At 71.7% G+C, this 57,397-nt stretch carries 50 protein-coding genes and 4 tRNA genes (1 of these 54 cut by a window edge); 21 read left to right on the forward strand and 33 right to left on the reverse strand.

What is annotated here, in order from left to right; all coding sequences use genetic code 11:
* Positions 1–72: 72 nt before the first annotated feature.
* The 4 genes from ACH0BZ_RS09800 to ACH0BZ_RS09815 form a co-directional block, all read right to left on the reverse strand.
* Positions 73–306 carry a hypothetical protein gene (locus tag ACH0BZ_RS09800; protein ID WP_406898061.1) on the reverse strand — a complete coding sequence of 78 codons (234 nt, stop codon included), beginning with the start codon at positions 304–306 and terminating at the stop codon, positions 73–75.
* Positions 307–309: 3 nt separating this feature from the next.
* Positions 310–513 carry a helix-turn-helix domain-containing protein gene (locus ACH0BZ_RS09805; RefSeq protein ID WP_406898062.1) on the reverse strand — a complete coding sequence of 68 codons (204 nt, stop codon included), beginning with the start codon at positions 511–513 and terminating at the stop codon, positions 310–312.
* Positions 514–1,023: 510 nt separating this feature from the next.
* Positions 1,024–2,184 carry a tyrosine-type recombinase/integrase gene (locus ACH0BZ_RS09810; RefSeq protein WP_406898063.1) on the reverse strand — a complete coding sequence of 387 codons (1,161 nt, stop codon included), beginning with the start codon at positions 2,182–2,184 and terminating at the stop codon, positions 1,024–1,026.
* Positions 2,185–2,398: 214 nt separating this feature from the next.
* Positions 2,399–3,391 (reverse strand): TIGR03557 family F420-dependent LLM class oxidoreductase, encoded by a 993-nt coding sequence (locus ACH0BZ_RS09815; protein WP_406898064.1) that lies wholly within the window; start codon positions 3,389–3,391, stop codon positions 2,399–2,401.
* 76 nt (positions 3,392–3,467) lie between these two features.
* On the opposite strand from ACH0BZ_RS09815, the gene ACH0BZ_RS09820 reads away from it, so the two are divergent.
* Positions 3,468–4,163, forward strand: coding sequence for an HAD family hydrolase (locus ACH0BZ_RS09820; RefSeq protein WP_406898065.1), 696 nt, complete (start codon positions 3,468–3,470; stop codon positions 4,161–4,163).
* A gap of 154 nt (positions 4,164–4,317) precedes the next feature.
* Here ACH0BZ_RS09820 and ACH0BZ_RS09825 read toward each other — a convergent pair whose 3' ends face one another.
* On the reverse strand, positions 4,318–5,631 hold the full coding sequence (locus ACH0BZ_RS09825) for an MFS transporter (protein WP_406898307.1): 1,314 nt from the start codon (positions 5,629–5,631) through the stop codon (positions 4,318–4,320).
* Between the two features lie 333 nt (positions 5,632–5,964).
* Here ACH0BZ_RS09825 and cmrA point away from each other — a divergent pair, with 333 nt between their 5' ends.
* Entirely contained in the window at positions 5,965–6,783 is an 819-nt protein-coding gene (gene cmrA, locus ACH0BZ_RS09830; RefSeq protein ID WP_406898066.1) for a mycolate reductase, read from the forward strand.
* A 2-nt stretch (positions 6,784–6,785) separates the two neighbouring features.
* On the opposite strand, the gene ACH0BZ_RS09835 is transcribed toward cmrA, so the two are convergent.
* On the reverse strand, positions 6,786–8,393 hold the full coding sequence (locus ACH0BZ_RS09835) for a helicase HerA-like domain-containing protein (protein WP_406898067.1): 1,608 nt from the start codon (positions 8,391–8,393) through the stop codon (positions 6,786–6,788).
* A 51-nt stretch (positions 8,394–8,444) separates the two neighbouring features.
* Between ACH0BZ_RS09835 and orn the strand changes: the two genes are divergently transcribed.
* From orn to ACH0BZ_RS09850, 3 genes are all read left to right on the forward strand, one after another.
* On the forward strand, positions 8,445–9,116 hold the full coding sequence (orn, locus tag ACH0BZ_RS09840; RefSeq protein ID WP_406898068.1) for an oligoribonuclease: 672 nt from the start codon (positions 8,445–8,447) through the stop codon (positions 9,114–9,116).
* Positions 9,117–9,198: 82 nt separating this feature from the next.
* Positions 9,199–9,271: transfer RNA gene (locus tag ACH0BZ_RS09845), tRNA-His, on the forward strand.
* Positions 9,272–9,536: 265 nt separating this feature from the next.
* On the forward strand, positions 9,537–10,754 hold the full coding sequence (locus tag ACH0BZ_RS09850) for a cation:proton antiporter (protein ID WP_406898071.1): 1,218 nt from the start codon (positions 9,537–9,539) through the stop codon (positions 10,752–10,754).
* 27 nt (positions 10,755–10,781) lie between these two features.
* Here the strand turns inward: ACH0BZ_RS09850 and ACH0BZ_RS09855 are convergent, their stop codons facing one another.
* Both ACH0BZ_RS09855 and ACH0BZ_RS09860 read right to left on the reverse strand, forming a co-directional pair.
* Positions 10,782–11,801: a DUF2804 domain-containing protein gene (locus ACH0BZ_RS09855; protein WP_406898073.1), complete on the reverse strand. Its 1,020-nt coding sequence runs from the start codon at positions 11,799–11,801 to the stop codon at positions 10,782–10,784.
* Between the two features lie 43 nt (positions 11,802–11,844).
* On the reverse strand, positions 11,845–13,068 hold the full coding sequence (locus ACH0BZ_RS09860; RefSeq protein WP_406898074.1) for an Ig-like domain-containing protein: 1,224 nt from the start codon (positions 13,066–13,068) through the stop codon (positions 11,845–11,847).
* A gap of 200 nt (positions 13,069–13,268) precedes the next feature.
* On the opposite strand from ACH0BZ_RS09860, the gene ACH0BZ_RS09865 reads away from it, so the two are divergent.
* Positions 13,269–13,341: transfer RNA gene (locus ACH0BZ_RS09865), tRNA-Lys, on the forward strand.
* An 88-nt stretch (positions 13,342–13,429) separates the two neighbouring features.
* Here ACH0BZ_RS09865 and ACH0BZ_RS09870 read toward each other — a convergent pair.
* On the reverse strand, positions 13,430–13,702 hold the full coding sequence (locus ACH0BZ_RS09870; RefSeq protein ID WP_406898075.1) for a DUF3618 domain-containing protein: 273 nt from the start codon (positions 13,700–13,702) through the stop codon (positions 13,430–13,432).
* Positions 13,703–13,859: 157 nt separating this feature from the next.
* On the opposite strand from ACH0BZ_RS09870, the gene ACH0BZ_RS09875 reads away from it, so the two are divergent.
* Positions 13,860–14,360 (forward strand): peroxiredoxin, encoded by a 501-nt coding sequence (locus tag ACH0BZ_RS09875; RefSeq protein ID WP_406898077.1) that lies wholly within the window; start codon positions 13,860–13,862, stop codon positions 14,358–14,360.
* 8 nt (positions 14,361–14,368) lie between these two features.
* A complete protein-coding gene (locus tag ACH0BZ_RS09880; protein ID WP_406898078.1) occupies positions 14,369–15,079 on the forward strand; it encodes a TetR family transcriptional regulator in 711 nt (236 codons plus the stop codon).
* A gap of 35 nt (positions 15,080–15,114) precedes the next feature.
* Here the strand turns inward: ACH0BZ_RS09880 and ACH0BZ_RS09885 are convergent, their stop codons facing one another.
* The 3 genes from ACH0BZ_RS09885 to ACH0BZ_RS09895 form a co-directional block, all read right to left on the reverse strand.
* Complete coding sequence (locus tag ACH0BZ_RS09885; protein WP_406898079.1) at positions 15,115–15,582, reverse strand: holo-ACP synthase; 468 nt, start codon at positions 15,580–15,582, stop codon at positions 15,115–15,117.
* An 8-nt stretch (positions 15,583–15,590) separates the two neighbouring features.
* Positions 15,591–25,022, reverse strand: coding sequence for a fatty acid synthase subunit beta domain-containing protein (locus ACH0BZ_RS09890; protein ID WP_406898080.1), 9,432 nt, complete (start codon positions 25,020–25,022; stop codon positions 15,591–15,593).
* A 319-nt stretch (positions 25,023–25,341) separates the two neighbouring features.
* On the reverse strand, positions 25,342–25,869 hold the full coding sequence (locus ACH0BZ_RS09895; protein ID WP_406898081.1) for a hypothetical protein: 528 nt from the start codon (positions 25,867–25,869) through the stop codon (positions 25,342–25,344).
* Between the two features lie 177 nt (positions 25,870–26,046).
* On the opposite strand from ACH0BZ_RS09895, the gene ACH0BZ_RS09900 reads away from it, so the two are divergent.
* Both ACH0BZ_RS09900 and ACH0BZ_RS09905 read left to right on the forward strand, forming a co-directional pair.
* Positions 26,047–27,678 carry a sodium-dependent transporter gene (locus tag ACH0BZ_RS09900; protein WP_406898082.1) on the forward strand — a complete coding sequence of 544 codons (1,632 nt, stop codon included), beginning with the start codon at positions 26,047–26,049 and terminating at the stop codon, positions 27,676–27,678.
* Between the two features lie 3 nt (positions 27,679–27,681).
* Entirely contained in the window at positions 27,682–27,816 is a 135-nt protein-coding gene (locus tag ACH0BZ_RS09905) for a methionine/alanine import family NSS transporter small subunit (RefSeq protein WP_406898084.1), read from the forward strand.
* A gap of 65 nt (positions 27,817–27,881) precedes the next feature.
* On the opposite strand, the gene ACH0BZ_RS09910 is transcribed toward ACH0BZ_RS09905, so the two are convergent.
* A tRNA-Leu gene (locus ACH0BZ_RS09910) sits at positions 27,882–27,963 on the reverse strand.
* A gap of 60 nt (positions 27,964–28,023) precedes the next feature.
* On the opposite strand from ACH0BZ_RS09910, the gene ACH0BZ_RS09915 reads away from it, so the two are divergent.
* The 5 genes from ACH0BZ_RS09915 (at position 28,024) to ACH0BZ_RS09935 (ending at position 33,035) form a co-directional block, all read left to right on the forward strand.
* Positions 28,024–28,608: a hypothetical protein gene (locus tag ACH0BZ_RS09915; protein WP_406898085.1), complete on the forward strand. Its 585-nt coding sequence runs from the start codon at positions 28,024–28,026 to the stop codon at positions 28,606–28,608.
* The gene (locus tag ACH0BZ_RS09920) at positions 28,605–28,979 is read left to right on the forward strand and encodes a DUF3817 domain-containing protein (protein ID WP_406898086.1); all 375 of its coding nucleotides are present in this window, start codon (positions 28,605–28,607) and stop codon (positions 28,977–28,979) included. The genes ACH0BZ_RS09915 and ACH0BZ_RS09920 overlap by 4 nt, the downstream gene beginning before the upstream one ends.
* A 74-nt stretch (positions 28,980–29,053) precedes the next feature.
* Entirely contained in the window at positions 29,054–30,520 is a 1,467-nt protein-coding gene (locus ACH0BZ_RS09925) for an SLC13 family permease (protein WP_406898087.1), read from the forward strand.
* Positions 30,517–32,517 (forward strand): sensor histidine kinase, encoded by a 2,001-nt coding sequence (locus ACH0BZ_RS09930; protein WP_406898089.1) that lies wholly within the window; start codon positions 30,517–30,519, stop codon positions 32,515–32,517. The genes ACH0BZ_RS09925 and ACH0BZ_RS09930 overlap by 4 nt, the downstream gene beginning before the upstream one ends.
* The gene (locus ACH0BZ_RS09935; protein WP_406898090.1) at positions 32,514–33,035 is read left to right on the forward strand and encodes a response regulator; all 522 of its coding nucleotides are present in this window, start codon (positions 32,514–32,516) and stop codon (positions 33,033–33,035) included. Before ACH0BZ_RS09930 ends, ACH0BZ_RS09935 begins: the two co-directional genes overlap by 4 nt.
* Before the next feature lie 22 nt (positions 33,036–33,057).
* Here the strand turns inward: ACH0BZ_RS09935 and ACH0BZ_RS09940 are convergent, their stop codons facing one another.
* From ACH0BZ_RS09940 to clpS, 7 genes are read right to left on the reverse strand one after another with little or no spacing between them, the layout of a single operon-like run.
* Positions 33,058–33,690 (reverse strand): non-canonical purine NTP pyrophosphatase, encoded by a 633-nt coding sequence (locus tag ACH0BZ_RS09940; RefSeq protein WP_406898091.1) that lies wholly within the window; start codon positions 33,688–33,690, stop codon positions 33,058–33,060.
* A gap of 3 nt (positions 33,691–33,693) precedes the next feature.
* Positions 33,694–34,485, reverse strand: a complete 792-nt coding sequence (gene rph, locus ACH0BZ_RS09945; RefSeq protein WP_406898093.1) for a ribonuclease PH — start codon at positions 34,483–34,485, stop codon at positions 33,694–33,696.
* A gap of 29 nt (positions 34,486–34,514) precedes the next feature.
* Positions 34,515–35,294, reverse strand: a complete 780-nt coding sequence (locus tag ACH0BZ_RS09950) for an MBL fold metallo-hydrolase (RefSeq protein WP_406898095.1) — start codon at positions 35,292–35,294, stop codon at positions 34,515–34,517.
* A gap of 34 nt (positions 35,295–35,328) precedes the next feature.
* Positions 35,329–36,165 carry a glutamate racemase gene (gene murI, locus ACH0BZ_RS09955; RefSeq protein ID WP_406898096.1) on the reverse strand — a complete coding sequence of 279 codons (837 nt, stop codon included), beginning with the start codon at positions 36,163–36,165 and terminating at the stop codon, positions 35,329–35,331.
* Entirely contained in the window at positions 36,162–36,854 is a 693-nt protein-coding gene (locus tag ACH0BZ_RS09960) for a rhomboid family intramembrane serine protease (RefSeq protein WP_406898097.1), read from the reverse strand. Before ACH0BZ_RS09960 ends, murI begins: the two co-directional genes overlap by 4 nt.
* A 7-nt stretch (positions 36,855–36,861) precedes the next feature.
* Positions 36,862–37,476, reverse strand: coding sequence for a DUF2017 domain-containing protein (locus ACH0BZ_RS09965; RefSeq protein WP_406898099.1), 615 nt, complete (start codon positions 37,474–37,476; stop codon positions 36,862–36,864).
* Between the two features lie 4 nt (positions 37,477–37,480).
* A complete protein-coding gene (gene clpS / locus ACH0BZ_RS09970) occupies positions 37,481–37,825 on the reverse strand; it encodes an ATP-dependent Clp protease adapter ClpS (protein WP_406898100.1) in 345 nt (114 codons plus the stop codon).
* 52 nt (positions 37,826–37,877) lie between these two features.
* Here clpS and ACH0BZ_RS09975 point away from each other — a divergent pair, with 52 nt between their 5' ends.
* The 3 genes from ACH0BZ_RS09975 (at position 37,878) to ACH0BZ_RS09985 (ending at position 41,974) form a co-directional block, all read left to right on the forward strand.
* The gene (locus ACH0BZ_RS09975; RefSeq protein ID WP_406898101.1) at positions 37,878–39,206 is read left to right on the forward strand and encodes a nicotinate phosphoribosyltransferase; all 1,329 of its coding nucleotides are present in this window, start codon (positions 37,878–37,880) and stop codon (positions 39,204–39,206) included.
* 220 nt (positions 39,207–39,426) lie between these two features.
* A complete protein-coding gene (locus tag ACH0BZ_RS09980; RefSeq protein WP_406898103.1) occupies positions 39,427–39,837 on the forward strand; it encodes a DUF4190 domain-containing protein in 411 nt (136 codons plus the stop codon).
* A gap of 31 nt (positions 39,838–39,868) precedes the next feature.
* On the forward strand, positions 39,869–41,974 hold the full coding sequence (locus ACH0BZ_RS09985; protein ID WP_406898104.1) for an ATP-dependent DNA helicase: 2,106 nt from the start codon (positions 39,869–39,871) through the stop codon (positions 41,972–41,974).
* A 12-nt stretch (positions 41,975–41,986) separates the two neighbouring features.
* Here ACH0BZ_RS09985 and ACH0BZ_RS09990 read toward each other — a convergent pair whose 3' ends face one another.
* The 3 genes from ACH0BZ_RS09990 to ctaD all read right to left on the reverse strand — a co-directional run bounded on the left by ACH0BZ_RS09990 (position 41,987) and on the right by ctaD (position 45,882).
* Entirely contained in the window at positions 41,987–42,772 is a 786-nt protein-coding gene (locus tag ACH0BZ_RS09990) for a peptidyl-tRNA hydrolase (RefSeq protein WP_406898105.1), read from the reverse strand.
* A complete protein-coding gene (serB, locus tag ACH0BZ_RS09995; protein ID WP_406898107.1) occupies positions 42,769–43,998 on the reverse strand; it encodes a phosphoserine phosphatase SerB in 1,230 nt (409 codons plus the stop codon). The genes ACH0BZ_RS09990 and serB overlap by 4 nt, the downstream gene beginning before the upstream one ends.
* A 123-nt stretch (positions 43,999–44,121) precedes the next feature.
* Positions 44,122–45,882 (reverse strand): cytochrome c oxidase subunit I, encoded by a 1,761-nt coding sequence (ctaD, locus tag ACH0BZ_RS10000; RefSeq protein WP_406898108.1) that lies wholly within the window; start codon positions 45,880–45,882, stop codon positions 44,122–44,124.
* 210 nt (positions 45,883–46,092) lie between these two features.
* On the opposite strand from ctaD, the gene ACH0BZ_RS10005 reads away from it, so the two are divergent.
* Positions 46,093–47,205 carry an ABC transporter substrate-binding protein gene (locus ACH0BZ_RS10005; protein WP_406898109.1) on the forward strand — a complete coding sequence of 371 codons (1,113 nt, stop codon included), beginning with the start codon at positions 46,093–46,095 and terminating at the stop codon, positions 47,203–47,205.
* Positions 47,206–47,242: 37 nt separating this feature from the next.
* Here ACH0BZ_RS10005 and nrdF read toward each other — a convergent pair whose 3' ends face one another.
* The 5 genes from nrdF to ykgO all read right to left on the reverse strand — a co-directional run bounded on the left by nrdF (position 47,243) and on the right by ykgO (position 51,854).
* Entirely contained in the window at positions 47,243–48,247 is a 1,005-nt protein-coding gene (nrdF, locus tag ACH0BZ_RS10010; protein WP_406898308.1) for a class 1b ribonucleoside-diphosphate reductase subunit beta, read from the reverse strand.
* Between the two features lie 62 nt (positions 48,248–48,309).
* Positions 48,310–50,466, reverse strand: a complete 2,157-nt coding sequence (gene nrdE / locus ACH0BZ_RS10015; RefSeq protein ID WP_406898110.1) for a class 1b ribonucleoside-diphosphate reductase subunit alpha — start codon at positions 50,464–50,466, stop codon at positions 48,310–48,312.
* Positions 50,463–50,906 (reverse strand): class Ib ribonucleoside-diphosphate reductase assembly flavoprotein NrdI, encoded by a 444-nt coding sequence (nrdI, locus tag ACH0BZ_RS10020; protein ID WP_406898111.1) that lies wholly within the window; start codon positions 50,904–50,906, stop codon positions 50,463–50,465. The genes nrdE and nrdI overlap by 4 nt, the downstream gene beginning before the upstream one ends.
* A gap of 41 nt (positions 50,907–50,947) precedes the next feature.
* On the reverse strand, positions 50,948–51,178 hold the full coding sequence (gene nrdH, locus ACH0BZ_RS10025; protein ID WP_406898113.1) for a glutaredoxin-like protein NrdH: 231 nt from the start codon (positions 51,176–51,178) through the stop codon (positions 50,948–50,950).
* 553 nt (positions 51,179–51,731) lie between these two features.
* Entirely contained in the window at positions 51,732–51,854 is a 123-nt protein-coding gene (gene ykgO / locus ACH0BZ_RS10030) for a type B 50S ribosomal protein L36 (protein WP_003852698.1), read from the reverse strand.
* 166 nt (positions 51,855–52,020) lie between these two features.
* Here ykgO and nadE point away from each other — a divergent pair, with 166 nt between their 5' ends.
* Entirely contained in the window at positions 52,021–52,893 is an 873-nt protein-coding gene (gene nadE, locus ACH0BZ_RS10035; RefSeq protein WP_406898115.1) for an ammonia-dependent NAD(+) synthetase, read from the forward strand.
* 4 nt (positions 52,894–52,897) lie between these two features.
* Here nadE and ACH0BZ_RS10040 read toward each other — a convergent pair whose 3' ends face one another.
* The 5 genes from ACH0BZ_RS10040 to ACH0BZ_RS10060 form a co-directional block, all read right to left on the reverse strand.
* A complete protein-coding gene (locus tag ACH0BZ_RS10040; RefSeq protein WP_406898116.1) occupies positions 52,898–53,722 on the reverse strand; it encodes a VOC family protein in 825 nt (274 codons plus the stop codon).
* 139 nt (positions 53,723–53,861) lie between these two features.
* On the reverse strand, positions 53,862–54,452 hold the full coding sequence (locus ACH0BZ_RS10045) for a hypothetical protein (RefSeq protein ID WP_406898117.1): 591 nt from the start codon (positions 54,450–54,452) through the stop codon (positions 53,862–53,864).
* 136 nt (positions 54,453–54,588) lie between these two features.
* Positions 54,589–54,661, reverse strand: a tRNA-Ala gene (locus ACH0BZ_RS10050).
* Positions 54,662–54,801: 140 nt separating this feature from the next.
* A complete protein-coding gene (locus ACH0BZ_RS10055) occupies positions 54,802–55,551 on the reverse strand; it encodes a thioredoxin domain-containing protein (protein ID WP_406898118.1) in 750 nt (249 codons plus the stop codon).
* Positions 55,552–55,681: 130 nt separating this feature from the next.
* Complete coding sequence (locus ACH0BZ_RS10060) at positions 55,682–56,410, reverse strand: hypothetical protein (protein WP_406898119.1); 729 nt, start codon at positions 56,408–56,410, stop codon at positions 55,682–55,684.
* Between the two features lie 203 nt (positions 56,411–56,613).
* On the opposite strand from ACH0BZ_RS10060, the gene ACH0BZ_RS10065 reads away from it, so the two are divergent.
* Positions 56,614–57,397, forward strand: partial view of a metallophosphoesterase gene (locus ACH0BZ_RS10065; protein WP_406898121.1) — the 5' portion only. Its footprint extends 713 nt past the window's final position; 784 of the gene's 1,497 nt are visible here — the first part of the coding sequence; its start codon is at positions 56,614–56,616; its stop codon lies beyond the right edge, outside the window.

Here is a 57,397-nt window from a genome sequence, read left to right on the forward strand (position 1 = left end):
CGCCCCCGTCCCAGCGCCCTGAACAGCAGCGATCACCGCCCGAAACCCGAAACCGCCGTCAACTTGTGAAACTCAGGGTAGAAGTCGGCATGTGTCGGGCGCGGGGCCGGCGGGCAGGAGCTGCGTCACGCCCGTGCCGCCCCGGTACTGGATCGGCGGATACCCCTGCGCAACCCATGCGGAGTTGAAGCGGTCGAGCTGGTCGGTGATCTGCGACCGGTGCCGATTCGGGGTACACTCGTAGGCACTTGGTTTCTCGTCGATTGCGCCACCGTTGCCCGCGGTGGCCTTTCGCATTTCAGACACGACTCACGCACCCCGCTTAGCGGTAGCAAGGGGGCGCAGTAGGGCGTCGAGCTCGTCCAGGTCAACGCGGAGCATCCGGGGGCCGAACCGGTACCCGGTGATACGGCCGGCGCTTATGTAGCGGCGGATCGTCGAGTGATGCACGCCGTATTCGACGGCGGCATCTGTGATGGAGGATAGGCGGCGTTGCGCCTTATTGGCAGGCACGGGAAGGAACCCCTCCTCAGGGATTCGCCCGGCTCACCACCTACCGGAGTTTCGCCATTCGATGGCGGGAACTTGAGAACAAATTAGCACACGTATGCGAACAAGTGCACGCCGATCTTTACAGGAGCACGGTCGTGCCGTGCTCATTCACCCTGAGGTCCGCCTCGATCTGACGATGCGTGTACGGCAGGTTCGTTGAGTGCGGGCATTGAAAGTAGGTAATGAACTGCCCGTACTCCGGATGCAGAACCCCAACGTACGGATGTGGCCCGCTTCCGAGCGAGTCCATATTCCGAGTGGTCCGCCACACGTCCGGCCGATTGACATACCCAATTAACACCCCCCGCGGGGTTTTGATGATGTGCGCCAACGCACAACGCTTGATCGCACACCGGTATGTCAGCGCGACATGGCCCCGCCCAGTCGGGCTGTTAACCATAGCCTCGTAAATTGGCAGCAGTTCCGCTTGACGGTGCTCGATTTCCTCGAGCGGGATAGCTGAAAAGTCAATCATGCGTTTCCCTCAATCATCTTGGACATGCGAGCGGCGATCTCGGCGTCACGGCCGGTCGCAGCGTGCTGGTAACGCATGCTCATGGTCGGCGTCGTGTGGCCCAACCTCGACATGAGCTCCTTAGTAGTGGCACCGGCGCGGGCAGCGAGCACGGCGCCCTGGTGCCGTAGGTCGTGGAACCGGAGCGTGGGCCGGTCGATGGATTCGGCCGCGGCCTTGAACGTGCGGCGTAGCGTCCACTCGTCGAGTACCCCGTCAGCCTTACCGACGAACAGCAACGAATCCCGTCCTCTGCCGACATGCCGGTCTAAGTGGTCCACAACGGCAGACACAATGTGCGGAGGCACGGTCACGTCACGAACACCGGCGGCCGTCTTAGGCGTTGAGAACACCGGCCGCGACTGGATGAACGTCACCCCCCGGCGCACATAGACCTCGGTCCCGTCCGGCGCTACGTCCCGGCGGCGGAGAGCCAGCACCTCCCCACGCCGTAGACCACACCATGCGGCCAGCAGCACCACGAGGCGAATCTCGTGGGGCATCGCGGCGGCGAGGCGGTCCAAGTCCCCGGCGGGTAGTACCTCGATCTCGTGCACCCGCTTTGCTTGGGATGCCCCACGGATGCGGCAGGGGTTCGCCTCGATCAGTCCGTCGTCAACGGCGGTTCCCAGGATGGTTCGCAGTAGCGCGTAGCAGTGGGCGTTGCGGGTGGTCCCGCTACGGTCCCGGCCGCCGTTCGGCGCGGATGGTGTCGCCACGAGAGCGGCGTACCAGCGGCGCACCACGGCCGGGGTGATCGCAGTCAGCTCGAGGTCCCCAAGTTCGGGCAGGATGCGCGTCTCGAGCTTGGACCGGTACGCGGTGCGGGTCGATGGCTTCAGGTTGCGTTCCTCGAGCCAGGTTCGGGCGTAGTCGGCCAGGACCACGGCCGGGGCCTGATCCTGCGCTTTGAGCCGGTCGGCCGGCGGGGTCCACACGTCGAGGTCGATCAGGCGGCGTTCGTGGGCGCACCATGCGGCGGCGTCGTCGTGGGCGTGGAACGTCGCCGGGGCAAGGTGTTTCGCTCCGTCTGGGCCTACGTAGTGGGCCTGATAGCGACCTGACGGCAGTTTGCGGATCGCCCCGAACCCGCGCCTGGTGCCCCGTTTGTTACCCACCGTGGCCCCCTCGTGCGACTCGCATGCAAGACCAGTGCGGTCCCGTACTCACTCATGCTATCGTATGCGCAAGAGGCGAAAACGTCTCTGACCAGCACAAGGAACTATCGCCGCAGGTCACGGCCAGCAAACCGGGCTGGTTCCCGAAGGGTTCGAATCCTCTCGGGGGCGCTCTCATTTCTGCTGGTCAGACGGTGCGCCATGACGGCGGGCCTCAGCCCCCCGACGCCTCCCGCAACCGCCCGAGCAACGGCTCGGCGGCCTCGGAGAGGAACCGGTCGAGCGTGGAGTCGCCGATCTGGATGAGCGCCACGTCGGTGTAGCCGGCCTCCCAGCAGGGGCGCACCTTCTCGACGATCGCGTCGAGGTCCGGCCCGCACGCCAGCTGCTCGGCAACGTCATCGGGACGCACGAACTGGGTGGCGCCGGCGAATCCGGCGGTGGTGGGCAGGTCTGCGTTCACGGCCCAGCCGCCGGCGAACCAGCGGAACTGGTCGTGTGCGCGCTCGACGGCGGCCTTCTCAGAGTCCGGGTCCCACGAGATCGGGATCTGGGCGATCGCCCGGGCGCCGTCGCCGATACGCCGCTTGCCGTCCAGCGCGTTCCAGCCGGCGATGTGGTCGGGGTTCGGTTCGGTGGCGATGAGGTGGTCGCCAAGCGGGCCGAGCCGCTCGACGGCCTTCTCCCCACCGGCGGCCACGCCGATCGGTACGCGAGTCTCCGGCAGGTCCCAGAGCCGGGCGGAGTCGACGCGGTAGTGCTCGCCGGAGTAGGTGACGAGCCCGCCGTCGAAGAGCTCGCGGATGATCTCCAGCGCCTCGACGGTCATCTCGTGCCGCTCGTCGAGCGAGGGCCAGCCCCGCCCCACCACGTGCTCGTTGAGGTTCTCGCCGGAGCCGATGCCAAGCAGGAAGCGTCCGTCGGCCATGATCTGCACCGTCGCGGCCTTCTGGGCCACCACCGCCGGGTGGTAGCGCAGGATCGGGCAGGTGACGTACGTGCACAGGTCCACGCGCTCGGTCACGTGGGCCACGGCGCCCAGGACGCTCCACACGTACGGGGCGTGGCCCTGCGAGGCCAGCCACGGGAAGTAGTGGTCGGAGGCCACCTCGAAGTCGAACCCCGCCTGCTCCGCGGCGGCGGCGTACCGGACGAGCTCCTTGGGGCCGGACTGCTCGGTCATGAGGGTGTAGCCGAATCGGGTCATGTGCCCCAGCGTGCGCTCGATCACCAAGCGTCGCAAACGGTTGCGGGACCGGCGCGGGCCGGGGACGGTCGGGCACATGACCCCTGCCGATCTGCCCACCGCCTCCCCCCGCGCCCTGCTCCTCGACGTGGACGGCACGCTCGTCGACTCCACCTACGTGCACGTCTCGACGTGGGCCCGCGCCCTCGCCGAGGCGCGCGCACCGGTGCCGCACGTGGAGGTGCACCGGCGGATCGGCAAGGACGGCTCGACCCTCGTCGCCGAGCTGCTCGAGGTGGCAGGAGTGGAGGGCGACGACGAGGTGCGCGATCGCGTGGCGGGACGCGCCAAGGATCTCCACGACGAGTACTACGCCGACGCCGCCGACTCCCTGCGGCTCCTGCCCGGGGCCCGCGATCTCGTGCGCGGCGCCAAGGAGGCCGGCTGGATCACGGTGCTGGCCACGTCGGCCCCGCCGTCGGAGTTCCGCCACGCGCGCGCACTCCTCGACGTCGACGACCACGTGGACGCCGTCACCACCGGCGAGGACGTGGACACCGCCAAGCCCGACCCCACGGTGGTGGCGATCGCGCTCGAGCGGGCGGGGGTCGAGGCGGAGCACGCGGTCATGGTGGGTGACGCGACGTGGGACGCGATCGCGGCCGGGAAGCTGGGGATCCGCTCGATCGCGGTCCGCACCGGCGGGATCGGCGACGACGAGCTGCGCGCCGCCGGCTACGCCGAGATCGCCGACGACGCGGCCGGCGTACTCGCCCTCCTCGGCCGGCTATGAGGCCGGGACTCCTCCCCGCGGGCCTTCCCAGGCGGGTTTCGCTTCAGAACTGTCGAGTCCCCCGCCGGTTATGCATCCTTTGCGCGCGCAAACGGATGCACAACTCGGACCGAGCGCGCGCGAACGGATGCACAACCCGGACAGAGCGCGCTCCTCACTCGGCGGCGGTGTCGCGGCCCTCGCGCCACGTCGCGGTGGCCTCGTCGCGCGTCGGGGTGCGGACGGGCAGCAGGAGCAGCAGTCCGACGAGCAGCACGAGCCCGATGCCGGCGATGCCGGCGCGGTCGGCGTCGAACGCCCAGGCGAACAGCCCGAACAGCGCGGGCGCGAGGAACGAGACCGCGCGGCCGGTGGTGGCGTAGAGGCCGAACATCTGGCCGTCGCGGTCGGCGGGAGCCAGGCGAGCCAGGAACGACCGCGACGCCGACTGCGCCGGGCCCACGAAGAGGCACAGGGCCAGACCGAACACCCAGAACATGGCCGTGCCGTCCACGAACAATAGGACGCCCATCGTCACGAGCATCGCCAGCAACGAGGCCACGATCACGGCTTTGGGACCCAGGTGGTCATCGGCGTACCCGGCCGCCAGCGCCCCCAGCGCGGCGACGACGTTGGCGGCGACGCCAAAGATGAGGACGTCCCCGGAGTCCAGCCCGTACACGGCCACGGCGAGAATCGCGCCGAAGGTGAACACGCCCGCCAGGCCGTCCCGGAAGATCGCGCTGGCGATAAGGAACTTCACCGTGCGGGGATCACGCCGCCAGAGGTCCTTGAGGTCGCGGAAGAGGATGCGGTACGACTCGCGCAAGCCCATCTCGTCGTCGTCACCCCCGGAGGCCCTACCCCGCGCGGCGTGGATCTCGGGCACGGACCGCAGCACGGGCAGGGCGAACACGGCGAACCACACGGCGGCGAGCAGGCAGACCAGACGGATGTTGAGGCCTCCGTCGGTGGGTATACCGAGCAGGCCGCGGGTGTCGCCGTCGCCGGAGATGAAGCCGACGAACGCACCGAGCAGCAGGAAGATGCCGCCGAAGTAACCCATGGCCCAGCCGTAGCCGGAGACGCGGCCGACGGTGGACGGGGTGGAGACCTGCCGCAGCATGGCGAAGTAGGAGACCTCGGCGAACTCGAAGGTGATCGAGCCGATCGCGAGCAGTGCCAGGCCCACGAAGAACCACGGGTAGGGCGAGTCGGCGTCGACGAGGAACATCGCGGCGGTGAGCGCCACGGTGAGGTAGGTCCATACGGCCAGAGATCGCTTGCGGCGTCCCCCGCGGTCGGCGCGCTGGCCCATGACGGGGGCGGTGAGCGCGATGACCAGGCCCGCCACCGCGATCGCAACGGACAGCCAGGTGGCGGCGGACAGGGGCCCGTCGAGGTCGGCGCCGACGGCATCGGTGAGGTAGACGGAGAAGACGAACGTCACGATGACCGCATTGAACGCCGCCGAGCCCCAGTCCCACATGGCCCAGGCGGTGACCTGGCCGCGGGTGGCGGGGGCACGGGAAGCCGCGCCGGGGCCGGGTGACGACGACGAGGTCGCGGACTCGGAGGACGAAGGCGTCGGATCGGGGGCACTCACAGTGCTCACGCTAGCCGGGGGCCGTCGTCGCGTCGGCAACTCGGGGTGGGCGTCTCACTGCTGCGCATGACGGCGCGTACCGAGTAGACCGTGTCCCCGTGTCCGGTCCGGGGCAACGCCGACCATGCCCTCGTCGCGGTCACCCTTACCCCTCCCCCGCAGCCCGCCGGTAGGCTCCCCGGAGGCCCCTACCACCACGAGCCCCGAGGACGCCCCATGTCGCTACCCCTGCCCACCGCGTCGAACCGCGCCGTCGTGACCGGCGCCTCTTCCGGCATCGGCATGGCGCTGGCCACCGAGCTGGCCCGGCGCGGACACTCGCTCATCGTGGTGGCGCGCCGCGGCGAGGTTCTCGACGAGCTCAAGGCCCGGCTCGAGGCGCAGTACCGGGTGACCGTGGAGGTCCGCGCCGTGGACCTGGCCGACCCCGCGCGCCGCGCACCGCTGCTCGAGGAGCTGGCCGGGCGCGAGGTCTCGATCCTGTGCAACAACGCCGGCGTGGCCACCTTCGGACCGTTGGCCGCCCTGGACTTCGACTACGAGAAGGCCCAGGTCCAGGTCAACGCCGTGGCCTGCCACGACCTCATCCTGGCCGTCCTACCCGGCATGGTCTCGCGCGGCACCGGCGCGATCCTCAACGTGGGTTCCGCCGCCGGCAACATGCCCATCCCCAACAACGCCACCTACGCCGCCACCAAGGCGTTCCTCAACACCTTCTCCGAGTCGCTGCGCGGCGAGCTCAAGGGGACCGGCGTGCACGTGACGCTGCTGGCCCCCGGCCCGGTGCGCACCGAGGAGATCGCCGAGGAGGACAAGACGTTCGTCGACCGGATCGTCCCCGACCGCCTCTGGGTGGACACCGACTACACCGCGCGAGTCTCGCTCGACGCGCTGGCCAAGAACAAGATGCGTGTGGTGCCGGGGCCGTTGAGTCAGGCGATGTCCGTGGCCGGCAACTACACTCCGCGCGGGCTCATGGCGCCGATCGTCGGGAAGTTCTACGCCAAGCTCGGCGAGGGCCAGGCCGGAGCCTGATATCACCGTGGCGACCGCCGCCGGGAGCGCGTACCGAAGATGCTGCGGCTGATCTCGCGTCCGGCGGCCGACGCCGCCGAGCGCAGGAACGAGCGCACCGCCGGGTTGGACATGGCCTTGGAGACGAACGACTCGTCGTCGGGGCCGTGACCGGAGCCGCCTCTCGGCCGGCCACCGCCGACCCGCGCGTCCATCCGGGCCTCGGACTGGGCCTGTGCGGCCTGCTGGGCGGCGAGTTCGGCGTCCACCGCCGCCTGCTCGGCGGCTGCAGCCTTGGCCTGCAGCTTCTCGAACGCGGACACGGGGTCCACGGTCGCGCCGTACTTGGTGTAGAGCTCGGAGGCGCGCGCCTGCTGCGAGATCGAGGTCTCGCCGATCGTGTCCATGAGCGAGCGCGGCGGCGTCATGAGCGTCCACGCGACAGGTGTAGGGGCGCCACGCTCGCTCAACACGGTGACGATCGCCTCGCCCGTGCCCAGCGAGGTGAGGGCGGACTCGAGGTCGTAGAACTCCGACGTCGGGTACGTCTTGACGGTCCTGCTCAGCGCCTTCTGGTCCTCGGGGGTGAACGCGCGCAGGGCGTGCTGGATGCGAGCGCCGAGCTGCGAGAGCACGTCCTTGGGGATGTCCGTGGGCTGCTGCGAGCAGAAGTACACGCCCACTCCCTTGGAGCGGATGAGCTTGACCGTCTGCACGACCTGCTCGAGGAACGCCTTGGAGGCATCGGCGAACAGCAGGTGGGCCTCGTCGAAGATGAACACGAGCTCCGGCTTCTCCACGTCGCCCTTCTCGGGCAGTTCCTGGAACAGCTCGGCGAGGATCCACATGAGGAAGGTGGAGAACAGTGCCGGCCGCGCCGCCTGGTCGCCGAGCTCTACAGCCGTGATGACGCCGCGCGCGCCGTCGCGGCGCATGAGGTCGGCCGGTTCGAGCTCGGGGTCGCCGAAGAACGTGTCGCCGCCGGCGGCCTCGAGGTTGACCAGCGCACGCAGGATCACCCCGGCCGTGGCCGAGGAGACGCCGCCGATGCCCTTGAGGTCGGACTTGCCTTCGTCCGAGGTGAGGTGCTGGATGACCGCGCGCAGGTCCTTGAGGTCGTACAGCTCCAGGCCCTGCTGGTCGGCCCAGTGGAAGATCAGCCCGAGCGTGGACTCCTGCGTGGCGTTGAGGCCCAGCACCTTGGCCAGCAGGATCGGCCCGAAACTCGTGATGGTGGCGCGGACCGGCACGCCCACGCCCTCCGTTCCAAGTGAGACGAACTCTACGGGGTAGCCCTCGGGCGCCCAGTCGACGCCGGTGCGCGTGGCGCGGTCGGTGATCGCGTCGTTGGGCTCGCCGGGCGCGCCCAGGCCGGAGAGGTCGCCCTTGATGTCGGCGACGACGACGGGGACACCGTTCGCCGAGAGCTGTTCGATGAACAGCTGGAGCGTCTTGGTCTTGCCCGTGCCGGTGGCGCCGGCGATGAGGCCGTGCCGGTTGACCATGCTCAGCGGCAGCGCGACCTTCGCAGTGGGATCCGCCTCGCCGTCGACCATCACCGAGCCGAGGGTGACTGCCCCGCCCTCCGTCGCGTAGCCGGCGGCGATCTGGCGGGCGGGTGTCTCAGTCATGCGGGATCTCCTGGGGGCGGGACGGCGGGCACGTCGGCTTATAGTCGAATGATGCCAGAGCAGACCCCCGCTCCGAACTCAACGGCTCCCGCGTCCTCACCGACGCCGCACCAGGAGTCCAAGAACGACCGCATCGTGTGGATCGACTGCGAGATGACCGGCCTCGACACCTCCTCCGACGCGCTGGTGGAGATCGCGGCGTTGGTCACCGACTCCGAGCTCAACGTGCTCGGCGAGGGCGTGGACATCGTCATCCACGCCTCCGACGCCCAGCTCGACGCGATGCTGCCGGTGGTGCGCGACATGCACGCTTCGTCAGGGCTCACCGAGGAGATCCGCCGCTCCACCGTCACCGTGGCCGAGGCCGAGAAGCAGGTGCTGGAGTACGTGCGGCGGTGGGTGCCCGTCTCGCGGACCGCTCCCCTGGCCGGCAACTCGATCGGCACCGACCGCGGCTTCATCGCCCGCGACATGCCCGAGCTCAACGACTACCTGCACTACAGGATGATCGACGTGAGCTCGATCAAGGAACTGTGCCGCCGCTGGTACCCGCGTATCTACTTCGGCCAGCCCGAGAAGGGCATGAGCCACCGCGCGCTGGCCGACATCAAGGAGTCGATCCGCGAGCTCGAGTACTACCGGGCGACGGCCTTCGTTCCGCAGCCCGGGCCGACCTCCGACGAGGTCAAGGCCGCCGCGGAGAAGCTGCCGGCGATCGACTGACCCTCCGGCCGCAGCCCCGGGATTTCGTCGCTCGGCCCCTCACCGGGTAGCATCGTGGGCGCTGTTCGCGAGAGCGGCGATGGTGGCTGTAGTTCAGCTGGTAGAGCACCAGGTTGTGATCCTGGGTGTCGCGGGTTCGAGTCCCGTCAGCCACCCCGAGAAGATCAGGGCCCGAACCTCACGGTTCGGGCCCTGATCTCGTCTGCGGGCGCCGACGCTGCCCCACTGCCCCGCTGCCCCGCTGCCCCGCTGCCCCGAAATCGGCGACTCCGCTGCTGAATCCGCAGCCCCCACATGCCTCGCCGATTCAACGATGGAGTCGCCGATTTCGTCAGGCCGGCCACACCCCCGCGCCACGCAATATAGGGTCCGCGCGGATCCGCCTGCCCCCGTCCGCATCTCCCCGAGAGGAGTGACGTGATGTCCACGCTCGACCTGCTGCTCGCGGTGGTCGGCGCCCTCGGCGTGGTGATCGTCGCGATCTCCGCGCGCCTGCACCAGTGGCCGCTGTCCGAGCCGCTCATCGCACTCGTCGCGGGCGTCCTGCTAGGCCCGGCCGTCACCGGGATCCTCGACCTGCCCGAACTCACCGCCGAGCCCTCGCTCCTGCAGCACGGCGCCGAGGTCCTCCTGGCGATCTCCGTGATGGGCGTCGCACTGCGCTACCCTTTCTCGGCGCTGCGCACGCACTGGAAGTCGCTGGCGCTGCTCATCGTGGTGGTGATGCCGGCGATGGCCCTCGTGTCCGCGGGCCTGGCGATGTGGCTGCTCGGCACGTCCTTCGCGCTGGCGCTGCTGTTCGGCGCCGCGGTCTGCCCCACGGACCCGGTGCTCGCCTCCAGCGCGGTGACCGGCGAGGGCGCCGAGGAGGACCTGCCGGAGCGCGACCGCCAGATCCTCTCCCTGGAGTCCGGGGCCAACGACGGCCTCGCTCTGCCGCTGGTGCTGCTCGCGCTCGCCGTCGCGGGGTCGCTCTCCACGGGCGAGGCCGCCCTCGACACCGCGTGGCAGGTCCTCGGTGCGCTCGTCGTGGGCATCGCGAGCGGCGTCCTGGCCGCCAAGGCGCTCCACCTCGCGCAGCGTCACAAGTCCACCGAGGAGGGGCCGACGCTGCTCTACACCGTCCTGCTCGCCCTGTTGGTCCTGGGCGTGTGCGGGCTCGCCGACCTCAACGGCGTCTTCGGCGCCTTCGTTGCCGGCCTCGCCTACAACGTGGTGAGTACCGGCGCCGAGCGCGAGACCGAGGTCCAGATCGACGAGGCCGTCAACCAGTTCGCCGTCCTGCCGTTCTTCGTGGTCCTCGGCGCCACGATCCCGTGGGCCGAGTGGGGCGCGCTCGGCTGGACCGGCGTCGCGCTCGCCGTGGCGGTACTGGTGCTCCGCCGCCTGCCGCTCGTCCTCGCCCTGGCGCGGCCGCTGGGCATGCCGCTGCACAGCGCGGCGTTCCTCGGGTGGTTCGGGCCCGTCGGCGTGGCCGCGGTGTTCTACCTGACGATGGAGGCCGAGTACGGCAGCGAGCACCCACAGATCCTCGCCGCGGGCTCGCTCGTCGTGGTGGCGAGTACCCTGGCCCACGGCCTGTCGTCGGCGCCCGGCCGCGCATTGTTCCGGAGGGTCGAACGGGCCCGGGCCCGCTGAGCCCTGGCACGCTGAGCCCGGCCGCGCCTACCAGCGGTTCCGCGACTCCTCGGCCCAGCCCACGAGCCCGTCGAGGCTCACCTCGCGGCCGTCGTCGAGGATGCCGGTGCCGTGCCACTCGCCGAACGCCTGGTGCGTGCGCACGGCCAGCACGCCCAGCTCGGTGATCGCCCGGCGGCGGTGGAACGGCGTGAGCACGGCGTCGATCCGCTCTCCGCGCACGTGCCAGCGCGCGCCGGCGTCGGAGAGGTCGTAGTCCCAGGTCAGGTCCTCGCCGATCTTGTGCATCCGCCCGTCCACGAGCAGCCCGTTCTCGGTGCAGCCGGTGCCGTCGGTCCACCGGCCGCCCACCTGGATCGCGCGTGTCGAGCCATCCACCACGCCGCTGCCGGCGCCCCAGTTCCAGATGTTGGCCCAGCGCCAGCGGCCGCGCCCGCGGTCGAGCACCGCCCACCCTCTACCGATGTCGTGGGTGGTGCCGTTGATCGTGATCGACCCGGTGACAGGGTTGGCGAGGTCCTTGAGCGTGTACTGGAAGTGGCGCGCGCTCCACGGGACGACGACGGCGAGGGCGTCGTGCGCCGGTCTGCGGACCTCCGCCTCGACCGCGATCCCGCGGCCCTCCGCGTGCAGCGACGTGAGCCCGGGTCGGTCCTCGACGCCCACCGTCACCGTCCCGCCGCCGAGTCCGGCGGCCAGCCAGGCCGAGCCGTCACCCGGGGCGTCGCCCAGGCGCGGGTGTCCGGCCGGTGCCACGCCGTCGCGGGCGATTTCCTCGCCGGTCGCCCGGTCGAACACGTAGAGGCCGGCCAGCGCGAGGTAGTCCAGGCCCGCGACGGTCAGGCCGATCACCCAGCGGTCGGTGACGATCCCCCAGTACTCCCACCGCTTGGTCCGGCCCCAGCCGGAGATCGCGGTGCGGTGCAGCGGGATGCGCGACCACCCCACCGCCGCCGGGTTGAGGCGCGCCCCGTGGGCGAGGTCGACGGGCTCGGTGATCTCGTGCTCGGTGTGCGCGAACTCCGCGCCGGGCCGGGGATGCTCCATGGGGGCCACTCTTCCAGGCCGGCCGGCGTGCCGCCGGGGGGACCTATGCCGCGTCCGCGTTGCCTGCCTTCCACGTCTCCCACGGGACGTTCCAGTCGCCCAGGCCGTCCCAGCCCGGGAGGGTGCCTCCGCTGGTGCCGGACACCTCGAAGATGTCGCCGCGCTTGGCGTTCTCGTAGAACCACGCCGCGTCGGAGGTCGTCACGTTGAGGCATCCGTGGCTGACGTTCTGGCTGCCCTGCGCCCACACCGACCACGGGGCCGCATGGAGGAAGATGCCGCTATAGGACATCCGCGTGGCGTACTGCACCGGCGTCCGGTAGCCGTCGGGCGAGTCCACGGAAACGCCGTAGGTCGAGGAGTCCATGACCATCGAGGCCAGCTTCTCGCCGATGATGTAGGTGCCGTTGGGGGTCGGGGTCCCCGCCTTGCCCATCGACGTGGGCATGGTCTTGACCACCTCACCGTTGCGCTCCACCACGATCTGCTTGGTGGAGTCGTCCACCCGTGAGATCACCGCGTCGCCGATGCTGAAGCTGCTGCGCGCGTCTTCCTGGCCGTACATCCCGTCGCCGAGGTCCTTGCCGTAGATGTCCACGTGCACGTCGATCTCCGTGCCGGGCTCCCAGTACTCGGCGGGCCGCCAGCGGACCTCCTGGTTGGACACCCAGTAGAAGGCGCCCTCCACGGCGGGCTCGGTGGTGATGTGGATGTTCTCCTGCGCGGCCCGACGATCGGAGATCGGCTCGTCGAACATGATCGCCACCGGCTGGCCGATACCCACCACGGCGTCCTGGCCCACGGTGAGGTAGGCGGCCGTCATGATCCGGGGCGTCATGGTGGAGAAGCGGGAGATCTTCTTGGTGAACAGCCCCTCGCCGTCCACGGCCGTCGACTCGAGGGTGTACTCGCGGCCGTAGCCGAGCTCCTCGGTGTTGCGCCACTCGGTGCGGTCCTCGTTGAACTCGCCCTCGACGGGCACACCCTCGGGGTTGAGCAGCGTGACCTCGGTGAGCTCGCCCTCTGCGGCGGTCAGCACCACCGGATCGACGGGATTGGCGTCGTCCGAGCCGTCCGCCACCGAGACGTCGATGACGGCCGAGGGGACCGGCTCCGCCTTGGACTCGCCCGACCCGCCACCCACCTCGCCGATCGTGCAGCCCGTCAGCGCCAGGGCGCCGGCGAGGACGGCGGCGACGGCGAGCCTGCGACCGGACCGCGCACCGGCCCGCTGCCGCCTCGTCCACACCACGTCGCCTGCAAACACCAAAGAACCCCTTCGCCTCTCACGTCGAGTCCCCCGGCCGCGCGGGCCGGCGGGACGATTCCCCCATTATGCCCGGTAGGCCCGTCAGGTTCCATATCGATTCGGGCACGGCGACGGCGTCACCATCGTCGCCACTCCCCCGCCGGACCTGCCGATTTCGTGATGGGCCCGGCAGCCTGTTACTGTTTCTCTCGCACCGGGCGCCATTAGCTCAATTGGCAGAGCAGCTGACTCTTAATCAGCGGGTTCGGGGTTCGAGTCCCTGATGGCGCACAACGAGTCGAGAACAACGAAGAGGCCCTCCCGTTCGGGAGGGCCTCTTCGTCGTCGTCGGTCCCCGGGCTCCCGAGGCGCGCCCGCGTCAGGCGCGCTTTGCCGCCAGGTACGCCTCGATGCGCTGGCGCTCCTTGCGCTTGTTGATGGTCGAGATGGTCACGCCGCCCACGACCAGGGCGGCGATCCCGCCGAGCACGGCGAGGACTTTGGGGTCCGTGAGCGCCGCGGTGGCCTTGACCTTGCCCTCCGCGGCGAGGTTCTTGGGGTTGACCCGGTCGATGATCTCGTCCAAGGTCGTCGCGAGATCGTCGCGCGCCTTCGCGATATCGCCTTCGATGCTGTCGTAGCTCCTGGACACGAGACCTCCGTCGAATCGCTCGTCGTCCCGCCCGTGGCGGGTGGTTGACCCCGCCCACGCTAGCGCACCCGACCGCGATCCGCGCCCGCGCGCCGGTGCATCGGATAAGTTGGGATGGTCCGCCGCTTCCGACGAGCCTTCCGCGAGAGGAGCCCAGGTGAGCACAGCACGGCTCGAGGTGGGCCAGACCGCCCCCGCCTTCACCCTCCCCGACGCCGACGGCACGCCCACCTCCCTCGCCGATCTCCTCGCCGAGCACGGCCGTGTCCTCGTCTACGTCTACCCGGCCGCCATGACCCCGGGCTGCACCACCGAGACGGTCGACTTCCAGGACGCCCTTCCCACCCTGGCCGAGGCCGGGATCGGCGTGGTGGGCCTGTCCCCCGACTCCCCCGAGAAGCTCACGCGCTTCCGGGACAAGTACGGGATCACGTTCCCGCTGCTGTCCGACCCGGACAAGGCCGTGCTCACCGAGTGGGGCGCCTTCGGCGAGAAGAAGAACTACGGCAAGACCGTGATGGGCGTAATCCGCTCGACGTTCGTCGTGGACTCCGACGGCACGCTCTCCCTGGCCCGGTACAACGTCCGCGCCAAGGGGCACGCGGCGATGGTCGCCAAGCTGCTCGGCGTGGAACTGCCCGACCGCGCGGAGGGCTGAGCTTCCCCATGAGCAGCGGACGCCCCGACGCCGAGGAGACCCCGCAGGAGTCCGTCCAGGACGGGCCGGACATCCTGGTCCCCCGCCGTCGCCCGATCCAGGAGCGCAGCCGCCGCAAGTTCGAGGCGCTGCTCACCGCCGCGCGCAGCGTCCTGGTGGAGGTGGGCTTCGACTCGTTCACCTGCGAGGAGGTGGCCTCGCGGGCCGGGGTGCCGATCGGCACGCTGTACCAGTTCTTCGCCAACAAGTACGTCCTCGTGTGCGAGCTCGACCGGCAGGACGCCCACGGCGTGATCGAGGAGCTCGAGCGCTTCGCGCAGAAGATCCCCGCGCTGGACTGGCCGGAGCTGCTCAACGACTTCCTCGACCACCTGGCCGACCTGTGGCAGGGAGACCCCTCGCGCCGCGCGGTGTGGCTGGCCACCCAGGCCACGCCCTCGACCCGCGCCACCGCCGCCGTCAACGAGCGCGAGCTGGCCTCGATGGTCGCCAGCGTCCTGGCCCCGCTCACCCCGGCCACCGACCGGCAGCGCCGCGCCTTCATGGCCGAGGTGCTGGTCCACGTGGCCTACTCGATGCTCAACTTCTCGGTGACGGTCTCCGGCTCGGCCTCGTCCGCGGAGGGCGAGGACCTCCACGACGCGACCGTCACCGAGCTCAAGCGGATGCTCACCGCATACCTGTGGCTCGCCGAGCGCGAGGCCGCCGCCCAGGACTGACCCGCCCAGGCGAGGCCGGGACGGAGCGCCGGAGCTCAGGCCTCGAGGACCACAAAGGCGACGGCCACGTCGCCGTCATGACTCAGGGACACGTGCCAGCGCGCGCCCACCCCCACCGTGGCCGCAACCTGCCGGGCCACCTCGCCGCCGAGGCGGACCGACGGCCGGCCCCACGCGTCGCACACGGTCTCGATCTCGGACCAGCGCATCAGGTCCGGCGGGATCGGGGGCGGCGTGCCGTAGAGCGCGGCGGACCACGCCTTGACCACGGCTTCCTTCACGGCCCAGCGGCCGGCGAGATGGCGGGCGAGGTCGGCGTCGCCGCCACCCGCGCCACCCGCGCCGCCCCCGCCCGCGCCCCGCCCGGCCGCGCGTTCGCGGCACTGGCGGCGCTCGGTGGCGGAGAAGGCGCCGGCGAAGCGGGTGCCCGGCTCGGCCAGGGACGCGGCGAAGGCGTCGAGGTCGACCGTGTCGACCCCGACGCCCCGCACGCCGCCGGTCACGCCCGGCCTCACTCGCCCCCGGGTGCGGCGAGCACGCCGTCGTCGTCGATCCGGGCGGCCGGGTCGAGCAGGACCGCGGCCTCGCGCTCCTTGACCGCGTCGGCCGAGCCCTCGCCGAGGCGACGCGCCTCCGGACGGGTGTAGAGGGACTCGCCACCGTACATGGCGGCCACCCGGCGCCGGGCGCCGGCGTGCTCGCGCTCGAGCGCGACGCCGCGGACACGCTCGGACTCCTCGTCGCCGAGCTGCGCCGCCACGGCGCGGTGGAACGCCTCGGGATGTGTCACCGCGATGAGGCCGGACACGTGGCCGAAGCCCAGCGAGGTGAGCAGGCCGGCCCGCAGCGGCATCGCACCGCCGAGCTGCAGCGGCTCGCGCAGCCACACCAGGTGCCGGTGGCGGTCCAGGACGTCGTCCACGCAGTCCAGGGCGCGGTTCGGGGGCAGCGTCCCCGAGCGCAGCATCTGGGTGAGGCCGATGAGCTGGAACGCCGCGGCGCCACCCTTGGCATGCCCGGTGAGCGTCTTCTGCGACACCACGAACAGCGGGTTCCCGTCCGAGCGGCCGATCGACGCCGCGAGTCGCTCGTGCAGGTCGGACTCGTTGGGGTCGTTGGCCTTGGTCGAGGTGTCGTGCTTACTCACCACGGCCAGGTCGTCGGCGGTCAGGCCCAGGGCCTTGAGCCCGCGCGCCAGCGGCGACCGCTCCCCGCCACGGCCGGCGGACAGGGCACCCAGGCCCGGGGCCGGGATCGACGTGTGCGCGCCGTCGGCGTACGAGCCGGCCCACGCCACCACGCCGAGGACCGGCAGGCCCATGCGCGCCGCGACGTCGCCGCGGGCGAGCAGGATCGTGCCGCCGCCCTGCGACTCCACGAACCCGCCGCGCCGGCGGTCGTTGGCCCGGCTGTAGTGGCGCTCGTCGATGCCCTTGGCCGCCATGGCCGCCGAGTCCGCGGTGGCGGACATGTCGGCGAAGCCCTGGATGCCCTCGATGGACAGGTCGTCGAACCCGCCGGCCACCACGAACTCGGCCTTGCCGGCGCGGATCTTGTCGAAGCCCTCCTCGACGGACACGGCCGTGGTGGCGCAGGCCGCCACCGGGTGGACCATCGCGCCGTAGCCGCCCACGTAGGACTGCATGACGTGCGCGGCCACCACGTTGGGCAGCGCCTCCTGCAGCGTGTCGTTGGCGCGCGACCGACCCAGGAGCCCGTCGATGTAGAGCGAGCGCATGCTGGTCATGCCGCCCATGCCGGTGCCCTGGGTGTTGGCGACGTCGGCCGGATGGACGTGGGCGAGCAGCTCCGCCGGGGTGAAGCCCGAGGAGATGAACGCGTCCACGGTGGCCACGAGGTTCCACGCGGCCACGCGGTCCATGCCCGAGGCCATGTCGGCCGGGATGCCCCACGCGGTGGGGTCGAAGCCGGTCGGGATCTGGCCGCCCACCACGCGGGTGAGCGTGGTGCGGCGCGGCACGCGGATCTCGGTGCCGGCCCTGCGGGTCACCACCCAGTCGCCGGAAGCATCGTGCGTGACGACCGTGTTCTCCGGGTCGGCCTCGAGGTAGGCGCGGGCCTGGGCCTCGTCGTCCACCACAAAGGTGAGGTCCTCCGGCAGGAACACCGAGGTCAGCAGCGGCGCCTCGCCCGCGAACATCTCCGCGCCGGCGTCGTCGGCGTAGCGGCGCACGCCCACGCGGGCCAGGACCTCCTCGCCGAAGCGCTCGGCGATGTCGGCCTCGTCGATCGGCTCACCCGTCGCGGTGACGGTCCAGCCGGCCCGCGGCGAGTCCTCCCAGGTGATGAGGCCGGTCGACCAGGCGAGCTCCACCACGCCGGCGGCGCTGAGCTCACCGGAGGTCTCCACCTCGAAGCGGGTGCGGGCGCTGCCGTAGGGGCCGACCTCGCCGGCGCCCACGATCACGACCATGTCCTCGAGGTCCTGCGTGACCTCGCCCCACTCGGGGCGTTCGTCGGCCACCACGGCGGGCGGCGACGGCAGCGCGGCGATGGTGCCCTCCGCTGCGTCCTCCTCGACGTCCGTCGAGGTCGCCGGGCGGTCGGCGGCCAGGGCCGACATGTCGAGGTCGGCCGTGCCGAGCCCGCCGGTGAGATCGACGGTGACGGGGCCGTCGCCGGCCGCGTCGCGGAAGTCCGGCGTGCACCAGCGCAGCAGCTCGGCGGCCATCTCGGCGGTGGACCAGGTGCTCACGCCGGCGGCCTCGACGGCCTCGACCAGCGGGTCGTTGTGGCCCATGAGCCCGGTGCCGCGGACCCAGCCGATGATCGCGTGGACAAAGGTCACGCGCTCAGACCAGGACTTCTCCGAGCCCCACTTGGCGATCATGGCGTCGAGCGCGGCCTTGGCCTCGCCGTAGGCACCGTCGCCGCCGAAGATGCCGCGGTTGGGCGAGCCCGGCAGCACCACGTGCAGGCGGGAGTCCACGTCGGTGTCGGCGCCGATCGCGCCGAGCCCGGCCACGAGCTTCTCCACGCTCCACAGCAGGACGCGCATCTCGGTCTCGGCCCGCGGGCCGGCGTCGGCCATCGAGCCCTGGACGCGCGGGGCGGCGAAGGGGAACAGCAGCGTCGGTGTGAGCGCCGGCTTGAGCACGGTGGTCTGCCCGCCCATGCTCTCGGCGTGCTCGCTGCCCACCCACTCGACGAGAGCGTCCACGTCGGAGTACGAGGTGAGGTTGGCCGGCAGCACCCACAGGGCCGCACCGCCGCGGGCGTGCGTGCGGTAGAGGTCCTTGAAGAAGGCCAGCTTGCGCGCGTCCAGGCTCGAGGTGGTGGCCACGACGGTGGCCCCGCCCGCGAGGAGACGTCCGGTGACGGCCGCGGCGATGGAGCCCTTGCCGGCGCCGGTGACGACGGCGACGTCGGAGGCGTACTCGCCGGCGAACTCCTCGGCGGCGGCCTCGCCGATCGCCCGGAAGGCGTCCGCGTGGGCGTCGCGCCGCGCGTCCGTGGCCCGGCCGGCCCACCAATGGGCCTGCTCGGCGACGATCGCGCCGGCGCCGCGGAACGACTCGGCCGCGTCGGCCGGCACGTCGGTCCGGGTCCACAGGCGGGCCAGGTCCTCGCGGGCCGAGGCCCAGCGGTCGTCCAGGAGGACGGCGCGGTCCGCGTCGAAGGCCGGCGCCACCACGCGGCGCCAGTCCGAGCCCAGCTCGGCGGCCACGAGGTCCGCGAGCTCGGCGTCCGGGTCGGCCTCGGCGAGGAGGTCCACGGCGTCGGGCTCGAGGTGGCCCAGGCGGGTGAGGATCGTCCGCGCGGTCTGGGCGAGCACGCCGTCGGCGCCGGTGACGCCCTCGGCGAACTCGTCGAGGGCCGCGGAGTCCACGACCCCGCCGCCGCCCGCCCCGGAGGCCGGCTTGGCCACGGCCACGCCGTTGGCGGAACCCACCGCCTGCACGGCGGCGTCGATGAGCGCGTCGAGCGCGGCCACGTCCTTGACGCCGGACGCGTCGAGCGTCGCGAGGTCGCCGCCGCGAATCGAGGCGCCGTCGCGGGTGCCCAGGGCGATCTCGGCCGTGACGTGCTGCGCCCAGCCGGGGCCCAGCTCCCAGGTGTCGGTGACGCGCTCGGCGATGTACGAGGCGCGCTTGCCGGAGCGGCCGAGCACGGCGCGCAGGGCCTCGCCCACCGCGTCGGACAGGACCGGACCGAAAGGCGCGTAGCCGCGGGCCAGGCGCGAGACCTGGTCGGACAGCGTCGGGAAGTCGGCCTCCGCCGCGCCGTCGATCGCGCCCAGGCTCAGCTCCGTGCCCAGGTCCAGCAGCAGCTGGTTGCGGCGCGAGGAGACGCCGTCGCACAGCGTCTCGATGGAGTCGCCGCCGGCGATCTGCTCCGGCCGGACCTTGGTGCGCAGGGCCACCAGCATGCGGGTGGCCTCGGGGGCGCCGAAGTCCAGGTCGTCCGGGCGCGGGGCGCCGGGAGCGGCCTCTGCGGGCGTAGTGGATCGGTCCGCACCGGCCGTGCCGGGGGTGTTGACGGCCGGTGCGGGGTCTGTGGGGGCCGCTTCGGCAGAGCCGGCGGCCGGGGTGGCGGACGCCTCGTCGGCCGGGGCGGCCGGGGCATCCGTGGAGGCGGAGGTGTCCTCGTCGTCGTCGACACTGGGCGGCAGGGTGCCGTACAGGGCCGCGGAGTCGCGCTCCACGTTGAGCACCTGGGCGCGGGGGCCGCGGTGCGTGGGCAGGTCGAGGGTCTTGGAGGCGAGGTTCGCCACGGTCGGCGCGTTGGCCACGCCCACCTCGACAAAGGCCTCCACGCCGAGTCCGCCGCGCTCCACCGGGGTGAAGAGCAGCTCCTGGGTCTCGATCCAGCGGACCGGGCTGGCGAACTGCCAGGCCAGCAGCTCCACGAGCAGCAGGCGGCCCAGGCGGACCGGGGTGGCGGCCCACGCGTCCCAGTTGGCGAGCACCTCGGCGAGGGACTCGGCCGGCACGAGGTCGGCGATCTCCTGCACGAAGTCGCGGTCCAGGGTGAACAGGCGCGGCACGAGGTTGGGGATGTACCGGCCCACGAGCACCGAGATGTCGATGTCGTGCGGGATCAGCGCGTCGAGGGTGGCCCGGAAGTCCGGGACGCCGCCGCGCAGGACGGTGGAGTGGAAGGGCACGTCGATGCCGGGGACCAGGATGAAGGCGTTCTTGCCACCGGAGATCTCCAGCTCGCGCTCGACGGCCTTCTCCAGGGCCTCGCAACCTGCGACCGTGCCGGCCAGCGCGTACTGCGAGCCGGCGAGGTTGTAGTTGACGATCTCGAGGAACTCGCCCGATTCGCGGGCTACACCCGCCACCCACTCGGCCACCTCGGCATCGGAGATGCCCATCTGCGACGGGCGGATGGCGGCCATGCGGTAGTCCGACCGGCCGTGGGCGTCCCGCGGGACCAACTGGTGCATGGTCGAGCCACGCTGGAACACGATCTCCAGCAGGGGCTCGAGCTCGAGCACACCGGAGATGGCGGCCAGGGCGTCGTACTCGCCGATCGAGTGGCCTGCGAAGTAGGCGTCGTCGATGAACAGCCCGTCGGCCTCGAGCTCGGCGCGCTGTGCCACCGCGAGGCACGCCATGGCGACCTGGGTGAACTGCGTCAGGTAGAGGACGCCGTCGGGGTGCCGGTGGACGGTGCCGCGGACGGTCACCTCGGTGGGGTTCTCGCGCACGATCGACAGGATCGAGAAGCCCAGTGCCTCGCGGGTGTGCTTGTCGGCGCGGTCCCAGATCTCGCGGGCGGCCGGGCAGCGCGTGCGGCCCTCCATGCCCATTCCCTTGGCCTGGATGCCCTGGCCGGGGAAGGCGTAGACGGTGCGCGGGGCCTCGGTGAGGGCGGTGGCGGCCATGACGGTGGCGCCGTCCACGGTGCAGGTGACCTCGAGGACCTGGCCGCCGGCGTGGCGGCCGGTCTGGACGGCGCGCACGGCGATGTGGTCGCCCGGGCGGACCGGGGCGAGCATGCGGGCGGTCCAGCCCGCGATCCGCAGCGCGGGGGTCTTCCCGTCGGAGGCCTGCACCGCGTGCTGCGCGGCGGCGGAGAGCCACATGCCGTGGACGATCACGCCGCCCAGGCCCGCGAGCTCGGCCGCGGTGTCGGAGACGTGGATCGGGTTGTGGTCGCCGGAGACCAGCGCGAACGCGGTCATGTCATGCGGCGCCACCAGCGTGGTGGACACGCGGGTCTGTCGGGTGGTCTCGGCCGGACTCACGGCCTCGCCGTGGGCGTCGGTGAGCGCGCCGCCGACCGGGCGGGGGTCGCCCACCTCGGCGCGGCCGGTGCGGCCGCGAATGGCGAACCGCTCGGTGAGGGTGCACAAGGCGGTGTCGGCGCCGTCGGAGCCGAGCGTGGAGACCTCGACGGCCACCTCGACGACGCGGCCCAGGTCGGTGTCGCGCACCGCGCCGGACCGGGCGACGACGACGAGGTCGGCGGCCTCGGAGGGCAGAGCCGCGTGCATGCGGACCCCGTGGTCGAGGTGAACCAGGTCGAGCAGGCCCTCGACCACGGTCCCGGCTCCCGACGGGCGTCGGGTCTCGCCGAGCACGGCGAAGACGGCCGGCCAGGCGGCCCCGACGAGCGCGTCCGGCACGCCCGCCGAGGGAGCGAGGCCGGTGGGCAGGCTGCCGGCGGTGACGCCGGCGTGGTCGGTGGCGAGGGTGGGGTCAAAGGCGAAGCGAGCTCGGGCCACGCCGCCGACGACCTCGGGCAGCGAGTCGATGGTCGCTCCCCCGGCGCCGCCGCGGCCGACGCCGGCGGCGGTGCGCAGGAGCGTGCGCATGGCGGCCTCGGCGTGGGAGTCCGTGACGACCGGAGCGGCGCCGGTGGCCACCGCCGGGCCGAGGGTGAGGGTGATGGTCATCTCGGCGCGTCCGATCGGGACGACGAGGTCCACGGTCGCGCCGTCGGCGGACGGGGTGAGCACCGCGCCGGAGACCGGGTGGCGGCCAACGCCGTCGGCTCCGATCTCCCAGGCGTGCAGGACACCCAGGCGGTGGACGGGACTCACGACCAGGCGGCCGGCCCACTCGACGTCGGGCGCGTTGAGCACGTCGGCGACCGGGCCCTGCGCGGCGGTGACGGCGCCGCGGCGGCGGCCGGACACCTGCTCCACGGCGGGCAGGTAGCCGCGGACGCGGTCGGCGGTGGCGGACTCGAAGCGGTCGAGCAGCTCACCCACCGGCTCGTCCACCCGGGTGATGCCGGCAACGGAGGTGGTGCCGGGGATCACGCACACGGCGTCGGCGTCGTAGCGGGCGTCGTGGGCCTGCCACAGCGAGTCGGAGCGCCACCAGCGGCGCACGTCACCGTCGATCACCGGGACGAACGGCACGGGCTTGCCGGGCATGCGACAGATGTCGAGGAACTCGGCGGCGTCGGCCGGGTGGAGGGTGACGGTGCCCAGCTCGGGGTAGCGCGCGGCGAGAGCTGCCACCACGTCGGCGGGACGCTCCATCTGCACGGGCTCCGGGAACGCGGAGACGATGCGGCCGGTGTCCACCGGGTCGAGGCGGGCCTCGGTGCGCTGCACCATGCGGTGGAAGCGGTCGCGGATCGTGGGGTCGAGCCACACGGAGCGGGTGCCGTCGGCCACGTCGGCGGAGAAGTCGCCGCCCACGTCGAAGCCGTTGCCGTCGCGCGAGACGCAGCCGTCAGCCGAGGCGCCGGGGGCCAGCGAGAGCTCGATGAATCGGCAGAGCCACTGTTCGTAGGTCATGGTCTCGAGGTCGCCGAAGTACGGCTTGGCGGTGCCGTCGATCGCGGCGACGATCTCGTCGCGGCGGGCGGCCACGGCCTCGGCGTCACCCGCGACCTCGTCGAGCAGGCGGCCGGTGCGGGCGGCGGTGTTGTCGATCTCGTGGATGTCGGCGCCCAGCTGGCTGCGGCCCGAGGCCATGCCGCCCTCGGCCTGGCCGGCGCCCACCCAGTGGTCCACGCCCTCGGTGTCCACGAGCAGCTGCTTGACCTGCGGGCTGGTGGTGGCCTCGAGAGTCGCCATGGCGGCGGTGCCCACGAGGATGCCGTCGACCGGCATGGCCGGGTAGCCGTGGGCGTTGGCCCACGAGCCGGTGAGGTAGTCGGCGGCCCGCTCGGGGGTGCCGATGCCGCCGCCCACGCAGAGCACGACGTTGGGCCGGTCGCGCAGGGTGCCGTAGGTGGCCAGCAGGAGGTCGTCGAGGTCCTCCCACGAGTGGTGGCCGCCGGCGCGGCCGCCCTCGACCTGGACGATGACGGGCATGTGGGGCACCTCGGCGGCGATCCGCACGACCTGGCGGATCTGCGCGACGGTGCCGGGCTTGAAGCTCACGTGGCGCAGGCCGGCCTCGGTGAGCTCCTCGATCAGCGCGATGGATTCCTCGAGTTCGGGGATGCCGGCGGTGACGATCACGCCGTCGAACGGGATGCCCGCGGCGCGGGCCTTCTGCACGAGGCGCTTGCCGCCCACCTGGAGCTTCCACAGGTAGGGGTCGAGGAAGAGCGAGTTGAACTGGACGCTGCGGCCCGGCTCGAGCAGCTCGGCGAGGCGCTCGGTGTTCTCGGCGAAGATCGCCTCGGAGACCTGGCCGCCGCCGGCGAGCTCGGCCCAGTGGCCGGCGTTGGCGGCCGCGGCGACGATCGCCGGGTCCACGGTGGTGGGGGTCATACCTGCGAGCAGGATCGGCGAGCAGCCGGTGAGGCGGGTGAAGGACGTCTCGACGTGGACGCTGCCGTCGGGCAGCTCGACGAGCTGCGGCTGGTAGGCGGTCCACGGCCGCTCGACTGCCGGGGCGGCGCCCGGGGTGAAGAGGTTGCGCAGGCCGCCGCGGGTGGCGGCGGCCACCACGCCGACGCCCTGGCCGCGGACCACCGACCGGTTGAGGCGGGTCAGCGCCTCGCCCGGGCCCATGTCGAGGATCCACTCGGCGCCGGCCTCGAGGGTGTGCGCCATCTCCTCGACCCAGTCGACGGGGTCGGTGAAGACCTCGCGGGCCAGCGTGGCCGCGCGGTCGGCGTCGAGCCCGCAGCGGGCCGCCCAGCCGGCCACCACGTCGATGGCGGGCGCCATGCCCGGGTGGTGGAAACCCACCTCGACGTCGAGGGGGTCGAAGACGGGGGCGAAGACCTCGCCGCCGGTGAGCTTGGCCTCGCGACGGCGACGCGACTCCGCCTCGAGGTCGGCGCAGTGGCGGCGCAGCTCCTCGAGGTCATCGGGGCGGCCCACCACGACGTGGCGGCGCTGCGCGTTGCGGATGGACACCGACGGGCGCAGCGCGGGGTCGGCGTCGGCGAAGAGTTCGTCGACGATCGCGCGCAGGGCGTCGCCGTCGATGCCCGTCACGCCGACCATCGGGCTCACGCCGCCGCGGCGGAACAGGCCCACGCGGCGGCCGACGAGGGTCGCGGCGGCGCCGATGAGCTCGGCCACGGCGAGGAGGCGGTCGTCGATCGAGCCGAAGGTCACTACGGACTCCACGGCCAGCACGCCCTGGGAATGGCCCACGACGGCGGCGGGGACCGCGTCGTCCACGTCGAGCCCCTCCGCGCCGAGCGCGCGCACGGCGCCGATCTGGGTGAGCAGCACGGCCGGCAGGGACACCGCGGCCGAGGAGAGCGAGGCGTCGTCGGGCAGGTCGGCGTCGTCCTCGTCCTCACCGGTCGTGGTGTTGGCCCACTCGATGGGCCGGAAGCCGTGGGTGCGGACCACGGCGATCTCGTCGTGCACCGGCTCGGTGAGCGCGACGGAGGCGTCGACGAGCGACTGGAGTTCGGGGCCGAGACCCGTGCCGTCGATGAGGTCGCTCAGCGCGTCGCGCCACGCGATCCCCTGGCCACCGAAGGCCAGAGCGTACGCGGTACCCGCCCGCAGCTCGTCGGCGAGCGCCCGGGTGGGGCGGGGGGCGGCGGTGCGCCCGGTCTCGGTCGAGCGCTGGCTGAGGTCGCGGTCGTCGATCGTCACGGTGTGGAGCTCCTTGGCGTCTGCGGCGAGCCGGTCGGTTCAGACCCGGCGATGCGGACAGAGTGCCACAGAAACCTGAGGAGCCCCTCACCTTGAAGTCGGACATCCGGCAACTCCACAGGGCGCGGGACCGACCATTCCCGTGATGTCCATCACATTTCGGAGCTGACGGTTTCCTCATCTTCACAGGTGAGGAGCGCCTCAGGTTCCATCGCGGACCCGTTACCGAATCGTTACCAAGTTTTCAGGCCGAACGGCGCGGATGGGGCGCGTCGTGACCCGGCCGAGACCCGGCGGCCGGTGCGTGCGGAAGGGGCGGTCAGGCGCCGCAGCGCAGGACGTTCATCTGCTCCACGTCGAGACCCTCGACGGGGCACAGGTCCGCGGACAGGCGCCGCGGCCCCGACGTCCACTCGACGTGCGCCGTGCGGACCGGGTCGCCGAACGTCACCGTGACGAGGCCACCGAGGCCCGGCGTCTCGTCCGGGGCCAGGGCGCCGGCGCCGACCGTCTCGATATCCGTCACCTCGGCGACGGTCGCCTCCCCCGGCGCGGGGACGAGGCGGAGCTGGAGCCGGGTGCCGTCGAACGCCCCGACCCACGAGGCGAACGTGCCCGTGCCGTCGTCACGAAGATCGAGGGCGCGGCCGTGGGCGAACCAGGACCCGGTCTCCCGGACCACGTCGGCGGGCGCGAGGACCCCGGCCGCGGCGCCGAGGGCCGCTCCGGTGGCTGGCGCGTCGGCGACCGGCGTCGCGGTCACGACGGGCGCGCCACCCAGGGCCGTGGCGACCGCAGCCGCGACGACGACCCGACCCAGGTTCCGACCTGCACCGACGATGTTCATACCTTCACTCTAGTCTCACTCGTCACAAAACGGGTCGCGCCCAATGCGTCGATTAGGTCACCAAATGGCAACCCGCCGACTAGAAATAGGAAGTTGCGGAGCGAGCCCATAAGGTGACCTCCGTCACACGTCCGATCGGTCGTCCGCCCGCCCGAGAGTTCCGACAAGGAGTCGTCCATGACCAGACCAGCCACCACAGGGGGCGTGAAGCCACGGGAGACCTTCTCCCGCCGCTCCGTCTTCGTCTTTGCCGCCATCGGCTCCGCCGTCGGCCTCGGCAACATCTGGCGCTTCCCCTTTGTCGCCTACGACAACGGCGGCGGCGCCTTCCTCCTGCCCTACCTCGTGGCCCTGCTCACCGCGGGCCTGCCCCTGCTGTTCTTCGACTACGCGATCGGCCACCGCTTCCGCGGCTCCGCCCCGCTGAGCTTCCGACGGATGAGCCGCTGGGCCGAGCCGATCGGCTGGATCCAGGTCCTCGTGGCCTTCGTCATCGCGGTCTACTACGCGGTGATCATCGGCTGGGCCGCCAGCTACGCCTGGTTCTCGATCGACGAGCGCTGGGGCCAGACCTACGAGGAGTCCGCCGAGTTCTTCAGCAGCACGTTCCTCAACGCAGCCAACGGTTTCGGATTCGACTTCGTCCCCTCCATCGTGATCGTCCTGGTCGCCGTGTGGATCATCACCCTCGGCGTCCTGCTCGCGGGCGTCCAGAAAGGCATCGGCCGCACCGCGCTGATCTTCGTCCCGCTGCTCGTGGTGCTGTTCGCCGCGCTCGTCATCCGCTCGCTGTTCCTCAACGGCGCGATGGACGGCCTCAACAAGTTCTTCACGCCGGACTGGGGCGTGCTCACCGAGCCGGGCGTCTGGGTGGCGGCCTACGGGCAGATCTTCTTCTCGCTCTCCGTGGGCTTCGGCATCATGCTCACCTACTCGAGCTACCTCAAGCGCAAGACCAACCTCACCAGCTCCGGGCTGGTCGTGGGCTTCTCCAACTCGGCGTTCGAGGTGCTCGCCGGCATCGGCGTCTTCGCGACTCTCGGCTTCCTCGTCACCACGTCGGCGGGCGCCGGCTGGGACGACGTCAGCGGCGGCCCGGGACTGGCGTTCATCGCCTTCCCCGCGCTCATCTCGCAGATGCCCGGCGGGCCCGTCTGGGGCGTCGTGTTCTTCGTCTGCCTCATCCTCGCGGGCCTCACCTCGCTCATCTCGATCGTCGAGGTCGTCATCTCGTCCTTCCAGGACAAGATCGGCGGCTCGCGCACCGTGGCGACCCTCGCTATCGGCCTACCGATGGCCGTCATCTCGCTCGTGCTCATGCCCACCGAACAGGGCCTGCAGAACCTCGACATCCTCGACAAGTTCTCCAACAACCTCGGCATCGTGGGCATCGCGCTCATCGCGCTCATCGCCGTGATGTTCGTGTTGCGGCTCGCCCCGCAGCTGCGGGACCACCTCAACTCGGTCTCGTCGTGGCCGGTCGGCACGTTCTGGATCTTCTGCCTGGCGATCCTCACCCCGATCGTCCTGGCCTACGCACTCGTCACCACGATCATCGAGCTCGTCAACGAGCCGTACGAGGGCTACGACCTGCCGGTGATCGGCGTGTTCGGCTGGGGCATGCTCGGCGCGATCCTCGTCCTCTCGGTGCTGCTCTCGCTGCTGCCCTGGCGCGGCGCCCGGCACCTCGACGGCCCGCCGGAGCTCGACGACGACCCGAGCGACTACGCCAACGAGTACGCCAACCGGGACGGGCTCGCCCCCCGCGAGGGCGAGACCGCCGCCGACTCCACCCGAAAGAAGGCCTGAGCCATGGATGCTCCCGCGATCATCATGATGGTGCTGTTCCTGCTCGTGATCTGGGGCGGACTCGTCGCCAGCATCGTGCACTACGTCGGGCACCCCGACGAGGCGGACGTCACGCCGCGCGTCAACCGCGACCTCTGACGCACTACCGACCAGAGACACGACCCCGGGCCCTCCACGCGAGGGCCCGGGGTCGTTCGTCATCGTGCGCCCGGGGAGACTTGAACTCCCACGTCCGAAGACACTGGAACCTAAATCCAGCGCGTCTGCCAGTTCCGCCACGGGCGCGCGGCCCGAGGGTACCCGGGCGAGGTGAGCCTACCGCGCCCTCGGCGGTACCGTGGAGGGGTGTCCGATACCCCCCGCGCCCGATCGACCAGCGGCGACTCCGCCGACGGTGGGCGCCGCACCGCCAAGGTCCGGCACCGGCCCTCCTGGATCGCCTTCGTGGTGGTCGGCGCGCTCTTCTGCCTGGGAATGGGCCTGTGGCAGCTCGCGCGCTACCAGTCCGTCTCGGGCAACGTGCAGAACCTCGGCTACACGTTTATGTGGCCGTTCCTCGCAGGCTTCCTCGTCTACGCCTACCTCAAGTACATCCGGCTCGAGGCCGACGCGGAGGCCGAGGCGGGAGCCGAGCCGGCGGGCGTGAGCCCGGCGCCCCGGGCCGACGGGGGCGCAGGGGGCCGGGGTGACCACGGTGACGACGACGAGCGCGCCGCCGCGCCCCGGGACCGGACCCGGCGCCGTCGTCCGGGCTCCACGCCCACCGAGATCCCGTCCGACATCCTGCCGACCCGGCGCCCCGCCGCAGCGGCCGAGCCCGAGGACGAGGGCCTGCGCGCCTACAACGCCTACCTCGCCGACCTCGACAGGCGGGACCGCCGGAGCGGCGACCGCCCCGCCGACCGATCCCAGGAGAACCCCGCACCATGACCACCGCAGACACCCGCACCACCGACACGCGCAAGCCGGACCCGGACGGCAAGATCAAGGGCGCGCTCGCGCGCTACCGCGTGCTCGCCTGGATCACCGGTGTGTGGCTGCTCGTGCTCACCGTGGAGATGGTCTACAAGTACCTCATCCTGGAGAGTTCCTCGGACGCCCCGGACTGGTTCACCTACATCGGCCAGGCGCACGGCGTGTTCTACATCCTCTACCTGTTCATGACGCTCGACCTGGCCATCAAGGCACGCTGGAAGGCGTCCCGCACGCTGCTCACGGCCCTGGCGGGGACCGTCCCGTTCCTCTCCTTCTGGTTCGAGCACATGCGCACCCGCGACGTCCGCTCCGAGTACGCGGTCTGAGGGGCCCCCGATCCGCGGTCCGGGACTAGGGTGAGCCGCGGACCCTCTCCCCACTGACGCTCACAGGATGTGACGTGACCGGCTCCACCGCCCAGACCGCGGCTCCCCGACCGGCCTCCCGCACCGCACGACGACTCCCCGGCACGACGCTCCAGCGGTTCGGCGTGACACTGGCAGTCCTCGTGCCGCTGCTCGTCCTCGTCGTCGACATCCCCGGCCTCGAGCCCCCCGCGCAGCGCATGCTCGCGGTGTTCGCGGTGGCGGTGATCCTCTGGGTGACCGAGGCGATCCCGCTGGTCGCCACCGCGGTCCTCGTGATCTTTCTGCAGGTGCTGCTCATCTCCGACGAGGCGCTGGTCGGCTTCGGCGCCGCCGTCGCGGGGCCGGGCGGCGAGGTGTTCGAGGCGCCCACCGCGGCGTCGATCTACGCGACGCTCGCCCACCCGGTGATCATCCTCTTCCTGGGCGGTTTCCTCCTGGCCGACGGCGCCGCCAAATACCGGCTCGACCGCAACCTCACCGCCGTGCTGCTGCGCCCGTTCCGCAGCAACCTGCGCCTCACCGTGCTCGGCCTCATGCTCATCACCGCGGTGCTCTCGGCGTTCATGTCCAACACCGCCACCACCGCGACGATGCTCGCCGTCCTCGTGCCGGTCCTGGCGGTCTCCCCCTCCCCCTCCGCCCGCACCGGCCTGGCGCTGAGCATCCCCGTCGCCGCCGCGGTCGGCGGCCTGCTCACGCCCGTGAGCTCCCCACCCAACGCGATCGCGGTGGGAACGCTCGCCGACCACGGGCACCCCCTCACCTTTGTGGACTGGCTCGTGGCCACCACGCCGCTCGTGCTGGTCCTGCTGGCCATCGCGTGGGCGCTGCTCTCGGTGCGCTACCTCGACCGGGGCACGGCCGTGGACATCGACATCACCGTGGACCTCGACACCCGGCCCCGGGCGGTCCTGTTCTACGTCGTGGCCGCCGTGACGGTGCTGCTCTGGCTCAGCGAGGCCGTCCACGGGATCCCGGCCGCCACGGTGGCGTTCCTCCCGGTGACGGTCCTACTGGCCACGTCGGTGATGACGGGCGAGGACCTGCGCCGCCTGCAGTGGCCCGTGCTGTGGCTCGTCGCCGGCGGCATCGCGCTCGGCAGCGGCGTGGCGGCCACAGGGCTCGACGAGTGGCTGATCGGACTCGTCGACTGGGCCGCGATGCCCGGCCTCGTCGTCACACTGGGCCTGCTGGCCCTCGCGATCCTCCTCGGCACCCTCATCTCCAACTCGGCCACCGCCAACCTCCTCATCCCGCTCGTGCCCGGGCTCGCGGTGACCGTGGGCACCGACTCGGTGGTGACGGCGGTCGGGCTCGCGGTGGTGTGCGGCCTCGGCATGGCGCTGCCGGTCTCCACGCCGCCCAACGCGATCGCGTACGCGACCGGCGAGATCAAGACCAAGGACATGGCGACCATCGGGATCGCCGTCGGCGTGGCCGGGCTGCTGCTCGTGGCCTTTGTCATGCCGCTGTGGTGGTCGCTCACGGGGCTCTCGTGACAGGCACCGCGGACGAGGACGGGCACGAGGCGCTGCCGTCGGTCCTCGTCGTGGGCCACGGACCGGTCGCCGCCGCGGTGGCCCGCGAGATCGCGTCCGCCGCCGACGGCACCGTGGTGGTCCACCGCGCGGACGGCGTCGCACCCGCCGCGGCGCTGGTCGCCTCCGCCGCCCGCACCGCGCCCGGCCCCTCCGTTGTGGTGGCCACCGACGACGACCACACGCCCGACGAACTGCTCGCCGCCGTGATCGCCGCCTCCGGGCCCGCCGACGCGCCCCCGCGGCTGCTCGTGGTGACCGCCCGCACCGCGATCGAGGGCATGGACCGGGCCGTCGAGGCCGGGCTGCTCGACGGCGTGGTGGCCGTGCCGTGGGCCCCCGGCGAACTCGGGCCGCGGATCCTCTCCCGCTGGGACCGCCTCGAGCGGCAACGGCTCGGCGCCGAGGCCGACGGCCGGGTGCGCGGTGGCTCGCGCGGCTCCCGTGGCGGCTCCCGCGAGGGCGGCGACCTGCCCGGCGTCGATCCCCGCGCCCGGGACCTGCTGCCGTCGGTGCGCGGCTCCCGCCAGACCGCCGTCGCCGAGCTCGTGGCCGCCGTCGAGGACGCCCTCGGCCCGCGCCCCCGCATCGCCCTGCCGCCGCAGGTCACGATCTCGCGCCGGGACTCGCGCCTCGAGGGCGTCTACGTGCTCCTACGCGGCGAGGTGGAGGTGATCCTGCCCGGACGCCCCCTCCCCGGGCCGGACAACCCGTTCCGCGGCGGCCCGATCATCGGCCTGCCCGGGTTCATCGGCGACCGCACCGCCCTGAGCACCACCCGCACGCTCACCGACTGCGAGCTGGTCCACCTGTCGGAGGAACAGCTCGTCGCCGCGCTCACCCGCAGCCGGCAGGTGGGGGTCGCGCTGGGCATCGTGGCGATCCACGGCCTCGACGACCGGCTCCGCCACGCCGAGAGCCAGCGCCGCACCGAGGCCGAGCTCGCCGCGCGGCTGCACGCCGAGGGCGAACGGCTCGGCGACGCCCTGGACGCCCTCGCCGAGGCCCGCGTCGAACTCATGAGCCAGGCCTCCAGTGCCGCGATCGGCCAGATGGCGGCGGGCCTGTTCCACGAGCTCAACAACCCGCTCGCCGCGCTCGAAGGCGCCCGCGACCACCTGCTCGCCAACCTCGATGTCCTCGTGGGCCGGGGCCCCGACGCCGACCTGCTCACCCGCGCCCTGCACCGCGCCCGCACCGCCGAGGCCCGCTCCACGCCGGAACTGCGCGCGGCCCGCCGCCGGGTCCGGTCGGTGCTGCCCGACGCCGAGACCGTGCGGCGGGTGGTGGCGGCCGGGTTGGACGACGACGAGACCCTGCGCTCGCTCGCGGCGGCGTCGCCGGGCACGCGCGAGGGCGTCGTCACCGCCGCCGCCGTAGGCTCCGCGGCCCGCAACCTCGACCTGGCCGTGAGCCACATCGCCGACCTCGTGTCCTCCCTGCGCTCGTCCATGCGCCCGCTGGACGCCGACTACGTGCACACCGACGTCGCCGAGACCCTCGACGACGCGCTGCGGATCGTCGGCCACCGCCTCCGCGGGCTGACCGTCGAGCAGGCCGTGGACGAGGGGCTGCCCGACGTCATGGCCCACCCGGGGCAGCTCACCCAGGTGTGGATCAACCTGCTCACCAACTCGGCCGACGTCCTCACCGGGCCGCAGGCGCCGGCCGACCCGCGGGTCGAGGTGCGCGCTGCCGTCACCGGGACCGGCGGCGTCGTGGTGTCCGTCGTGGACAACGGCCCCGGCGTGCCCGAGGATGTGCGCAAGCGGATCTTCGAACCCCGCTTCACCACCAAATCCGGCCGGATCCGCTTCGGCCTGGGCCTGGGCCTGGGCATCAGCCGCCGGATCGTCCAGGATCACGAGGGAGTGATCGAGCTGGACACCCGGCCCGGCCACACCGAGTTCCGGGTGATCCTGCCCGCCGCCCACCACAGCGAGGAGCCGTTGACGTGACCGCCTCCCGACCGCTCTTGCCCCGACCCGGGGCGCGGCTCGTGATCCTCGTGCTCGAGGACGAGCCCGAGGTGCGCGACGCCCTCGAGGCCGACCTCGCCCCCTTCGCCGACGTCACCCGTGTCGAACCCGCCGAGGACGTCGACGACGCCTACGCCGTGCTCGACGAGGTGGACGCCGACGGCGACCTGCTCGCCCTGGTCCTGGCCGACCATCGCCTGCCGGGCCGCTCCGGCACCGACTTCCTCGTGGACCTGGTCTCCGGCGGCCGGTACCCGCACGTCCGCACGGTGCTCGTCACCGGGCAGGCCGACCACGCCGACACGATCCGCGCCGTCAACCTGGGCGGCCTCGACCACTACATCGCCAAGCCCTGGGACACCGACGACCTGCGCGCCCAGGTGCGGCGCCAGCTCACCGAGTTCGTGCTCCGCGCCCGCATCGACCCGGTCCCGCACCTGCGCGCGCTCGAGACCGAGCGGGCCCTCGAGGAGGTCCGCCGCCGCAGCGAGCTGTAGTGCGCCCGCGAACTCGACGGGGTCAGGCCCCGGCGGCGAGCTCCCGGAGCACGGGCACCAGCGCGCGCAGCGCCCGACCGCGGTGCGACTCGGCGTCCTTCTCCTCCGGCGTCAGCTGCGCGGCCGCGCGTTCGGCGCCGGCGGGCTGGCCGGCCGGGAGGAACAGCGGGTCGTAGCCGAAGCCGCCGTCGCCGCGGGGCCCGTGCAGGACGGCGCCCTCCCAGCGGCCCTCCTCGACGACCTCATCGCCCGGGACGCCGGGGCCGACCAGCGCGCAGGCGGAGACGAACGCGGCGCCGCGGCGCTCGTCGGGGACGTCGGACAACTGCGCCAGGAGCAGCTCGTTGTTGGCGGCGTCGTCGCCGTGCCGGCCGGACCAGCGGGCGGAGAGCACGCCCGGCATGCCGTTGAGCGCGTCCACGGTGAGGCCGGAGTCGTCGGCCAGGCACGCCAGGCCGGTGGCACGCGCCCCGGAGCGGGCCTTGATGAGCGCGTTCTCGGCGAAGGTCGCGCCGTCCTCGGGGGCCTCCGGGAAGTCGGGGACGTCGGCCAGCGAGACGGGCTCGATGCCGGAGATCCCCTCGGCGTCGAGCACGCGCTGCAGTTCGGCCAGCTTCTTGGCGTTGCGGCTCGCGACGAGCAGTCGGACGGCCACGGGTCAGCGCCCCTGGGCGAGGTCGGGAGTGGGCAGCTCGCCCGGGTACGGGGCGGCCAGGGCCTCGCGCTGCAGGGCGAAGAGGCGCTCGCAGCCGGCCTGGGCGGAGTCGAGCATCGCGTCCAGGACGTCGCGGCCGAAGGCGGCCCCCTCGGCGGTGCCCTGCACCTCGATCAGCTTGCCGCCGTCGGTGCACACCACGTTCATGTCCACCTCGGCGCGGGAGTCCTCCTCGTACGGCAGGTCACACAGCACGCGGCCGTCGACCACACCCACGCTCACCGCGGCGACGGCTCCTATGAGCGGGTTTCCGGTGACGGCGCCCTTGTGCTGCAGCCACGTCACCGCGTCCGCCAGCGCCACGTAGGCGCCGGTGATCGCCGCGGTCCGGGTGCCGCCGTCGGCTTGAAGGACGTCGCAGTCCAGGGCGATGGTGTTCTCGCCCAGCCGGGACAGGTCGATGCACGCGCGCAGCGAGCGCCCCACCAGCCGGCTGATCTCGTGCGTCCGGCCACCGACCTTTCCGCGGACGGACTCGCGGCCCGAGCGCTCGTGGGTGGCGGCGGGCAGCATCGCGTACTCGGCCGTGAGCCAGCCCAGTCCGGAGCCCTTGCGCCAGCGCGGCACCCCCTCGGTGACGCTGGCGGTGCACATGACGCGGGTCTGCCCGAAGGTCACAAGCACCGAGCCGGCAGGGTGGGAGGTGAAGCCCCGCGTGAGGGTGACGTCGCGGAGGTCGCCGTCCGCGCGTCCGTCGAGCCTGCGTGCCTGAATGCCGTCTGCTGAGGTACTCACGACCGCCGATCCTAGCGGCCGGGCGGGCCTCAGATGGCCAGGCGCAGGTCGGGCTCGGCGAGCAGGACCTCACCCCCGAACTCGCGGGCGGCCTCGTCACGGACGGCGTCGCGGTCGGTCCACGGCGGGATGTGGGTGAGCACGAGCCGCCCCACACCGGCGCGGGCTGCGGTGCGGCCGGCCTCGGTGCCGGACATGTGCATCCCCGGCGGCCGCTCCCCCTCGTGCGTCCAGGACGCCTCGCAGAGCAGCACGTCGGCTCCGGCGGCCAGCTCGACGAGCGACTCGCAGTACGCCGTGTCGCCGCTGTACACGAGCGTCCGACCCTCCCGGGAGGTCAGGCGCAGCCCGTAGGACTCCGGTGGGTGGTCCACGCGTTCGGCCCGCACGGTGACGGCCACCTCGCCGTCATCCCCCCGGAGTTCCACGTGGGGGGTCACGTCCCAGGTCCGGACGTCGAACGTGTCCGTGAGGTCGTCGACGGCGCCGGGCTCCTCCGCCGACGCCACGCCGATCCGGTACGCCGTGCCCGACGGCCCGATGAGCGGCGCGACACCCGCGCCCGTCGCCTCGGGGCCGTAGCGGCGCCAGACCAGGAGGCCCGGCACGTCCAGGCAGTGGTCGGCGTGGAGGTGCGAGAGCAGGACGGTGGCGTCTTCCGGGGAGACGTGGCGCTGAAGCGCCCCGAGGACCCCCGGGCCCATGTCGACGACGACCGGCGCGCAGCCCTCGACCTCCACGAGGTAGCCCGACGCCGGCGAGCTCGGCCCGCCCAGGCTGCCCGAGGATCCGAGGACAGTCAGAAACATGGCCACCATCGTGCCACGGCGGGCTCGACGCTGCTCACTCCGCGTCGACGCGCCCTACTCGCACCAGCCCCGGCCCGAGGAACCGCGAGGCCACGCGCCGGAACTGGTCCGGGTCTCCGGTGACGAGGTACTCGTGGGCGGGCGGGTCGGTCGGGTCGTGCGGTCGCAGCAGGTCGGCGGCGGTGAGCACGCGCAGGACGTCCTTGGCGGTCTCCTCGGCGCTGGACACGAGCGTCACGTGGTCGCCCACGGCGAGCTGAACCACCCCGGACAGCAGCGGGTAATGGGTGCAGCCGAGCACCAACGTGTCGACGTCCGCGTCGCGGATCGGCGCGAGGTAGGCCTCCGCCAGACCGAGGACCTGCCGGCCGCTCGTGATGCCGCGCTCCACGAACTCGACGAACTTGGGACACGCCACCGAGGTGAGCTCCACCCCGACTGCGGCGGCCACGGCGTCGTCGTAGGCGTGCGACGCGACGGTCGCGCGGGTGGCGATCACGCCCACGCGGCCCGAGCGGGTGGTGGCCACGGCACGGCGGGCCGCCGGCTGGATCACCTCGACCACGGGCACCGGGTAGCGCTCGCGCGCGTCGCGCAGCATCGCGGCGGAGGCGGTGTTGCACGCGATGACGAGGAGCTTGACTCCCCTCTCGACCAACGCGTCGGCCACCGCGAGGGCGTGCCGACGCACCTCGGCGATGGGAAGCGGGCCGTAGGGCCCGTGGGCCGTGTCACCCACGTAGACGAGGGACTCGCCGGGCAACTGGTCGGTGATCGCGCGGGCCACGGTGAGGCCGCCGGCGCCGGAGTCGAAGACCCCGATCGGAGCGCGCGCGTCGGGGCCGGGCGCCGCAGTTCCGGACCCGCTCACCGTGGCGGGCCGGGGGTCCAGCGCACCGATCCGGCGTCGACGGGCCGCGGCGTGCGGTCGCGCCGCTTGAGGCCCGCCGCGGCGAGCAGCCCGCCCACGGCCCCGCCGAGGTGGCCCTGCCACGAGATTCCCTGCTGCAGCGGCGACAGGCCCGCCAGCGCGCCCACGCCGTAGTAGAAGGCGATGACGAGGCCCACGACGATGTGGAAAAAGCGTCGGCTGAAGAAGCCGCGGGCGATGACGTAGAAGATGTAGCCGAAGACGATGCCGGAGGCGCCGATGTGGACGGTGCCGTGCAGGCCGAGCAGCCACGACACGAGGCCGCCGATCGCCCACGAGAACAGCGTGACCTTGACCAACGGCCGCAGGCCCGACAGTGCGATGATCGACCCCAGGACCAGCAGACCGATCGAGTTGTTGGCCAGGTGCGCCCAGTCGCCGTGGAGGAACGGCTGGAAGACGATGCCCAACAGGCCGCCGCCCTCCTGCGGACGGACGCCGTACTCGTCGAGCGGTCCGTCGTAGCCCGGCGTGCCGAGGGCCGCCTTGAGCACCTGGTCCGCGGCCTCCACGATCCACATGAGGGCGACGAAGGAGAACAGGAGGACCAGGGCCGGCCAGCGGCGCGGCCCCGGGGCGGTGGTGGCGCCGGGCACCGGGCCGCGGCTCGTGCGTGGGTCGTGGTTCATCGGTTCCTCACTCCCCCGTCAGGGCGCTGCACAGGGAGTCCTGCATGAAGGTCAGCCAGTGGTAGACGTCCAGGTGGGCCGAACGGGGGTCCGACTCCGGGACGTGCTCGGGGATGGTGGTGGCCACCTCGCCGTCGACGCCACTCGCCTCGAGGAGGAGCGCCCCCAGCCCCAGACGGACGTCGTTGAGGCATCCCATCCACGAGCCGGCCTGCGCCTCGGTGAGCGAGACGGTGCCGCCGCGCGCGGGCAGGGTCCGCAGGACCACGGCCGCCGCACCGAGCTTGGTGTCGATGATCTCGGGCTCGTGGATCATCCGCATCCCGGCGTTGTGCGCGCGGGCCACGGCCCGGCGGTCCGCGTCCGGCTGGTCGTCGGCGAGCTCGGCGCGGTGGAAGTCCGGGAGCAGTCGCGCCAGCGGCGCCTCGGCGGGCGCCTCGGAGTGGCCGCTGCGCATCCCGGTGAGCTCGGCGAGCTCGTCCCGGGGCGCCGAGTCGCGCCGCTGCTCGAGCATGTCGACGACGTTGGAGACCAGAGCGTGGAGGATCTGCACCTCGTGCGGTTCCATGACCGCCTTGATCCGCGGGCCGCCCAGCGACCCCTTGCGCTTCCAGGCCTTCACCCCGTCAGAGCTCCCGCTGCATCGTGGCCCACAGTCCGGCCTCCTGCAGCTTGCGGACGTCGTTCTCCACCTTGTCGCGACCGCCGGAGGAGACCACCGCCCGCCCCTCGTTGTGGACCTTGAGCATGAGCTCTTGAGCCTTCTCGCGGCTGTAGCCGAAGACCCGCTGAAACACGAACGTCACGTAACTCATGAGATTGACGGGGTCATCCCACACCACGGTCAGCCACGGCTTGTCGATCCCGCCGTCGAGCGCCGTATCCGTGGACTCCACGGGCGCCGCCGAGGGCGTCGCCACCACGGGGATGGCGCTCCGGGCGGCCGCGCGGGGGGCGGTCACGGTGTGCATACCGCCAGAATACGGATTCCCGGGCGGTCGGCCACGCCGTAGAGTCGGCTCCGTGCCCTCCGGTCCCGCCCCGAATCCGTCCACCGCGCTGCTCACGGACAAGTACGAGCTCACCATGATCCGCGCCGCGCTCGCCGACGGAACGGCCGACCGGCCGTGCGTCTTCGAGGTGTTCGCGCGCCGCCTGCCCGCCGGCCGCCGCTACGGCGTGGTGGCCGGGACCGGCCGGCTCGTCGAACGCCTCGCCGACTTCCGGTTCACCGACGCCGAGATCGACGTGGTGGCCGACGCCCTCGACCAGCGGACGGTGGACTGGCTACGGAACTACCGCTTCACCGGACAGATCGACGGCTACCCGGAGGGCGAGCTGTACTTCCCGGGATCGCCGGTGCTGAGCATCCGGGGCGGGTTCGCCGAGTGCGTGGTGCTGGAGACCCTCGTCCTGTCGATCCTCAACCACGACTGCGCGATCGCCTCGGCGGCGGCCCGCATGACGGCGGTCGCCGGCGGGCGGCCGATCATCGAGATGGGGTCCCGCCGCACCCACGAGGAGGCGGCGGTCGCGGCCGCCCGCGCCTCCTATCTCACCGGCTTCGCCTCGACGTCCAACGTCGAGGCCACACGCCGCCACGGCGTCCCGTCGGCGGGGACCTCCGCGCATGCCTTCACCCTCCTGCACACCGGCCCCGACGGGCCCGACGAGCCGGCGGCGTTCCGGTCCCAGGTCGCCACCCTCGGCGTGGGCACCACACTGCTCGTGGACACCTACGACATCACGCAGGGCGTGATCAACGCGGTCGAGGCCGCCGGCCCGGAACTCGGCGGCGTGCGCATCGACTCCGGCGACCTGGGCGTGCTGGCCCGGCAGGTCCGCGCGCAGCTCGACGGCCTGGGCGCCAGGTCCACCAAGATCGTCGTCTCGGGGGACCTCGACGAGTTCGCGATCGCCGCCCTGCGTGCCGAGCCCGTGGACGTCTACGGGGTGGGCACGCGCCTGGTCACCGGCTCGGGGGCACCGACCGCCGGGATGGTCTACAAGCTCGTGGAGGTCGACGGCATTCCCGTGGCCAAACGCTCCGCCCACAAGGAGTCGCTGCCGGGCGCCAAGCGGGCCGTCCGACTGCACCGCCGCTCGGGCACCGCCGTCGAGGAGGTCCTCTTCCCGGCCGCCGGGCCCGCGCCCGCCCCCGAGCCCGGGCTCACGTCGCGGGAGCTGCTCTGCCCGCTGGTCCGCGACGGCGAACCGGTCCCCGGCCTGCCGACGCTCGCCGCGTCGCGGGCCCACCACTCGGCCGCCATGGTCTCGCTGCCCTGGGAGGGGCTGGCTCTGAGCGAGGGGGACCCCGCGATCCCGGTGCGGGTGGTCCCCCCGGGCGCCTGAGCCACCTGCACCTGAGCCGACGCCGCCACCCCCGGATCCGCGGTCTTAGCGACGAGCCGGCGGCCATCCTCGCGGTGGTCGCCGGTGGGCACCGCATGCCGTGGGCGGCGTCCTCGCTGTATGGTTCGTGGTCCGGAACATTCCGTTCGAACCGTTCCTGGCGCTCCGCGTGTGAGCGTCGCCGGTCCGGTCATCACGTTCCGCGAACGAGGAGGACACCATGTCGTACGACCCCGACCGGTCCCCCTACGACCCCTACGATCCCTACGGCGAGCGGGATCATTCGTACGGCTACCAGTCCGCGTACGGCGGCCAGCAGCCCGGCGCGTATCCGCCTGCGGCATACCAGGCGGCGGCGCAGCCCTACCCGGTGCAGGCACCGACCAACGGGTACGCGATCGCCTCGTTGATCTGCGGGATCGGGGTCTTCATGGTGGGCGTGACCTTTATCCCCGCGATCATCTGCGGGCACATCGCCCGCGCCCAGATCAAGCGGACCGGCCAGGACGGCGACGGGCTCGCTCTCGCGGGCCTCATCCTCGGCTACATCGGGCTCGTCTCGGTCGTGGCGATCGTCGCGTTCTTCGTCATCATGATGGTCGCGGTCGCCGGGAGCGCGTCCTACTACTGACCTGTCCGACCCCACCGGTAGGGTCACCCGCGTGACCGACACGCTGCCCGCCGTCCCCGAGTTGCTGGCGGCCGCCGTCGAGTCTCTCGGCGGGAGCGAGCGCTCCGGGCAGGTCCTCATGGCCGAGGCCGTGGGCAACGCGCTGTCCACGGGCGAACACCTCGCCGTCCAGGCAGGGACCGGCACCGGCAAGTCGCTGGCCTACCTCGTGCCCGCGCTGCGGCACGCCGTGGCGACCGGAGGCACCGTCGTGGTCTCCACCGCCACGATCGCCCTGCAGAACCAGCTCGTCGACCGCGACCTCCCCCGCCTGTCCGCGGCACTGCGGCCACAGCTCGGGGTGAGCCCCACGCACGCCATCCTCAAGGGCCGCGGCAACTATCTCTGCCTGCACCGCATCGGCACCGGCCCGACCGACGAGCCCGACCCGGACGAGGTCGCCGACGAGGAGCTGTTCGACCTGCCGATCGGCGGGGAGTCCACGGCTGCCCGGCCCCCTCGCGGATCCCGCGACTCCGGCCCCTCGTCATGGCTCGGTCGGGAGATCGCCCGCCTGCACGACTGGGCGCAGGACACCGAGACCGGCGACCGCGACGACCTGCCCCGCGGCGTATCCGACGCCGCGTGGCGGCAGGTGTCGGTGACGAGCCGTGAATGCCTGGGCCAGCTGTGTCCCCACGTCTCGGAGTGCTTCGCGGAACTCGCCCGCCAGGAGGCCGCCCGTGCCGACGTGGTGGTGACCAACCACGCGCTGCTCGCGATCGACGCGATGACCGACGTCTCCGTGTTGCCCGAGCACGACGCGGTGGTGATCGACGAGGCCCACGAGCTCTCGGACCGGGTGACGGGGGTGACGACGGCGGAGCTCACCGGCGCGGCCGTCATCCAGGCCGCGCGCCGGGCCGCCAAGCTGGTCGACCAGCAGACCGCCGACCGGATGGCGGCCGCCGGCGAGGGCCTGGCCGGGCTGCTCGAGCTGTGCCCGGAGGGCCGGTGGGACCTGCTGCCCGAGGGCGCGGACCTCGCCCTGGCCGCCGTGCGGCAGACCGCCGAGAACTGCCGCAGCGCGATTCCCGGCCCCAAGCCGGGCGAGGCCGCCGGGGACCCGCAGGGCGCCTCTGACCGCCAGAAGACCCTCGCCGCGCTCGACGAGGTGGCCGACGCCGCCGACCGCATGCTCGCCTCCTACGACCGTCCCGTGGCCGACCGCCTCGAGATCGTGTGGATGAGCGTCGAGGAGCGGCGCGGCCGCGTACTGCGCGTGGCACCGCTGACCGTGGCCGGGCTGCTGCGCTCGCGGCTCTTCGCCGAGTCCACCGTGGTGCTCACCTCGGCCACGCTCACCACCGGCGGCCGCTTCGACGCGCTCGCCGCCACGTGGGGCCTGCCGCCCGCGTCGTCCGCCCGCATCGACACCGCGAGCGCGGTGGCCCTGGAACCGCCCTCCGACGACGACGCCAGGCAGCTGCGCTGGACCGGGCTCGACGCCGGCTCGCCGTTCGACTACCGCCGCAACGGGATCCTCTACATCGCCTCGCACCTTCCGGCGCCCGGCCGCGACGGCGCCTCCCCCGAGGCCGAGGACGCGCTCGTGGACCTCGTGACCGCCGCCGGCGGCCGCACCCTCGGACTGTTCTCCTCGATGCGCGGCGCCAAGGCCGCCGCCGAGCTCCTGCGCGAGCGCCTCGACACCCCCGTGCTGTGCCAGGGCGAGGACTCCACCGCCAACCTCGTGGCCGCGTTCGCCGACGACGAGGAGACCACCCTCGTCGGCACGCTCTCCCTGTGGCAGGGCGTCGACGTCCCCGGCCGCGCGCTCTCGCTCGTGGTGATCGACCGCATCCCCTTCCCGCGGCCCGACGATCCGCTTCTCTCCGCCCGCCAGCGCGCCGTGGCCGCGAAGGGCGGCAACGGCTTCCTCGCCGTCGCCGGCAACCACGCGGCCCTGCTGCTCGCCCAGGGGGTCGGGCGCCTGCTGCGGCGCACCGACGACCGCGGCGTCGTGGCCGTACTCGACTCACGACTGGCCACCGCCCGCTACGGCGGCTACTTGCGAGCCTCGCTGCCGCCGTTCTGGGAGACCACCGACCGCGACGTGGTGATCGGCGCCCTCGAGCGCCTCCGCGACGCCCACTGACACGGCCCGGTGTCAGGTGCGGTCGGCGTCAGGCGGGACAGGGCCGGCGCCCGCGGCGATCACGGTGAGCGATCCCGGGGCCACCTCGGTGTAGCCGGCATCGACCACCGCCGCCACGCCGGGCGCTCCCGCGACCACGTCGGCCGAGAGCTCTGCCCAGTGGCCGGGGCCGGCCTCCCGCACGGCCACCGGTAACCCGGCCGCGAGCCAGTCGTCCAGGCGCGGGCGCTCCAGCGCGGCCGCAAGGAGCATCACCCCGTGGCCGACCTGCGCGGCGGCCTTGCCCAGCGACATCTCGAGCCGGGCGTCGATCCACACCACCGGCACGCCGGGCGGGGGCGGGCCGGGCTCGTCGCGGTCGAGCTCGGTACCGCCGATCTGTAGCCGGCGCAGACGCGGGTCCACGGCGTCGACCGGGCCGGGGACCAGCGCCCGGGCCGCGCAGCCGGAAACGGACCGCTCGAGGCCCGGCAGCTCGCCGGCGGTGGTCCAGTGGGCGCCACGGGCGCGGCGGGCGATCTTGCGCATCGGGGCGTCCAGCCACGCGGCGAACGGCTCGTGCCACGGGCCGCCCGGTGCAACGCGCTCATCCAGGCAGAACCGGGCGACGGCGCCCGCGGCGGCCTCGAGCAGTGGTGTGCGGGCCGGACGCGGGTCCCGAGGCACGTGCAGCACGATCGGCATCGCGCGCGCGGAACCCCGCTTCTCGGGGTCCTCGGCGTAGGCCGGCCCCTCCCGGAGGCGGGCGTGGCACCAGTCCAGTGCCGCACCCCGCGCCGGGGTCCAGTCCCCGCTCACGCCAGCGGAACCCGCCGATACGTGCCGGCAGCGGTGTCCGCCGCCTCGATCTCGTCGCGGGTGATGCCCAGGACGAAGAGCACGGCGTCGAGGAACGGGGCCGAGAGCGAGGCGTCGGCCACCTCGCGCAGCGCGGGCTTGGCGCAGAACGCGATGCCCAGGCCGGCGGTGGTGAGCATGTCGATGTCGTTGGCACCGTCGCCCACCGCGACGGTCTGGCTGAGCCGGATGCCCAGCTCGTCCGCGAACTCGCGCAGGTAGCGGGCCTTGGCCTCCCGGTCCACGACCTCGCCGAGGACGCGGCCGGTGAGCCTGCCGTCCACGATCTCCAGGGTGTTGGCGCGCGCGAAGTCCAGGCCCAGTTCCTCGGCGAGCCCGGAGATCACCTGGATGAACCCGCCGGAGACCACGCCGCAGCGGATCCCGAGCCGCTTGAGGGTGCGGATCGTGGTGCGGGCGCCGGGGGTGAGCACGATGCCCGAGGCCACCTCGTCGATCACCGTGGCCGGCAGCCCGGCGAGGGTGGCCACCCGCTCGTGGAGGGACTGGGCGAAGTCGATCTCTCCGCGCATCGCCCTCTCCGTGACGGCCCGGACCTCCTCCTCCTTGCCGGCGTGGGCGGCCAGCATCTCGATGACCTCGCCCTGGACGAGCGTGGAGTCCACGTCAAACACGACGAGGCGCTTGGCGCGGCGGGCCAGGCCGGCCCGGTCCACGGAGATGTCCACCCCGTGCTCGTCGGAGAGCGGCGCGAGCGCCTCCCGCAGACGGGTGTCGTCGGCGGCGTCGCGGCCGGCCGTGGAGACGAGGAGTTCGAGGCCGGTGACGGGGTAGTCGGCGATCCCACGAATGGAGTCGATGTTGGCGCCGATGCCGGCGAGGGCTCCGGCCACCGCGGAGAACGCCGCGGCGGTGACGGCGCTGCCGAGCAGCACCACGGCGTGCGTGGACGGGGCCGGCGGGGGCGCGAGCTCGTCGAACTGCACCTCGAGCTGCATCCCGAGGTCGGTGACCTGGTCGGTGAGCTCCCGCACGAGGGTGACCGCGTCGGCGTCCTCGCCGACCCGCACCATGAGCCCCAGCGAGAGGTGGCCGTTGACCACGACCTGCTCGACGTCGACGAGGTCGGCACCGTGGTCGGCGAGGGTGGCCATGACCCGCGCGGTGACGCCGGGTCGGTCGGGGCCGGTGACGGTGAGGAGGGCCGGGGTGCCGGTGGTGCTCACATGTGCTCCTGACGGGTGCGCGCGGGGAGGGATCGGTCGGTGGACATGCGAAACCCCGCCGGTGGGAGAGCTTACCGGCGGGGTTTCGCTGTGCTGGCCCGTGGGTGAGTACGGGCCGCGGGGTCAGCTCCGCTGCGGGGTCGGACCGCGGTCCGCGACGTCCTTGGCCGTGTCCGGGCTCTTGGCCTTGGTCCGGCCACCGACGTGGGCCTCGGCCCGCATCCGCTCGCTCATGTGCGGGTAGTGCAGCTCGAACGCGGGACGCTCGGAGCGGATCCGCGGAAGCGTCACGAAGTTGTGGCGCGGCGGCGGGCAGGAGGTGGCCCACTCGAGGGAGTTGCCCGCGCCCCAGGGGTCGTCGACCGTGACGATCTCGCCGTACCGCCAACTCTTGATGACGTTCCAGATGAACGGCAGCATCGCGATTCCCAGGATGAACGAGCCGACGGTCGAGATCTGGTTGAGGACGGTGAAGTTGTCCGACTCCAGATAGTCGGCGTAGCGGCGCGCCATGCCCTGGTTGCCCAGCCAGTGCTGGACGAGGAACGTGGTGTGGAAGCCGATGAACATGAGCCAGAAGTGCAGTTTGCCCAGCTTCTCGTCGAGCATCCGGCCCGTCATCTTGGGGAACCAGAAGTACACGCCGGCGAACGTGGCGAACACGATCGTGCCGAAGAGCGTGTAGTGGAAGTGCGCGACGATGAAGTAGGTGTCCGAGATGTGGAAGTCGATCGGCGCCGAGGCCATCATGATGCCGGTCAGGCCGCCGAAGAGGAAGGTGACGATGAAGCCGAGGGCGAAGACCATCGGCGTCTCGAACGTCATCTTCCCGCGCCACATCGTGCCGATCCAGTTGAAGAACTTCACACCGGTCGGGACGGCGATGAGGAACGTCATGAAGGAGAAGAACGGCAGCAGGACGGCGCCCGTGACGAACATGTGGTGCGCCCACACGGCCATGGACAGCGCGGCGATGGCCAGGGTCGCAAAGACCAGGCCGGCGTAGCCGAACAGCGGCTTGCGCGAGAACACCGGGAAGACCTCGGAGACGATGCCGAAGAACGGCAGCGCGAGGACGTACACCTCGGGGTGTCCGAAGAACCAGAACAGGTGCTGCCACAGGATCGCTCCGCCATTGGCCGAGTCGTAGATCCGGCCGCCGAAGGTGCGGTCGTAGAAGACACCCATCGCGGCGGCGGTGAGCAGCGGGAAGATCATGAGGATGAGGACCGACGCCACGAGGATGTTCCACGTGAAGATCGGCATCCGGAACATGGTCATGCCCGGGGCGCGGAGGCAGACGATGGTGGTGATGAAGTTGACGCCACCGAGGATGGTGCCGATACCACCGATGCCGACGCCGAGGATCCAGAGGTCGGCGCCGACGTACGGCGAGTACTCCGCGCTGGCCAGCGGCATGTACATGGTCCAGCCGAAGGCCGCGGCGCCGCCCGGGGTAAGGAAGCCCGAGAGCATCAGCGTGCCGCCGGCCGCGAACAGCCAGAAGCCGAAGGCGTTGAGGCGGGGGAACGCCACGTCGGGGGCGCCGATCTGCAGCGGCATGACGAAGTTACCGAAGCCGACGACGATCGGCGTTCCGTAGAGCAGCAGCATCACCGTGCCGTGCATGGTGAACAGCTGGTTGAACTGCTCGTTCGACAGGAACTGCATACCCGGCAGGAAGAGCTCCGCACGGATGAGCAGCGCCATGAGGCCGCCGATGAAGAAGAAGATGAAGCACGTGACGATGTACATGATGCCGAGCATCTTGTGGTCCGTCGTCGTGAGCATCTTCCACACGAACGAGCCCGGCCGGGCGTTGCCCGTGGGCTCACCCGGCGGGTGATCGAGGTCGTGGACCGGCTTGGGTGCCACTGCGGTCATAAGGGGTCCTCCAAAACGCCTCACCCGACGTCGGGGGTCGAACCACCGACCCCACGTCGAACGCAAAGGAATAGTGCGTGACCGCAATCCTAGCCCTCTGCTGAGAAGTTGGACCACCCACCCCGCCGAACTTCCCCGAGGCGGAGCGAGGCTGACCACGACCGACGCGTCGATGCCGGTCCCAGGACCGCATCTCCTAGGCTCGACGCCATGACCGACACCGCGCCGCCCCGCCGCCACCCTGTCCGGGGGCACCTCCGCGCCCGCGCGCGGCTCGCGGTGCCGGTGGTGGCCGGGCTGGCGCTGGCCGGGTGTGGCCCCTCCCCCGTCGACATGGTCGAGCACCCCGTCACGACCACCCCGTCGCGCATGGCGGGCGAGCGGCTCCAGCGGGCGGCCGTCCCCGAGGAGTCGTGCGCCCCGGCCCCCGCCGCGCCCGAGATCGACGGCGCGGGCGACCGCGCGGTCGATTCGGCGGGGCCCGGCCCGGACCGGGTCGAGGTCCCGCGGTCGCCCGAGCGGATCCTCGCCCTGGGGGCCGGCGCCGTGGACGTGGCGTGCGCGCTGGGCCTGCAGGACCTCGTCGTCGGCACCTCCGGGTTGCCGCGCGACGCCGACGCCTACCTCCCCCGCCCCCTCGTGGAGCTCCCCACGCTCGACCCCGCGTCGGAGGACGTGGCCGGGGACGCGCGGGCGCTGCGGCCGGACCTCATCGTGCTGGCGGACACCGGCGACCTCGACCCGGCCGTGGTCTACGCGCTCGGCGATGTGGCCCCGACCGTGGTCTACGACGCCGACGTCCTGAACTGGGCCGACGCCACCGAGGCCGTGGCCGACACCTACGGGCGGCCGCGCGCCGGTGGCGAGCTCCTGCTCGACGTCATCGCCCTCGCCGAGTCCACCGCCGAGCGGACCACCCCGTCCGACACGCGGGTGTCGCTGCTGTCGGTCGAAGGCGACGAGGCCACGGTGCAGCGGCCCGACACCCTGGGCTCGCTCATGCTCGAGGCCGTGGGGGCGCAGCGGCCGCCCGGGCAACGGACCCGTGACGGCGAGGGGCTGCCCCCGCTGCCGGAGTCGCCACTCGCGGGCGACGAGCTCGACGGCGACGTGATCTTCGTCGTCGTGGGCGGCGACCCGGGCGCCGAGGAGCGCGCCCGCGCCGCGTTCGCCGACGACCGGTTCCAGGACCTCGGCGCCGTGGGCGCGCGCCGGATCTTCGTGGTGGACCGCGCCGTGTGGGAGGGCGCGGGCCCCGTCGCGGCGCGCGCAGTGCTCGATGACATCTCCGACTCGATCAACGGCGTCGCCCCCGACGGATAGTGATCCGACGGGGGCGCGACTCCGACGCGGATGCGGGTCAGAAGTCCCAGTCCTCGTCCTCGGTGGCGACGGCCTTACCCATGACGTAGGAGCTGCCCGAGCCGGAGAAGAAGTCGTGGTTCTCGTCGGCGTTGGGGCTCAGCGCGGAGAGGATGGCCGGGTCGACGTTGGTGTCGTCCTTGGGGAACATCGCCTCGTAGCCGAGGTTCATGAGCGTCTTGTTGGCGTTGTAGCGCAGGAACTTCTTGACGTCCTCGGTCCAGCCGACCGGGTCGTAGAGGTCCTCGGTGTAGTCCGCCTCGTTGTCGTACAGCTCGAAGAGCAGCTCGAACGTGTGGTCCTTGTACTCGTCCTGCTCGGCCTGGGTGAGCTGCTCGACCCCGCGCTGGTACTTGTAGCCGATGTAGTAGCCGTGCACGGCCTCGTCGCGGATGATCAGCCGGATCACGTCCGCGGTGTTGGTGAGCTTGGCGCGCGAGGACCAGCGCATCGGCAGGTAGAAGCCCGAGTAGAACAGGAGCGACTCGAGCATGGTCGAGGCGATCTTGCGCTTGAGCGGGTCCTCGCCCTTGTAGAAGTCCAGGACGATCTTGGCCTTGCGCTGCAGGAACTCGTTCTCCTCCGCCCAGCGGAACGCCTCATCGATCTGCGGCGTCGAGCACAGGGTGGAGAAGATGGTGGAGTAGCTCTTGGCGTGGACCGACTCCATGAAGGCGATGTTGGTGAGCACCGCCTCCTCGTGCGGGGTGACGGCGTCGGGGATCATGCTCACCGCGCCGACGGTGCCCTGCAGGGTGTCGAGCAGGGTGAGGCCGGCGAACACCCGGATGGTGACGAGCTTCTCCTGGTCGTTGAGCGTCTCCCACGACTGGAGGTCGTTGGATACCGGCACCTTCTCTGGCAACCAGAAGTTGGTGGTGAGCCGGTCCCACACCTGGTCGTCCACGTCGTCGGTGACGCGGTTCCAGTTGATCGCCGACACACGGTCGACGAGCTTCGGGCGGATGCCCGCGGCGGGGCTGTGCGAGCCCGGGGCGTGCATGTCGGTGGTCATGTGGTCGTACGCCTTTCGTGACGGACGGCGGTGGTCGGAACGGGGGCGGGTCAGAGCATGCAGGAGACGCAGCCCTCGACCTCGGTGCCCTCGAGGGCGAGCTGGCGGACGCGGATGTAGTACAGCGTCTTGATGCCCTTGCGCCAGGCGTAGATCTGCGCCCGGTTGACCTCGCGGGTGTCGGCCGTGTCCTTGAAGAACAGGGTGAGCGAGAGGCCCTGGTCGACGTGCTGCGTGGCCGCGGCGTACGTGTCGATGATCTTCTCGTAGCCGATCTCGTACGCGTCCTGGTAGTAGTCCAGGTTGTCGTTGGTCAGGTAGGGCGCCGGGTAGTAGACCCGGCCGATCTTGCCCTCCTTGCGGATCTCGATCTTCGAGGCCACGGGGTGGATCGACGCGGTCGAGTTGTTGATGTAGCTGATCGACCCGGTGGGCGGCACGGCCTGCAGGTTCTGGTTGTAGATGCCGTGCTCGGCCACCTCGGCCTTGAGGTCGCGCCAGTCGTCCTGGGTGGGGATCGCGACGCCGGCCTCGGCGAAGAGCTCGCGCACCCGCTCGGTGGCCGGCTCCCACACCTGGTCGGTGTACTTGTCGAAGAACTCTCCGGTGGCGTACTTCGAGCGCTCGAAGCCCGCGAAGGTGGTCCCGCGGTCCTTCGCGATGGCGTTGGAGGCGCGCAGGCAGTGGTAGAGCACCGTGTAGAAGTAGATGTTCGTGAAGTCCACGCCCTCGGCGGACCCGTAGTGGATCCGCTCGCGCGCGAGGTAGCCGTGGAGGTTCATCTGCCCCAGGCCGATCGCGTGCGACTCGGAGTTGCCGCGCTCGATGGACGGCACCGAGTGGATGTGCGTCTGGTCGGACACCGCGGTGAGGCCGCGGATGGCCACCTCGATGGTCTGGCCGAAGTCCGGCGAGTCCATGGCCTTGGCGATGTTGAGCGAGCCGAGGTTGCACGAGATGTCCTTGCCGATGTGGCTGTAGGACAGGTCCTCGTTGTACTCCGAGGGGGTGGAGACCTGGAGGATCTCCGAGCACAGGTTGGAGTGCGTGATCTTGCCGTCGATCGGGTTGGCCCGGTTCACGGTGTCCTCGTACATGATGTACGGGTAGCCGGACTCGAACTGCAGCTCGGCGACGGTCTGGAAGAACTGCCGCGCGTTGATCTTGGTCTTGGAGATCCGGCTGTCCTCGACCATGTCGTGGTAGTGCTCGGAGATGTTGACGTCCGCGAACGGCACGCCGTAGACCCGCTCGACGTCGTACGGCGAGAACAGGTACATGTCGTCGTTACGCTTGGCCAGCTCAAAGGTGACGTCGGGGATCACCACGCCCAGCGAGAGGGTCTTGATGCGGATCTTCTCGTCCGCGTTCTCCCGCTTGGTGTCGAGGAACTTGAGGATGTCCGGGTGGTGCGCGTGGAGGTACACCGCGCCCGCGCCCTGGCGGGCGCCGAGCTGGTTGGCGTAGGAGAAGGAGTCCTCGAGCAGCTTCATCACGGGGATGACGCCGGAGGACTGGTTCTCGATGTGCTTGATCGGGGCGCCGTGCTCGCGAAGGTTGGACAGGAGTAGGGCCACGCCGCCGCCGCGCTTGGACAGCTGCAGGGCGGAGTTGATACCGCGGCCGATGGACTCCATGTTGTCCTCGATGCGCAGCAGGAAGCAGGACACGGGCTCGCCGCGCTGCTTCTTGCCGGCGTTGAGGAACGTCGGGGTGGCGGGCTGGAAGCGGCCGTCGATGATCTCGTCGACGAGCTGGCGGGCCAGCGTCTCGTCGCCGGCGGCGAGCGAGAGCGCGACCATGCAGACGCGGTCCTCGTAGCGCTCGAGGTAGCGCTTGCCGTCGAACGTCTTGAGCGTGTACGAGGTGTAGTACTTGAACGCGCCGAGGAAGGTCGGGAACCGGAACTTCTTGCGGTAGGCGTGGTCGAACAGGTCGCGCACGAAGTTGCGCGTGTACTGGTCCAGCACCTCGCGCTCGTAGTAGTTCTTGTCCACCAGGTAGTCGAGCTTCTCGTCCAGGTTGTGGAAGAAGACGGTGTTCTGGTTGACGTGCTGGAGGAAGTACTCGCGGGCCGCCTGCCGGTCGCGGTCGAACTGGATCTTGCCGTCCGCGTCGTACAGGTTGAGCATCGCGTTGAGCGCGTGGTAGTCGAGGCGCGTGTCGCCCTCGTGCGACCCCTGGGCGGCGTCGGACTCCGTGATCACTGGTGTTGCCAAAACTCTTCCAATCCCTTGCGGACGCGCTCCACGTCCTCGTGTGTGCCCATGAGCTCGAACCTGTACAGGTAGGGCACGCCCGTCTTGCGGGCGATGATGTCGCCGGCCACCCCGAAGGTGTCGCCGAAGTTGCTGTTGCCGGAGGCGATGACGCCCCGGAGAAGCGAACGGTTGTGCGGGTTGTTGAGGAACGTCACCACCGGGCGCGGCACCGAGGCGGCGCTGCCCCCGGTGATCTCCCGGCAGCCCCCGTAGGTGGGGACGATGAGCACGTACGGGTCGTGGACGACCGGGGTGACCTCCTTGGCGCGCAGCGGGAGCCGCAGCGCCGGGAGCCCGAGCTTGTCGACGAACCGCTTGGTGTACCCGGAGACGTTCGAGAAGTAGACGATCCTCACCGGCTCGGTGTCCGGCAGCGGAGCCGCCATCACTACCCCTCTCGTGTCACATCAGCGGTCGGTACCCCGGGTCAGGCCACGGCCCGGGCGAGCGCCTTGATGCGGTCCGGGCGGAAGCCCGACCAGTGGTCCGAGCCGGCCACCACGACGGGGGCCTGGAGGTAGCCGAGGGCCATGACGTACTCCCGCGCCTCGTCGTCCACCGAGATGTCGACGACCTCGTACTCGACGCCCTGCTTCTCGAGCGCCTTGTAGGTGGCGTTGCACTGGACGCAGGCGGGCTTGGTGAAGACGGTGACCATGAGTCGGGGGACCTCTTTCGGCACGGGCGCCGCTGGCGGCGCGGACGGGGTCTTCTGGCGGGTGGTCGTCGGAACCGGCTACTTCGCCCGGCCTGTGGACAACCGTGGTGTCTGTCTGGCGTCGCCGCCCGAATCCCACCGATGGGATTAGTGGGGCCGCAACGTCCTAGACACTACCCCTAGTGGCCGTAAGGTCAATGCACCACAACATTTTGGTCTTACACCGATGGTATTCCCAGGTCACGATCCCGCCTTGTGGACACCCCTCCCCCCGTTCGGGACCGGTCGGCCTCCTCGGGGGTATGCGTGAGTCGCGTCACAATCATGACCGTTCGGCGCACCGCCACACCACCCCTGTGATCGCTCCACACGGCGCCCCCAGGCCCTCCACAGGCTGTCCCCATGACCATCCCCAGGGCCGGTGGGACGCCGTGCCCGGACGGGGTGCCGCCGGGCGGTGGACGGGAGGGGCACAGAGGTCGACGACGAGGGCCCGCCGCCGGCGAACCGGTGGCGGGCCCTCGGGCGCGCGGGGGTCTCCCGCGCGGCGGCCTCAGCCCTGGCGGGCCTTGAACCGGGGATCCTTCTTGTTGATCACGTAGACCTTGCCGCGGCGACGGACAACCTGGGCGCCCGGCTTGTTCTTCAGCGACCGAAGGGACTTGCGGACCTTCATGTGGCGCTCCTTAGGCTCTCGAGGCGGCGCGGGGCCACCGACACGAACGGGGATGACTGGGCACCGCACGGGCGGCACACAACTGCTCCATCGTAACGGAAGGCCCTGCGAGAACTCCATTCGGCGCGAAACGTGCTCGTCACACACCTTCCCTATGCTGGCTGCCATGAACGACGCCACCGCCGAACCGCGCTCCTCGACCCTGCGCTCCTCGATCATCGCCGACCTCGGCGTCCGGGCCCACATCGACCCGGCGGCCGAGGTCGAGGCCCGCGTGGGGTTCCTCGTGGACTACCTGCGCTCCACCCCGGCGACCGGCTTCGTCCTGGGGATCAGCGGCGGGCAGGACTCCACGTTGGCCGGCCGGCTGTGTCAGCTCGCCGCCGAGCGTCTCCGCGCCGAGGGCACGGCCGGGGCGCGGTTCGTGGCGATGCGGCTGCCCTACGGGGTCCAGGCCGACGAGGACGACGCGCAGACCGCCCTGGCGTTCATCCGGCCCGACTCCGCCGTCACCGTGGACGTCCGCCCCGCCTCCGACGCCTCCTCGGCCGCGGCGGCCGCCGCCCTGGCCGCGCTGCCGGACCACGAGGGACCGCTGCGCGACTTCGTGCGCGGCAACGTCAAGGCGCGGGAACGGATGATCGCGCAGTACGCCGTCGCGGGTCAGCTCGGACTCCTCGTCGTCGGCACCGACCACGCCGCCGAGGCCGTGACCGGGTTCTTCACCAAATACGGCGACGGCGGCGTGGACCTCACGCCCCTGGCGGGCCTCACCAAACGGCAGGGCGCCTCGCTGCTGGCGCATCTCGGGGCGCCCGAGTCCACGTGGCGGAAGGTGCCCACCGCGGACCTCGAGGACGGCCGGCCCGCGCTGCCCGACGAGGAGGCGCTGGGCGTGACGTACGAGCAGATCGACGACTACCTCGAGGGCCGCGACGGCGTCCCCGCCGAGGCCGCCGCCCGCATCGAGCGGCTGTACCTGGGATCGCGCCACAAGCGGGCCGTCCCGGCGTCGCCGCTCGACGACTGGTGGCGGTAGCGGCTCAGCCGCCCGCGCCCTCCGGCACCGCCTCCGACGGCGCCGCGATCTGGAAGGTGGCACCCTGCGGGTCGGCGACGGTCGCGATCCGCCCGAACGGCGAGTCGTCGGGGCCGTCGAGCAGCTTTCCGCCCAACTCCTCGACCCGGCGGACCGCCGGGTCGCAGCTCTCGACGGCCAGGTACACGCGCCAGAACGACCCGTGCTCGGCGGGGACGAACCCGCTGGCGTCGCACATGCCGCTGGAGGCCTGTTCCTGCGGGCCGTTGGTGTAGTAGACGAACGTGCCCCGCTCGGCGTCCTCGTCCATCGGCTCGCCCATCGGGGTGGGGTCGAAGTCGAAGACCTCGGAGTAGAAGGCCTTGGTGGCCTCGATGTCCTGGCTCATCACCTCGAACCACACCGGCGAGCCGGGCCGGCCGGTGAACTCGTAGCCGGTCGTGTCACCGGCCTGCCACATCCCGATGGCGGCGCCGGTCGGGTCCACGACAACGGCGAAGCGGCCCGCAGCGCCGGCGTCGCCCGGGGGAACGATGACCGTCGCGCCGGCGGCGGTGGCCTTCTCGACGCGGGCGTCCACATCGTCGACGGCGAGGTAGACGTCCCAGGAACTGGGGATCGGGCCGCCCTCGGGGCACGTCATCCGAGAGGTGTCCATCGCGCCACCGACCAGCGCGCCGTCGTTGGTGATCATGGTGTAGTGGTTCGTCTCGGGGCCGCTGTCGGTGAACTCCCAGCCGAAGAGTTCGCGGTAGAAGGTGGTGCTGGCGGCGAAGTCGTTGGAGCCGAAGTCGATCCAGACGGTGGTGCCGACGGGGTGCGCGGACATGGCGTGCCTCCTGAGCGGGTCGGGTGCCGCCGGGGCGCGGCGGCTGGAGACCACGCTAGGAGGCGACGGACCCGCGCGCTTCTCCGATCCTGCGCACCCGGTCGGGGCGTCGGCCGAGGATGCTCGTGGACTCCGCCGACTACGGTGTGCAGGCCACCGTGGTGAAGTCGAAGTCGTACCGCGCCTCGTCCGCGCCGCCCAGGCTGCCGGCCGCGAGGCCACCCAGGGGCCCCTGTGTCGCGAGGACCGCCGTGCCCGTCACGTGGCCGGCCCCAGTGTTGATCCGGGCCTCGGTCCGCAGCCGCTGACCGTTGGCGACGGTCTCCCCCGACTCCCCCGTGGAGTGGTTGGTCCAGGTCACGGTGAGGGTGTCCGACGTCGGGATGAGGACCGCGGGATCGGCGATGCTCCCCAGACCGGGGTCACGCGGGGTCATGTCGTCGGTGGCGAAGAAGATCCCCTCGCGTGGCTCGCCCGCCGGATCGACCTGGCCCGGGCCCATACAGCCGATCGACGGCCGGAACTCGATCGGCGCCGTGGCGCCACCGATCGGGTGGGTGATCTCCGTCTTGTGGACGCCCTGGGAGATGTGACCCTGCCGGTGCCCGTTCACCAGGGGGATGTCCTCGGTGGTGAGAGCGGAGGCGCCGGGGGCCAAGGCCACGGCGGAGAAGGCGGCGACGGCACCGAGTGCGGTAGCGGTCATGCGGCGGGAGGTCGTACGGAACATAGGCGTCCTTTCGCGCTGACGGTCCCAGCCACGGTCACATGGGCCGGGACTCATGTACAGACAAACAACATTCATGTGCCAGGCGGCAAGACACGAAGAAACCCCTCCGACGCATGTCGAAGGGGTTTCCCACCGGTGGAGCTAAGGGGACTCGAACCCCTGACCCCCACACTGCCAGTGTGGTGCGCTACCAGCTGCGCCATAGCCCCGTATCGAGTTGTCCCGCCGCTCACCTCTCGGTCACCGGCTCGACCAAAGTTACACCATCGCCGTTCGGGCTTCCAAATCGAGCCCGGCCCCGCCGGTGCGGCGGGGCCGGGGGCACGAGTGCGACCGGAGTCGCGGCCGGTCAGGCGGCGCTGATGATCTCGTCGAGCCAGGTGGGGTTGTTCCAGTCCACCTCGGTGCCGTCGTGGGCCACCGACGGGGTGGACACGCGACCGATGACGTCCTGGGCGGTCCGCTGCGCGTTCTTGGCGGTGTCCTCGGCCTTGTCCATGGCGTCGCCGTTCTCGACCTCCCGGACGCACGCGGCCGTGTCCTCGCTGGCGCCGGCCGCCTCGGCCGAGTCCGCGAGCTCGTCGGGGCTGAGGTCGCCGCCGCCCGTCGGCTGCTGCGCGAAGTACGAGTTCTTGACGGAGAAGAAGGTCTCGACCGACTCGCCGGCCGCGACGCACTGCATGGCGGCGATGGCGCGCGTCGAGTACTCCCCCGAGCCCGAGGCGCGGTTCTGGAAGTTGAGGATGTGGAACTCCGTCCGGACCTCGCCCTCCTGCACCGCGGAGGCGATCTGCTCGCCGAACTGCCCCTCGAACTGCGCGCACGCGGGGCACATGAAGTCCTCCCAGATCTGGACGGTCGGCGCCGAGGGGTCGCCCACCGCAATCACGCCCGTGTCGGTGAGCTCGATGTTGGCGTCGGAGGTCTCCCCGAACGTGACCGGGGTGGCCTGTCCACCGTCCCTGTTGAACCAGATCACGCCACCGAGCACGACGACCGCCACAGCGACCAGCGCCAGGACCGTGTAGAGCATGCCCTTGTTGGACGAGGAGTCGAGGGCCTTGGTGGCCTTCCTGTTGCCGGCGGGCTTCGCGTTCACGTGCGGGGGCCTTTCGTTACGGGAGCGGACCGGCCGCCGCCGCACGGCGGCCGGTGTCTGTGGTGAGAGTACCGAAAGGCCCCCGGGCGACGGGCGTCGCGCGGGGGCCCTGCGGGAAATCGGAGACGAATCAGCTACCGATGGCGCCGCCGAGGAGCTGACCGAGGTCCAGGCCGTTGATGACATCGGAGATCAGCGAGGCCGGGTCGGACGACAGATTCGACGACGTCGTGGACCCCTCGACCAGCGAGCCGGCCCCGATGCCCTCGAGGCTGCCCTGGGCGGACTCGACGGCGTTCTTCTCGCGGATGGTCACGCAGGCATTCATGTCTCGGAAGTCTTGTCCGCTGGCCGCCACAAGGCTAGCTCCGCCGCCAGAAGTGAACTTCGTTCCCGGCACCGCGTCGGCCGGTGCCTTGTACGTGACCCGAAGCGCGGCAGCCTGGCCACCCGAGGTCGTCCATCCTGCGCTACGAACTCGTACGGTGTCGCCATCCTTGATCATGCTCGCAGTGTGGTTGACCCAAGTCGCCGTGCCACCGAGGAACTTGTAAGAGCTGACCTCAGCCTTGACCGGCTGAAAACCTGCCGGATGGTGCTGGCGAAGCTCGTTAACGAGGTGGTAGGCGCCGGTAACGGTCGTCGTCAGGGCGATCTCCTGGCCGGGAGCAACCAAACCGTTCCCGCCCCATTCATTGGACAGCTCGTAGCCGACAAGCGCCGTCTCCCATGAGCGCTTGTCGGAGAGGGCACACTCACCGGCCGTCTGACTCTGCGCAACAGCGGTCGGGACGGAGGCGAGGGAGAAGGCGAGGGCGGTGCCGGCCATGACGGCGGCGGCGCGACGGGCGAAGGCCATGAGGGATCCAATCGGACGAGGTGAGGGACGGTGACGGTCGTCACACAACCAGAGGGACGGGACCACCATAACCGAATTCTGAACATACGTCCATATTCGGCACGGGTCCGACCTCGATTGATCTGGAAGGGCCACGTGACCGAGACCCTTCCGCCACCTGAACGCCTCGTCGTCGTCACCTGAGATCCCTACTCTCTTCGGGCATGACCCCGGGCACCCTTTCCCGTCGCTCCCTCCTCCTCGGCGGCCTCGGCGCCGCCGCCACCCTCACCGCCGGCGCCGGCGCCGCGCGGGCCCTCACCCCGGAGGGCTCGGGCCCGGCCGGCGGATCGTCGGCCGGCTCCGCCGACCACCTGCTCTCCGGGCTGCACGAGGGCCTCGTCGTCACCGACCTCGAGGTGGTGACCGTCACCGACACCTCGATCACGTTCAGCTGGGCCACCTACCCCGGCCCGCACCCCTTCTACGGCACCGTGGCGCCGACGGTGGCCACGGACGCCGAGGTGCGCCTCGCGCCGGCGGGCGCGCCGGGCCCGCTGCCGGTGGTCCACCACGACGACGAGCCCCGCGGCTTCCACCTGGTGACCGTCGAGGGGCTGACCCCGGGCACGGAATACGCGTTCGAGTGCCGCTCCGGCGGGATCGCGGCCCGGCCCGGCCTGATGTCCACCCACCAGATGTGGTCGCCGGAGCGGACCGGCCGCGTCACCACGCTCACTCCCCCGCCGGGTGCGCCGGTCGGGCGGATCGCCGTGATCAACGACGTCCACATCGGCGAGGAGCGCCACGGCATCCTCGCAGCCGACATGCCCACCCCGATCGTCCAGGCCGAGGGCCTGCCCCCGTTCCCCGACCTCATGCTGGCCGGGGCCCTGGCCGAGATCCGCGCCCGCGGCGTGGACCGGCTGTTCGTCAACGGCGACACCACCGACGAGGCCCGTCCCGCCGAGGTGGCGCGGTTCGTCGAGATCATGAACGGCTACGGCG

Origin of the sequence: Dietzia sp. 179-F 9C3 NHS (genome assembly GCF_045369825.1) — a bacterium.
Classification (GTDB): domain Bacteria; phylum Actinomycetota; class Actinomycetes; order Mycobacteriales; family Mycobacteriaceae; genus Dietzia.

Coding starts and splice junctions, on each gene's coding strand:
- ACH0BZ_RS09815 (WP_406898064.1), bottom strand. CDS start 3,391: ATGACCCGATTCGGCTACACCCTCATGACCGAGCAGTCCGGCCCCAAG.
- ACH0BZ_RS09820 (WP_406898065.1), top strand. CDS start 3,468: ATGACCCCTGCCGATCTGCCCACCGCCTCCCCCCGCGCCCTGCTCCTC.
- ACH0BZ_RS09825 (WP_406898307.1), bottom strand. CDS start 5,631: ATGTGGGACTGGGGCTCGGCGGCGTTCAATGCGGTCATCGTGACGTTC.
- cmrA (WP_406898066.1), top strand. CDS start 5,965: ATGTCGCTACCCCTGCCCACCGCGTCGAACCGCGCCGTCGTGACCGGC.
- ACH0BZ_RS09835 (WP_406898067.1), bottom strand. CDS start 8,393: ATGACTGAGACACCCGCCCGCCAGATCGCCGCCGGCTACGCGACGGAG.
- orn (WP_406898068.1), top strand. CDS start 8,445: ATGCCAGAGCAGACCCCCGCTCCGAACTCAACGGCTCCCGCGTCCTCA.
- ACH0BZ_RS09850 (WP_406898071.1), top strand. CDS start 9,537: ATGTCCACGCTCGACCTGCTGCTCGCGGTGGTCGGCGCCCTCGGCGTG.
- ACH0BZ_RS09855 (WP_406898073.1), bottom strand. CDS start 11,801: ATGGAGCATCCCCGGCCCGGCGCGGAGTTCGCGCACACCGAGCACGAG.
- ACH0BZ_RS09880 (WP_406898078.1), top strand. CDS start 14,369: ATGAGCAGCGGACGCCCCGACGCCGAGGAGACCCCGCAGGAGTCCGTC.
- ACH0BZ_RS09895 (WP_406898081.1), bottom strand. CDS start 25,869: ATGAACATCGTCGGTGCAGGTCGGAACCTGGGTCGGGTCGTCGTCGCG.
- ACH0BZ_RS09900 (WP_406898082.1), top strand. CDS start 26,047: ATGACCAGACCAGCCACCACAGGGGGCGTGAAGCCACGGGAGACCTTC.
- ACH0BZ_RS09905 (WP_406898084.1), top strand. CDS start 27,682: ATGGATGCTCCCGCGATCATCATGATGGTGCTGTTCCTGCTCGTGATC.
- ACH0BZ_RS09920 (WP_406898086.1), top strand. CDS start 28,605: ATGACCACCGCAGACACCCGCACCACCGACACGCGCAAGCCGGACCCG.
- ACH0BZ_RS09950 (WP_406898095.1), bottom strand. CDS start 35,294: ATGTTTCTGACTGTCCTCGGATCCTCGGGCAGCCTGGGCGGGCCGAGC.
- ACH0BZ_RS09960 (WP_406898097.1), bottom strand. CDS start 36,854: ATGAACCACGACCCACGCACGAGCCGCGGCCCGGTGCCCGGCGCCACC.
- clpS (WP_406898100.1), bottom strand. CDS start 37,825: ATGCACACCGTGACCGCCCCCCGCGCGGCCGCCCGGAGCGCCATCCCC.
- ACH0BZ_RS09980 (WP_406898103.1), top strand. CDS start 39,427: ATGTCGTACGACCCCGACCGGTCCCCCTACGACCCCTACGATCCCTAC.
- ctaD (WP_406898108.1), bottom strand. CDS start 45,882: ATGACCGCAGTGGCACCCAAGCCGGTCCACGACCTCGATCACCCGCCG.
- ACH0BZ_RS10005 (WP_406898109.1), top strand. CDS start 46,093: ATGACCGACACCGCGCCGCCCCGCCGCCACCCTGTCCGGGGGCACCTC.
- nrdF (WP_406898308.1), bottom strand. CDS start 48,247: ATGCACGCCCCGGGCTCGCACAGCCCCGCCGCGGGCATCCGCCCGAAG.
- nrdI (WP_406898111.1), bottom strand. CDS start 50,906: ATGGCGGCTCCGCTGCCGGACACCGAGCCGGTGAGGATCGTCTACTTC.
- nrdH (WP_406898113.1), bottom strand. CDS start 51,178: ATGGTCACCGTCTTCACCAAGCCCGCCTGCGTCCAGTGCAACGCCACC.
- ykgO (WP_003852698.1), bottom strand. CDS start 51,854: ATGAAGGTCCGCAAGTCCCTTCGGTCGCTGAAGAACAAGCCGGGCGCC.
- nadE (WP_406898115.1), top strand. CDS start 52,021: ATGAACGACGCCACCGCCGAACCGCGCTCCTCGACCCTGCGCTCCTCG.
- ACH0BZ_RS10040 (WP_406898116.1), bottom strand. CDS start 53,722: ATGTCCGCGCACCCCGTCGGCACCACCGTCTGGATCGACTTCGGCTCC.
- ACH0BZ_RS10045 (WP_406898117.1), bottom strand. CDS start 54,452: ATGTTCCGTACGACCTCCCGCCGCATGACCGCTACCGCACTCGGTGCC.
- ACH0BZ_RS10060 (WP_406898119.1), bottom strand. CDS start 56,410: ATGGCCTTCGCCCGTCGCGCCGCCGCCGTCATGGCCGGCACCGCCCTC.